This is a genomic window from Marivirga sp., assembly GCF_035704835.1.
Classification (GTDB): Bacteria; Bacteroidota; Bacteroidia; order Cytophagales; family Cyclobacteriaceae; genus Marivirga.
The window spans coordinates 1-57,671 of record NZ_DASSWQ010000053.1 but is presented as its reverse complement, the minus strand read 5'-3'; the positions used below and the strand labels follow the sequence as shown (position 1 = coordinate 57,671).

49 protein-coding genes (1 of these 49 running past the window's edge) are annotated in these 57,671 nt (G+C 35.2%); 25 read left to right on the top strand and 24 right to left on the bottom strand.

Translation table 11 applies throughout. The features are described 5' to 3' along the window. From VFM92_RS08645 to VFM92_RS08625, 5 genes are all read right to left on the bottom strand, one after another. A protein-coding gene (locus VFM92_RS08645) for an NYN domain-containing protein (RefSeq protein WP_325121812.1) crosses the window boundary here: on the bottom strand, window positions 1-633 show its 5' portion. 99 nt of this gene lie to the left of the window's left edge; only the first 633 of its 732 coding nucleotides appear in the window; its start codon is at window positions 631-633; its stop codon lies off the left edge, out of view. Between the two features lie 87 nt (window positions 634-720). Next, window positions 721-1,911, bottom strand: coding sequence for an MFS transporter (locus tag VFM92_RS08640; protein ID WP_325121811.1), 1,191 nt, complete (start codon window positions 1,909-1,911; stop codon window positions 721-723). 33 nt (window positions 1,912-1,944) lie between these two features. Further along, window positions 1,945-2,544, bottom strand: coding sequence for a hypothetical protein (locus tag VFM92_RS08635; protein WP_325121810.1), 600 nt, complete (start codon window positions 2,542-2,544; stop codon window positions 1,945-1,947). 83 nt (window positions 2,545-2,627) lie between these two features. After that, entirely contained in the window at window positions 2,628-3,446 is an 819-nt protein-coding gene (locus VFM92_RS08630) for an SDR family oxidoreductase (protein WP_325121809.1), read from the bottom strand. A 56-nt stretch (window positions 3,447-3,502) separates the two neighbouring features. Further along, the gene (locus tag VFM92_RS08625; RefSeq protein WP_325121808.1) at window positions 3,503-3,958 is read right to left on the bottom strand and encodes a hypothetical protein; all 456 of its coding nucleotides are present in this window, start codon (window positions 3,956-3,958) and stop codon (window positions 3,503-3,505) included. 170 nt (window positions 3,959-4,128) lie between these two features. On the opposite strand from VFM92_RS08625, the gene VFM92_RS08620 reads away from it, so the two are divergent. Next, window positions 4,129-5,196 (top strand): NAD(P)/FAD-dependent oxidoreductase, encoded by a 1,068-nt coding sequence (locus tag VFM92_RS08620; RefSeq protein WP_325121807.1) that lies wholly within the window; start codon window positions 4,129-4,131, stop codon window positions 5,194-5,196. A gap of 125 nt (window positions 5,197-5,321) precedes the next feature. Here the strand turns inward: VFM92_RS08620 and VFM92_RS08615 are convergent, their stop codons facing one another. Both VFM92_RS08615 and VFM92_RS08610 read right to left on the bottom strand, forming a co-directional pair. Beyond that, window positions 5,322-5,999: a LytTR family DNA-binding domain-containing protein gene (locus tag VFM92_RS08615; RefSeq protein WP_325121806.1), complete on the bottom strand. Its 678-nt coding sequence runs from the start codon at window positions 5,997-5,999 to the stop codon at window positions 5,322-5,324. Continuing rightward, window positions 5,996-7,003, bottom strand: coding sequence for a sensor histidine kinase (locus tag VFM92_RS08610; protein ID WP_325121805.1), 1,008 nt, complete (start codon window positions 7,001-7,003; stop codon window positions 5,996-5,998). Before VFM92_RS08610 ends, VFM92_RS08615 begins: the two co-directional genes overlap by 4 nt. Before the next feature lie 197 nt (window positions 7,004-7,200). Here VFM92_RS08610 and VFM92_RS08605 point away from each other — a divergent pair, with 197 nt between their 5' ends. Then, window positions 7,201-7,560 (top strand): MotA/TolQ/ExbB proton channel family protein, encoded by a 360-nt coding sequence (locus tag VFM92_RS08605; protein ID WP_325121804.1) that lies wholly within the window; start codon window positions 7,201-7,203, stop codon window positions 7,558-7,560. Between the two features lie 184 nt (window positions 7,561-7,744). Here the strand turns inward: VFM92_RS08605 and VFM92_RS08600 are convergent, their stop codons facing one another. Beyond that, a complete protein-coding gene (locus VFM92_RS08600; RefSeq protein ID WP_325121803.1) occupies window positions 7,745-7,948 on the bottom strand; it encodes a YwbE family protein in 204 nt (67 codons plus the stop codon). 270 nt (window positions 7,949-8,218) lie between these two features. Here VFM92_RS08600 and VFM92_RS08595 point away from each other — a divergent pair, with 270 nt between their 5' ends. The 3 genes from VFM92_RS08595 (at window position 8,219) to VFM92_RS08585 (ending at window position 11,148) form a co-directional block, all read left to right on the top strand. Continuing rightward, the gene (locus VFM92_RS08595) at window positions 8,219-8,425 is read left to right on the top strand and encodes a hypothetical protein (RefSeq protein ID WP_325121802.1); all 207 of its coding nucleotides are present in this window, start codon (window positions 8,219-8,221) and stop codon (window positions 8,423-8,425) included. Window positions 8,426-8,746: 321 nt separating this feature from the next. Continuing rightward, window positions 8,747-9,802 (top strand): chemotaxis protein CheB, encoded by a 1,056-nt coding sequence (locus VFM92_RS08590; protein WP_325121801.1) that lies wholly within the window; start codon window positions 8,747-8,749, stop codon window positions 9,800-9,802. 347 nt (window positions 9,803-10,149) lie between these two features. After that, the gene (locus VFM92_RS08585; protein ID WP_325121800.1) at window positions 10,150-11,148 is read left to right on the top strand and encodes a hypothetical protein; all 999 of its coding nucleotides are present in this window, start codon (window positions 10,150-10,152) and stop codon (window positions 11,146-11,148) included. A gap of 286 nt (window positions 11,149-11,434) precedes the next feature. Here VFM92_RS08585 and VFM92_RS08580 read toward each other — a convergent pair whose 3' ends face one another. Both VFM92_RS08580 and VFM92_RS08575 read right to left on the bottom strand, forming a co-directional pair. Continuing rightward, complete coding sequence (locus VFM92_RS08580) at window positions 11,435-15,925, bottom strand: ATP-binding cassette domain-containing protein (protein WP_325121799.1); 4,491 nt, start codon at window positions 15,923-15,925, stop codon at window positions 11,435-11,437. Window positions 15,926-16,309: 384 nt separating this feature from the next. Further along, window positions 16,310-17,497: a thiolase C-terminal domain-containing protein gene (locus VFM92_RS08575; RefSeq protein WP_325121798.1), complete on the bottom strand. Its 1,188-nt coding sequence runs from the start codon at window positions 17,495-17,497 to the stop codon at window positions 16,310-16,312. A gap of 301 nt (window positions 17,498-17,798) precedes the next feature. On the opposite strand from VFM92_RS08575, the gene VFM92_RS08570 reads away from it, so the two are divergent. From VFM92_RS08570 to VFM92_RS08540, 7 genes are all read left to right on the top strand, one after another. Beyond that, window positions 17,799-18,044: a DUF6364 family protein gene (locus VFM92_RS08570; RefSeq protein ID WP_325121797.1), complete on the top strand. Its 246-nt coding sequence runs from the start codon at window positions 17,799-17,801 to the stop codon at window positions 18,042-18,044. Further along, the gene (locus tag VFM92_RS08565) at window positions 18,041-18,460 is read left to right on the top strand and encodes a PIN domain-containing protein (protein WP_325121796.1); all 420 of its coding nucleotides are present in this window, start codon (window positions 18,041-18,043) and stop codon (window positions 18,458-18,460) included. The genes VFM92_RS08570 and VFM92_RS08565 overlap by 4 nt, the downstream gene beginning before the upstream one ends. A gap of 181 nt (window positions 18,461-18,641) precedes the next feature. Beyond that, window positions 18,642-23,591 (top strand): translocation/assembly module TamB domain-containing protein, encoded by a 4,950-nt coding sequence (locus VFM92_RS08560; protein ID WP_325121795.1) that lies wholly within the window; start codon window positions 18,642-18,644, stop codon window positions 23,589-23,591. Further along, entirely contained in the window at window positions 23,561-25,897 is a 2,337-nt protein-coding gene (locus tag VFM92_RS08555) for a BamA/TamA family outer membrane protein (RefSeq protein WP_325121794.1), read from the top strand. The genes VFM92_RS08560 and VFM92_RS08555 overlap by 31 nt, the downstream gene beginning before the upstream one ends. A gap of 222 nt (window positions 25,898-26,119) precedes the next feature. Beyond that, window positions 26,120-27,097, top strand: coding sequence for an NAD(P)H-quinone oxidoreductase (locus VFM92_RS08550; RefSeq protein ID WP_325121793.1), 978 nt, complete (start codon window positions 26,120-26,122; stop codon window positions 27,095-27,097). A gap of 101 nt (window positions 27,098-27,198) precedes the next feature. Then, window positions 27,199-28,107: a mechanosensitive ion channel family protein gene (locus tag VFM92_RS08545; RefSeq protein WP_325121792.1), complete on the top strand. Its 909-nt coding sequence runs from the start codon at window positions 27,199-27,201 to the stop codon at window positions 28,105-28,107. After that, window positions 28,104-29,435: a DUF2254 domain-containing protein gene (locus VFM92_RS08540; RefSeq protein ID WP_325121791.1), complete on the top strand. Its 1,332-nt coding sequence runs from the start codon at window positions 28,104-28,106 to the stop codon at window positions 29,433-29,435. Before VFM92_RS08545 ends, VFM92_RS08540 begins: the two co-directional genes overlap by 4 nt. A gap of 42 nt (window positions 29,436-29,477) precedes the next feature. Here the strand turns inward: VFM92_RS08540 and VFM92_RS08535 are convergent, their stop codons facing one another. Next, window positions 29,478-32,249 (bottom strand): alpha-amylase family glycosyl hydrolase, encoded by a 2,772-nt coding sequence (locus VFM92_RS08535; protein WP_325121790.1) that lies wholly within the window; start codon window positions 32,247-32,249, stop codon window positions 29,478-29,480. Between the two features lie 44 nt (window positions 32,250-32,293). Further along, the gene (locus VFM92_RS08530; RefSeq protein ID WP_325121789.1) at window positions 32,294-33,352 is read right to left on the bottom strand and encodes a PA0069 family radical SAM protein; all 1,059 of its coding nucleotides are present in this window, start codon (window positions 33,350-33,352) and stop codon (window positions 32,294-32,296) included. 245 nt (window positions 33,353-33,597) lie between these two features. Here VFM92_RS08530 and VFM92_RS08525 point away from each other — a divergent pair, with 245 nt between their 5' ends. Continuing rightward, window positions 33,598-34,365: a TPM domain-containing protein gene (locus VFM92_RS08525; protein WP_325121788.1), complete on the top strand. Its 768-nt coding sequence runs from the start codon at window positions 33,598-33,600 to the stop codon at window positions 34,363-34,365. Window positions 34,366-34,427: 62 nt separating this feature from the next. Then, the gene (locus VFM92_RS08520) at window positions 34,428-36,455 is read left to right on the top strand and encodes a TonB-dependent receptor (protein WP_325121787.1); all 2,028 of its coding nucleotides are present in this window, start codon (window positions 34,428-34,430) and stop codon (window positions 36,453-36,455) included. A 41-nt stretch (window positions 36,456-36,496) separates the two neighbouring features. Here VFM92_RS08520 and VFM92_RS08515 read toward each other — a convergent pair whose 3' ends face one another. Further along, window positions 36,497-37,036: a DUF1697 domain-containing protein gene (locus tag VFM92_RS08515; protein ID WP_325121786.1), complete on the bottom strand. Its 540-nt coding sequence runs from the start codon at window positions 37,034-37,036 to the stop codon at window positions 36,497-36,499. Between the two features lie 175 nt (window positions 37,037-37,211). Here VFM92_RS08515 and truA point away from each other — a divergent pair, with 175 nt between their 5' ends. Both truA and VFM92_RS08505 read left to right on the top strand, forming a co-directional pair. After that, window positions 37,212-37,955: a tRNA pseudouridine(38-40) synthase TruA gene (truA, locus tag VFM92_RS08510; RefSeq protein WP_325121785.1), complete on the top strand. Its 744-nt coding sequence runs from the start codon at window positions 37,212-37,214 to the stop codon at window positions 37,953-37,955. Between the two features lie 9 nt (window positions 37,956-37,964). Beyond that, complete coding sequence (locus tag VFM92_RS08505; protein ID WP_325121784.1) at window positions 37,965-39,740, top strand: ABC transporter ATP-binding protein; 1,776 nt, start codon at window positions 37,965-37,967, stop codon at window positions 39,738-39,740. Window position 39,741: 1 nt separating this feature from the next. Here VFM92_RS08505 and VFM92_RS08500 read toward each other — a convergent pair whose 3' ends face one another. Beyond that, the gene (locus tag VFM92_RS08500) at window positions 39,742-40,191 is read right to left on the bottom strand and encodes a hypothetical protein (protein WP_325121783.1); all 450 of its coding nucleotides are present in this window, start codon (window positions 40,189-40,191) and stop codon (window positions 39,742-39,744) included. A gap of 214 nt (window positions 40,192-40,405) precedes the next feature. Between VFM92_RS08500 and VFM92_RS08495 the strand changes: the two genes are divergently transcribed. Further along, entirely contained in the window at window positions 40,406-40,570 is a 165-nt protein-coding gene (locus tag VFM92_RS08495) for a hypothetical protein (RefSeq protein ID WP_325121782.1), read from the top strand. Window positions 40,571-40,654: 84 nt separating this feature from the next. Here VFM92_RS08495 and gldJ read toward each other — a convergent pair whose 3' ends face one another. Continuing rightward, a complete protein-coding gene (gene gldJ, locus VFM92_RS08490; protein ID WP_325121781.1) occupies window positions 40,655-41,860 on the bottom strand; it encodes a gliding motility lipoprotein GldJ in 1,206 nt (401 codons plus the stop codon). Window positions 41,861-42,065: 205 nt separating this feature from the next. Beyond that, window positions 42,066-43,088, bottom strand: coding sequence for an SPASM domain-containing protein (locus tag VFM92_RS08485; RefSeq protein WP_325121780.1), 1,023 nt, complete (start codon window positions 43,086-43,088; stop codon window positions 42,066-42,068). A gap of 46 nt (window positions 43,089-43,134) precedes the next feature. Here VFM92_RS08485 and VFM92_RS08480 point away from each other — a divergent pair, with 46 nt between their 5' ends. Beyond that, complete coding sequence (locus VFM92_RS08480) at window positions 43,135-43,782, top strand: DUF4230 domain-containing protein (protein ID WP_325121779.1); 648 nt, start codon at window positions 43,135-43,137, stop codon at window positions 43,780-43,782. Between the two features lie 37 nt (window positions 43,783-43,819). Here VFM92_RS08480 and VFM92_RS08475 read toward each other — a convergent pair whose 3' ends face one another. Continuing rightward, the gene (locus VFM92_RS08475; protein ID WP_325121778.1) at window positions 43,820-44,596 is read right to left on the bottom strand and encodes a TIGR00266 family protein; all 777 of its coding nucleotides are present in this window, start codon (window positions 44,594-44,596) and stop codon (window positions 43,820-43,822) included. A gap of 389 nt (window positions 44,597-44,985) precedes the next feature. On the opposite strand from VFM92_RS08475, the gene VFM92_RS08470 reads away from it, so the two are divergent. Both VFM92_RS08470 and VFM92_RS08465 read left to right on the top strand, forming a co-directional pair. Then, entirely contained in the window at window positions 44,986-45,546 is a 561-nt protein-coding gene (locus VFM92_RS08470; RefSeq protein WP_325121777.1) for a hypothetical protein, read from the top strand. A 94-nt stretch (window positions 45,547-45,640) separates the two neighbouring features. Continuing rightward, window positions 45,641-46,096: a hypothetical protein gene (locus VFM92_RS08465; protein WP_325121776.1), complete on the top strand. Its 456-nt coding sequence runs from the start codon at window positions 45,641-45,643 to the stop codon at window positions 46,094-46,096. 71 nt (window positions 46,097-46,167) lie between these two features. Here the strand turns inward: VFM92_RS08465 and VFM92_RS08460 are convergent, their stop codons facing one another. The 6 genes from VFM92_RS08460 to VFM92_RS08440 all read right to left on the bottom strand — a co-directional run bounded on the left by VFM92_RS08460 (window position 46,168) and on the right by VFM92_RS08440 (window position 50,139). Next, window positions 46,168-46,383: a hypothetical protein gene (locus VFM92_RS08460; RefSeq protein ID WP_325121775.1), complete on the bottom strand. Its 216-nt coding sequence runs from the start codon at window positions 46,381-46,383 to the stop codon at window positions 46,168-46,170. Continuing rightward, window positions 46,383-47,927, bottom strand: coding sequence for a glutamate--tRNA ligase (gene gltX / locus VFM92_RS08455; protein ID WP_325121774.1), 1,545 nt, complete (start codon window positions 47,925-47,927; stop codon window positions 46,383-46,385). The genes VFM92_RS08460 and gltX overlap by 1 nt, the downstream gene beginning before the upstream one ends. Before the next feature lie 325 nt (window positions 47,928-48,252). Continuing rightward, window positions 48,253-48,744 (bottom strand): DinB family protein, encoded by a 492-nt coding sequence (locus VFM92_RS08450; protein WP_325121773.1) that lies wholly within the window; start codon window positions 48,742-48,744, stop codon window positions 48,253-48,255. 8 nt (window positions 48,745-48,752) lie between these two features. Continuing rightward, entirely contained in the window at window positions 48,753-49,022 is a 270-nt protein-coding gene (locus VFM92_RS16920; RefSeq protein WP_414675569.1) for a DUF2490 domain-containing protein, read from the bottom strand. Beyond that, a complete protein-coding gene (locus tag VFM92_RS08445) occupies window positions 49,012-49,254 on the bottom strand; it encodes a hypothetical protein (protein WP_325121772.1) in 243 nt (80 codons plus the stop codon). Before VFM92_RS08445 ends, VFM92_RS16920 begins: the two co-directional genes overlap by 11 nt. A gap of 69 nt (window positions 49,255-49,323) precedes the next feature. Continuing rightward, complete coding sequence (locus VFM92_RS08440; RefSeq protein WP_325121771.1) at window positions 49,324-50,139, bottom strand: SMP-30/gluconolactonase/LRE family protein; 816 nt, start codon at window positions 50,137-50,139, stop codon at window positions 49,324-49,326. 143 nt (window positions 50,140-50,282) lie between these two features. Here VFM92_RS08440 and VFM92_RS08435 point away from each other — a divergent pair, with 143 nt between their 5' ends. The 5 genes from VFM92_RS08435 (at window position 50,283) to VFM92_RS08415 (ending at window position 56,939) form a co-directional block, all read left to right on the top strand. Further along, the gene (locus VFM92_RS08435) at window positions 50,283-50,966 is read left to right on the top strand and encodes an arylesterase (RefSeq protein WP_325121770.1); all 684 of its coding nucleotides are present in this window, start codon (window positions 50,283-50,285) and stop codon (window positions 50,964-50,966) included. Between the two features lie 414 nt (window positions 50,967-51,380). Next, window positions 51,381-54,335, top strand: a complete 2,955-nt coding sequence (locus VFM92_RS08430) for a DUF2723 domain-containing protein (protein ID WP_325121769.1) — start codon at window positions 51,381-51,383, stop codon at window positions 54,333-54,335. A 131-nt stretch (window positions 54,336-54,466) separates the two neighbouring features. Beyond that, window positions 54,467-55,231 carry a 23S rRNA (guanosine(2251)-2'-O)-methyltransferase RlmB gene (gene rlmB, locus VFM92_RS08425; protein WP_325121768.1) on the top strand — a complete coding sequence of 255 codons (765 nt, stop codon included), beginning with the start codon at window positions 54,467-54,469 and terminating at the stop codon, window positions 55,229-55,231. A 38-nt stretch (window positions 55,232-55,269) separates the two neighbouring features. After that, the gene (locus VFM92_RS08420; protein ID WP_325121767.1) at window positions 55,270-56,418 is read left to right on the top strand and encodes an aminotransferase class V-fold PLP-dependent enzyme; all 1,149 of its coding nucleotides are present in this window, start codon (window positions 55,270-55,272) and stop codon (window positions 56,416-56,418) included. 47 nt (window positions 56,419-56,465) lie between these two features. Further along, on the top strand, window positions 56,466-56,939 hold the full coding sequence (locus VFM92_RS08415; RefSeq protein WP_325121766.1) for a regulatory protein RecX: 474 nt from the start codon (window positions 56,466-56,468) through the stop codon (window positions 56,937-56,939). A 143-nt stretch (window positions 56,940-57,082) separates the two neighbouring features. Here VFM92_RS08415 and VFM92_RS08410 read toward each other — a convergent pair whose 3' ends face one another. After that, the gene (locus tag VFM92_RS08410; protein WP_325121765.1) at window positions 57,083-57,520 is read right to left on the bottom strand and encodes a hypothetical protein; all 438 of its coding nucleotides are present in this window, start codon (window positions 57,518-57,520) and stop codon (window positions 57,083-57,085) included. Between the last annotated feature and the right edge of the window lie 151 nt (window positions 57,521-57,671).

Here is a 57,671-nt window from a genome sequence, read left to right as displayed (position 1 = left end):
AGTTAGTTTTGCAAACCCATAATTTCTAGAATCAAAATTAGGTTGTTTCTTTTGGAGCAAGTTTCCGACATCTCCTAAAAATGCCCATCCATCATCATCCGCCAGATCAGAAATAGTGCTGGCAATTAATTTGATGTCTTTCGGAGTGACTTTATCGACTGCGGGTTTTGACTTTGATTTTGTGTCTTCTCTTTCCTCGGTTTGATTATTCAGAATTTCTATATAAATAAATTTATCACACGCCACTATAAAAGGATTGGGGGTTTTCTTTTCTCCTATTCCATATACTTTCATACCAGCTTCCCGAAGCCGGGTGGCTAAACGTGTAAAATCACTGTCGCTCGAAACCAGACAGAAACCGTGGACTTTCTCGGAGTATAAAATATCCATTGCATCAATAATCATGGCTGAATCAGTAGCATTTTTCCCAGTGGTATAGCCGTATTGTTGAATAGGAGTGATGGCATTTTCAAGCAATAGATTTTTCCATTTACTGAGATTGGGTTTAGTCCAATCTCCATAAATTCTTTTGATAGTGGGATTTCCATATTTGGCTATCTCTTCCATCATTTCCTTCACATTGGCAGAGGGAATATTATCGCCATCAATTAATACTGCTAAATTTATCTCCATTTTTAGTGTTGTTTTACTGATTGCTGCAATTTCGGGTTATTTTTGTGAAAAGCGATACTCTCTAGTTAAAGTTTTAATGCTTCACCCTCAATCCTTCCCCAAAGGAAAAGGTTGATTGTTTTTAAACAAGCCTAACAATCCCAAGAGGGGTCCAATTGCCAAAATGACATATAAAAAGACTGGATTAATTTCTAATCGGAGGATATTTAAAAGCTGAATACTGATAATGGTAACGGTAAAACCAATGGAATTGACAATCGTCAATGCGGTGCCTTTTGCTTCTGCAGGTGCATGAGTGGCAACTAAAGTTGAAAAAAGTGGAGAATCAGCTATTACTACTATTCCCCAAAAAATCAAGAATACAATAAATATTTCTACAGGAGCGTAAAAGAATATCAATGGAGATATTACACAGCATAAGCCTGAGAGGAAAAGGAAGGTGCCAGCGGTTTTTTTTGGTCCATATATTTCTGAAATATAACCACCGGCTATACAAGACAAGCTTCCAATTCCTATTATGATAAATGATAAAAGCGGAATATTAAATTCTGCAATAGAATGAAGTTCTTGATACGATATTAAAACTACAGGAGCAAATGCCCAAAAAGCGTATAATTCCCACATATGGCCAAAATAACCAAAAGCAGATGCCCTAAATTCCTTTTTCTTGAAAACTTGGAAGAAAGCTGAAAAATTAGGTTTTGAGCTTCTCTTCTGAAAAGGACCATCAGGGACCAAGACTAACAATAAGATTCCGCCTATACTTGCTAAAGCAGAAGTGATATAGATAACCAAGTGCCAATCTATATTTTGGGTTATTTGTTTCAGAAGATGTGGAAAGGCGGTTCCTAAAACCAAAGCGCCCACCAAAAACCCCAAAGATTTACCCAAGCCTTTTTCAAAATAATCAGATGCTATTTTCATGCCTACAGGATAAATACCAGCTAGGAAAAAACCAGTTGCAAAACGGAAACTGATCAAGCTCCATAACGTATTTCCTTCCCAAACTGCTCCTAGATTAAAAGCTGCTCCAATCATGGCACAAAAGAAAAAAACTTTGGAAGGAGAAAACCTATCTGCTATAGATAGAATGGCAAAAACCAAAGTTCCGATAATAAACCCAAACTGAACAGCGGAAGTCAAACTGCCTAAAGCAGTGGGTGCCAAACTAAAATCGAAAAGCAAATTAGGCATCACTGCATTTCCAGCGAACCAAAGTGAGGTACAGCAAAATTGAGAAAATACGATGATGGGAAGAATTCGGGAAGGTGGGTTCATGAAATTTCTAATACATTTTGAACCTTAAAGATATTATTTACTTTCGCTTAAATCTATTTGAACTGAATCTGTTACTAATTCAACATCAGATAATTCACCACCTGACAAATATAATTTTACCTGAAAGCTATATTTTCCAGATTTAATTGGTGGTTCAATTGGATGTAAAAGTAAGTAATCTGGGAATGGAGAATTAATCTCTAGATAATCATTTATAGTTCCCATGAAGTTATCAGTAATTATATTAAACTTATTTGTTATATCATCTTCTTCGGCATATCCTAATGCATATATCTCAATTGATTGTATAGAATCTGCTGCTTGAAATACAGGTGAACAAGCATAAGCTGCAGACAATCCAAAACTGGCATTCTTTTCATTTATTGCTTGTTTTGTAGAAACGGTAAAGAGTGTTATACCTAATTCATTGAAATCAATGGTAGAATTCACTGGTAATTCCATATAAGAATCAGGATCTTGATTGTTATCAATTTTTTGAACAAGAGACACATCTAAGTCTTCAATGAAAAATTTACCTCCTAAATCGCCACAATCATCCGTATCACAGGAGTTAAGTGAAAATAAAATTGGTGCAATTAGTAAAACAAGCAGGCTGAATGACTTTTTATGCATGAATACTTTTTAGTTTTATGAAGGTAATACTAAAGTTTAATTCCACCAAAGGTTCATCTATGACTTTAGATATGATAAAAATTTTAAAATCCTTCCACCATTTTCTCGCTTTCTTCCCAAAGTCTATTTCTTGCAGCTTTACTATTGGCTATGGGCGAGGCTTTCTTTATTTTCTTATCCTTAAAATATTCTCCATTTTTATCTGTTGCCAAATCATTAGTTGCCAAATATATGGAAGTGGAGGCACCTTCACGTGTGGTTTTCATAAAGGGTTTTCCCAATTTCCACATCAATTTGAAAAAGCCGGGCAATGAATCTCCGAAACCAGAATCAATTACTCCTGGGTGAAGTGCGTAAGAGGTTAGTCCTTTATCAGCTAATGATTTTGTGAAAAGGACATTGTATAATTTGGCATTTCCATAGCCTATAATTGTGGAATATTTTTTCTTTAAATTCAAATCAGACCAGTTAGGATTTCCTGCTCTGTGAGCTTCAGAGCTGACATTAATGACTTTAGTATCACTTTTCTCCAACAGAGGCATCAATATTTTGGTGAGTAAAAAATGACCTAAGTGGTTTACTGCAAAATGTAATTCAAAGCCATCTTTGCTTTCCAATCGCTCATTGAAAGTGCCCCCAGCATTATTGATGAGTACGTCCAATTGATTGGTTTTTTGCAATAATTCTTCTCCAGCTTTTCTAACAGATTTAAGGTCAGCCAAATCGCAATGGATAATAATAACATTTTCTCTTTTGTTCCAATTGGTGATAACCTCTTGAGCTTTTTCAGTGTTGCGGACCAAAAAGATCAAACGATGTCCTTTTTCTAACAATGCTTCCGATGTGGCCAATCCAATTCCTGAAGTGGCTCCTGTAATGGCGATGGTTTTTGATTTGCTCATATTAATACTCCAACTTATTTTTCGAGAAATGGTTGAAGAATTTTTAGGCTGTATTTTTATTTTACTTTCTGAAAGTAGTTATCGGGACCATCCAGAGGAGAACCATTAAAAAGCATAAAATCTTCGTAAAAATAGATGGTTCCGAACGTATTTGAAATCAATTCTTCTGTTTCCAGATGAAGGCTTTCCTCGTTTTGGTCGTTAAATTCCCAATACTGTGTTTGCTCAAGCGTACTATTTTTAAAAACCTTCACGCTATCCTGCTCAAATTGTAAAACAAAAAAGTCTTCTTCTACTGATTTCCAACCTCTGTTTTCTGACATCGGACAGCAATAGGTGTATATTAGCATCCATCTACCTTGTAAGTGTTCTTTTGCAGTTTCTTTCGTCCAGTTTGCAGCTTCATGGTTTTCGTAAAATTTTGAATTATCAAAAGGGAAGTCTACCTCTTCTTGTTTGTTGCATGCAGAAACAATCAGAGATAATAAAAAAAGGAGGATAAAGTTCTTCACAGTATTTAGCGGTTTGGTTCATTTGTAAACTATAGACACTTTAATATTAGAAAAGGTTGACTTGGGGAAGTTTATAAGTTTTTTATTGTTTTCTTAAGATAGTAAAGGAACATTTGAATGGACGTGGAGTTTGTTCTTTAAACATTTAGAAGATTTTAGTAATTTAAATAATGATTATAATTATCGGAGCAGGATTGTCAGGATTGGTGACAGCATATAGACTTAAGCAGGCAAAAATACCATTCTTAATACTAGAAGCTAAAGACAGGACTGGAGGCAGAATTTTTACGAAAACGACAGATAATCAAACTCCGATTGAAATGGGAGCAACTTGGTTCGGAAAACAACATCAAAATCTTATTGGGTTACTCAATGAACTCAAAGTAACTGCTTTTCCTCAGTATCAAGGTGACTATTATTATTACGATGATCCTGATTCCCCACATCATGGCAAATATAAGCTCCCACCTCAAGAAGTCAATTATCGTATTGAAGGTGGCAGCAAAAATTTGATAAATAAATTATTTGAAAAACTAGAGAAAGACGATATTCGCTTTAGTTCAAGAGTTGAAGAAATAAGAAAGGAAAAAAAAGAATTAATAATTAAAACAGAGAATAATAATGAATTTGTGTCAGAGCAAATAATACTGGCGGTACCACCCAAAATATGGGCTCATCAAATCACTTTCATTCCATCTCTTCCCCAGGATTTATTGCAAATTGCCAAAAATACGCAAACCTGGATGGAAGATTCCATAAAAGCAGCCGTAGAATTTGAAAAGCCTTTTTGGAGGGAAAACAGTCAACCAGCTACTATCATGAGTAATTCTGAACCTTTTACCGAATGCTATGATCATACTAATCAGAAAGAAGATAAGTTTGCATTATGTGGGTTTTTAAATCCAGGACTTAAAAATATAGAAGCGCCAAAAAGAAAAGATCTTGTACTTAAACAACTAGCAAATATACTAGGAGAGCAGGCACTTCATGGTACAAGCTATCATGAATATATTTGGTCAGAAGATGATTATGTCAAATGGCCAAAAGATAGTTTCATGCATCCACATCAAAACAATGGACATCCTATTTTCAGACAGTGCTTTTTAAATAATCAATTAATAATAGCCAGTTCAGAAAGTGCTGCTACTTTCCCTGGCTATATGGATGGAGCAGTTGAAGCAGGAGAAAGAGCTTTTGATGTAGTAAATCAAAATTTTGAAAGGCTTAAAGGTCATTAGTTAAAATTATACGATAAGCGTAACTTAGTTTGGTTATTACAAGTATGCGCTATAAATAAAACTTCGGGTTAAAAGAAGCTAGTAATTGTTAGGGTTGAATTCTGAATCAAAAGAAAAACCAATCGTTATGATCCAAAATCAACCTCATGCCTAAATGACCTGGAAATATTCAGCCATTCATCTCCAACTTTTACTTTGTCTTTTTGAAAAGCACGTATTTTATCTTGATTGACAATGAATGAGCGGTGGATTTGAGTAAAGTTTTCAGGTAATTGCTCCAAAATAGATTTTAAAGTCATTTTACTGAGTAGCGGTTTATCCTCTTCAATTAAGAATCTTAAATAATCCCCTCTAGATTCAATATAAAGGATGTTTTCTAAAAGCACCCTCTGTTGTTGGCGATCAATAGAAATAAATAAATGCTTTGCACTCTGAGCGGACTCAGTGGTTTTGGTATCCATTTCATTTACTGATTTCAAAAAACGTTCGAATGAAATCGGTTTGAGCAGATAATCCAGTGCTTTCACCTCAAAAGCTTCTACTGCGTATTTTCGATGTGCGGTAATAAAAATCACTTTTGGTTGAACATGGTAACTTTTTATAAAAGTTAATCCATCCAGGCCAGGCATTTCAATATCTATAAATAATAAATCGACCGAATTTTTTTGTAGGAAATCCCGTACTTCCCAGGCATTGGTAAAAACTCCTTTTAACTCCAAAAAAGGAACTTTAGCGACATAATCGCTTATTAATTCTCGAGCTAGTGGCTCATCATCCGCTATGATACATTTCCATATCTTCATCTTACTGGAATATAAATCTCGATTTTAAATATGCCGTTCTCGTGAGTTTTATGTAATTCATAATTTTCTTTATAAATATAAGACAATTGACTTTCAATGTTTTTTAGACCTATGGCTTTTGGGTTGTGCTCTGTATGGATAAAATTATTAGAAAATTGAATTTTTAATTTATCATCTTTTTCCTGAAGTGAATAGTTGATGAACAATTTTTCAGTATTATTTTTCCCGCCATGCTTAAAGCAATTTTCCATTAAAGTAATCAAAAGTAAAGGAGGGAGTTTAATGAATTGCGTGTTTTGAATTTGAATATCTTTCTCAATAACTAATCTATCGCCAAAGCGAAAACTTTCCACATAAATGTAATCTTCCAGTGTGCTGATTTCATCGGATAAATTGATGAGGTCTTTTTTGCTATTTTCTAGAATGTACTCTAATAAAGCGCTGAGTCTTAAAATCAATTCAGGTGCTTTATCGGATTTTTTTAAAGACAAAGCATATAAATTATTCATGGTATTAAATAAAAAATGCGGATTTAGCTGACTTTTTAGAAACCTAAGCTCTGCCTCTGCCATATTTTTAAGAGCCTCGTTTTTTTCATTTTCTGTAGTTCTCCATTTTTCAATACTGCTGATGGCCACAAAAAGAAAGACAATCAAAAATAAAACTGTATTTAAAATGGCAATATCCCGAGTAGCAGGAGGCATCATTTTAAATTGATAATCTGCAATCACTATTAAAACCACTGTATTGATAAGTAGCGTCAAAAAAATGGCAGCAATAATAAGATAAATGACATAAAGCACAAATTTTAGCTTTTTGCCTTTCAGTAAATATGTAGGAATGAGATAATCAGAAATGAGATAAGCCGAAGCAATGGTAATGGGTAAATAAGTAAGGGATAGAAGCAGTGCCTCTATCCAATTATTGTCATAGCTGAGCAGGAAAGAGCAAAGCACAAAGGACAGGAGCCAAAAAACAATATGATAGAAATATTTCTGCTGCATTAGGAGGTAAATTTAAGCAACTTCAGAGGAGAAGCATTTATTATCGACTAATTACTGCTTTAGGTAGGCAGAATGCAAAATATACCTTCTGATGCTGGTTTTATGTTCTCTATCTTTATAGGACAGTCAATCATCGATAATTAAAAATAAGTAGCAGAAAAGGTGATAGCATTGTACATCACCAAAAAACAAAAATTATGAACTTTATTGAAATACACGTTGAGGGAGGAATTTTATTCATGGGAATATTATTGCTTCTTTTGGTTGCTGTCATTACAACTTCCGCTTTTGTAATCAAGCATAAAGAAGATATTGCAAAAGCCAGTAAATGGTTAAAAATATCTCAAGAGCTTGCACTCTTTGCACTGGTTTTCGGTATACTAGGTCAGTTAATTGGACTTTTAGATGCGTTTAGTGCTATTGAAAAAATGGGGGAAGTTTCTCAGGAAATTTTAGCTGGTGGATTAAAGGTATCTTCCTACACAACGGTTTACGGATTCTTTATTTTTCTTCTGGCGAGGCTATTTAAAATCGGTTTCAAGTTGTGGAAAGGATAAATTTTAGTTTGTTTAATGTAGTTGAAGTTAAAAAGCACGTGTTTCATTATACGTGCTTTTTTAGGTTATGGGATATTTTATCGATTAAAGCGCAGTTATCTCCATTTCCAATCGGACGCTTGAGAAAGTGAGTACTGTAGTAAGTAGAATTGCTAAGGTGGAAGTATCAGATTGTTTTATATTGCTAATGCTCCTCCAAAACGTCTTTCACCCTCCCCACTTCACCGGTCTCCAACATCACTTTTATGCCATGTGGATGAAAGGAAGATTTAGTCAAAATCTTTTTAACAAATCCAGCAGTTAAATCTCCAGTTCTCTGGTCTTGTTTTTGAACAATCTCTACCTCTTGACCAATTTTGATGTCATTTCTGTTTCTTCCGTCAGCCATATTAATTTCTTTTAATTTCTAAATTCAATTTAAGATTTAATGCTTAAAACTACTTTCTATGTTTCGTATTTTTTGTCATAAAATTAATTTTTACTTATCAAGTGTAGAGCATATTTGCATGGTGAGCTTAAACATAAAACAGGTACATTTTTCAGTTACACTTATGCTAATATTTATGTAATATTTTAAAATAATTGTGTAACAGGCAGTTTGGTTAAAAATTACAAATTTACACCACAATAACTCATTTACACTTTAAATAAAAAAACTATGAAAACCGAAGAAAAAAAAGAAAGCCCGAAAAGAAAGGAAAACCAACCACTTGATAAATTAAATCAAGGTTCTGGTAAAAAGGATAATCCAAATAAATCTGATAAGGATGAAAAGCAGCGCGAGGCGATTAAAAAAGATAAGGATAAAAAGGATTTGACGGCAAAGAAGACTAGTGGCAAATCTGAAGAAAAGAAATCAAAGTAATAATTAAAGAAGTTCCTTTTGCTAGCCTGTTATTCACCCGATTGAACTAAAGGTGAATTGAGGTATTCTCGGCTGAATTTAATTTGGTTACTAGATTTTGTGGAGGCCAGAAAGCAAAAGGATCATTTTTTATCAAATAACTCGTGATTAAAAAAAGTAGCATTCCCAATATTGCAAAGATTCGGTTCTGTTGGTGATTATACCTATCTGCAATTAGTTCACTATTTAAAAAGCTAAACCTGCGCCAGCTACAATCGACAGCAAATACGTATTAAAAGGATTATAATATTTTAAATTTAACCTCTAATTTAATTCCGAAGTATGAAAAAAAGTAGCAAAACGGATAAGCCCCGAAAAGTTTCTCAGGTAGTGGTAATTGGAACTTCAGCAGGCGGATTGGAGGCACTTAAAAAGCTACTTAGTCAACTTCCCAAAGACTTCCCTTTATCGGTTTTGATTGTCAGCCATATTTCTCCTGATGCTACTGGAAATATATTTTTAGATCAATTGAATAAATTAGATACCTTAAAATTTGAGCATGCTAAAAGCGGAAACGACTTGAAGCCCGCAATTGGATATTTGGCCCCATCAGATCATCACCTCTTGATAAGTAAAAACTGTAAAATGCTGATTACCAAAGGAGCTCACGAAAACAGGTCGCGGCCTGCGATTGACCCTTTATTTCGTTCTGCTGCGGTAGCTTTTGGGGCTGGTGTCATCGGCATTTTGCTAACAGGCTATCTTGATGATGGAACATCAGGAATGAAAGCGATTAAAAAATGTGGAGGTATTTGTATTGTTCAAGATCCGGAAGAAGCAGAGTATCCGGATATGCCAAGAAACGCTTTGAATAACATAAAGGTAGATTATTGCCTGCCTATAGCTGAAATGGGTTCATTGCTCAGTAAAATAATTCCAAAAAGATTATCCCAAATAGATAAGAAGGGGAATAAAGGTAAAAAAGCTATTCCAGATGATGTTTTAACGGAGGCTAAAATTGCTGAACGTGTGCTAAGTGATTTGTCCTCAGCAAATAAATTAGGAGATCAGGTTCCTTTTAACTGTCCGGGCTGTGGTGGAGTTTTATGGAAAGTAGGAAAGGATGATGATTTACGTTTTCGTTGTCATACTGGCCACGCTTATACTTCCGCTTTTCTGTTAGCCGAGCAAACCAATAAAATTGAAGAAACGATGTGGACGGCTCTTCGAATGTTTGAAGAAAATAAAAACCTGCTAACTGAAATGGTTCGTGGAAAACAAGGAGTTGGCTCCAAAACCGCTAAAGAAAGAGTCAAAACGACTCAAGTCCATATTGATCGAATTAGAGCGATTTTGAAAACAGGCGAAAATGTTGGAGGAGATGATATGCCTACCTGATAAAATTATGTTAATTGAAATTGGTCCAACTCTAAAAGCTCTAATAGCGCAAGAGTCCATTTGTGCCTGTGGGCAAACCCCCGTTCCCGCCATGCTCTGCATGGTGGTCAATCCACCGTAGGCACGCCTCTCGCATGTGTCTAGTCCACTCAGTTAGCATTGCACTACAAAATTTTAATTAAGCAAGAATTCACTTGTGCCTTTTGTCATTCAAATTAAACCAATTAAGTTTTTAATTCGACTTTCCTTTATTAATTTCATTTTTCAATTAATGTGGCTTCTTAAGGCTTCAATCTGATGCTCTAACTGCAACAAATGCTTACTTCACATATCAAAGATAATTAAGTATGAGATTCGGTAATATTGTATTAATTTGTATTCTTCTATTCATTTTCTCTTGTTCCTCCAAGCAAGAAAAGACAGAGAGTAAATCACTAAAAAAAGAGAAAAAACAAACTGTTCAAAAAGTTGAATCCAGGAAACCCGATTCGTATCAAAAACAATCTGAATCAAAAGCAGAGACTGAAGAAGAACGCTCTCAAAACAACTGCGATGAGTATTTTAAAAAAAGGTTTCCGAAAGACTCTGTTAAAGCACTAATAATTGATCAAATAATCTCCCGTAATTCAGATAGCTTATCTCCAAGTAATTTGAAGTTTCTAAAGGCACTAAAAACTCAGGAAAAGGATTTAGCTTTTAAGCATGCCCTTAATCCTGTTTTTAGACTTAATGAAGACGAGCTTGGTATAGTTTTTTATCCACAGTACAAGCGCACTGAAACTTCTTTAATCTCATTATCCAAAGAACCAGAATTGATTGAAAAGCATGATACAATTGATAGTGAAACGCTCTTTTTTATGAATGAAATGCGATTTCACCCTCAAATTTTAGATTCAATATATGCTGATCAAGAAAAACCACAGATATACTATTATACTCCAAATAGAATGGACTCTGCTCGCATCAAGGATTTGGGTAAATTTTATGGTGAATGCCAATACTACTATGAATATTCAATACAAGATAGCCTACTTGATAGTCACGACTCTTTACTAATTGCTAGCTCTTTAAAACTTAAATTAGAATTTGAAGGAGACTCGAAAGTAGATTCCCTAATTGCGGAATCTTTTAATGAGTCTTGTCTCGACTGCCCTTCCAGCGAATATCTTTTAAAATCATTTGCGCGCCTTAAAGGTGTTGATAATCTTTATTTCAGTTATGCTGATACATTCCCAATCAATGATGAATTGGAAACCCCGGCAAGAGCTTTAATTTATGTTCAAGAAAATGAGTTTATTTATCTGTGGTATTCAGAAGTGGACTTATTTGGGTGCAGCTGTTTGTAATGAGTAAAAAGTCTAATTACTTACCCTGCTGGCACTTGTAATTTTGACCTAATTGTATTCTTTTAAGGCACAATGAAATTTACTCAACCCCACCACAAATCCTCACAAACTCCCTAAGTTTGCACCTCAATGTCAGCAAAAACAGTTTTAGCCATAGGGATTTTAGCACATATAGATACCGAAAAAACCTAATTGACGGATTATATGCCTCCTATGTGAAACTCGCCTTTCGCGTTCAACCATTCAATGCTACTGTTAAAAAAATAGTGCTGCTTTTAGCACCCAATTAAACTATCACAACCCCAACCCCAATCATCTCCAACAAATATGGGTTATGGTCAATGACCAAAATATCGTTGGATTCCCCCAATTCTTTTAAAATAACATAAAGCAAATCAATATCAGCGTAATGTAACCCAGTGCTGGGTTCATCTAAAATAAAGAGTGTATTTGTAGGTTGGTCTTGTAGCCAGCTTAATAACAGTAACCTTTGCTTTTCACCTGAGGAAAGGGATTGTACAGGCTGGTCTAAGCAAATATGCGCTAATCCAATTTCTTTTAGTTGATTTATCAAATGAAGACTTTTTGCTGATGGATTTTCCTCCTCCAACCAATCTTTTAACTTTATAATATTCAGAGCAAGGACCTCTCCAATAGTTACAGAATGAACTCTGTGTTCTAAAATATGCTTTTGATATCGTTGTCCTTTACAAACTTCGCATTTTTCAATGGCATTAGCAGCTACATCCAAGCTGGTTTCCAAAAAGCCTTTACCTTTGCAATTCGGGCACTGACTGCTTTTTGTTTTATAGGAAAAGTCCTGAGGTTTTAGGCCTGTTTCCGTTGCAAAAACCTTGGTGATTTCTTTCAGTAAATCTAAATAATCAACCAATAAAGTAGCGGAATAAGTTCTTAGCTTTTTAGACTCAAAATAGTGCAGTTCTTCATACTTTTTAGGAAACTTAATGCTTCTACAATTTACTGGCTTCCCATGCTGAATGCTTGGAATCAAGATGTCTTTTACCAAAGTGGTTTTCCCTATTCCTGATTTTCCTGAAATGGCCGTAATTCCACCAACCGGTACGGTCAATTCATCTTTCACAAGGGTATGTTTAGACAATTTACTGATAGCAACATGTTCTTTACCATCTGAAAGTTGAATGGCTTTTGATGGCTCTTTCAAAAAGGGATGACATTCTTGTTCTTTCAAGAAATCTTGCGGGCTTCCCTGATAGCTAATATATCCGCCCAACTTTCCGGCTTTAGGTCCGAGTTGCACCAACTGATCAGCCGCCAATATGATTTCTTTATTGTGCTCAATTACTATGACTGTATTGCCTTTTTCAATGAGGTGTTTTAGAATTTGAATCAAATCCGGGATATTATCATTGGACAGACCTGCGGAAGGTTCATCCAACAAATAGGTAATGCCTTTTAGCGGACTGTTCAATTGTTTAATAAGCGCTACCCGTTGATTTTCCCCACCGGAAAGCGTGGTAGATTTTCGGTTAAGTTGAAGATGGTCAATGTGTAATTGTTTGGCTCTTTTGATAGTATTGATTAAATGTGGCTCAATTTTTTCAATGAGTTTTTGGTCTACCTCCTCCTTAATATTATTTGTAGAAAACCATTTTTCCAAGCTTTTAAAATCCATTAATTTGATTTCGTGAATGGACTTTCCTGCAATTTTTAGATTTAATCTTTCTGGCTTCAATCCGCTGCCATCGCAATGGCTGCATTCCGCAGGAGCAAAAAGTGATGTGAGATGAGCTATGTTTTTATTTTTTCGGGTCTTATAATATTCCGCTTTTAAATAGTGGAATAACCCTTCCCATTTCATACTGATGGCTTGTGTTCCTTGATTTGTTTTGGTTTTATAAATCCAGTTAGTTTTCCAAATTTTTTCGCCTGCACCAAAGAAAACAAGATCCTTTTGTTGATTAGTCAACTTCTTAAAAGGCGTTTCCAGACTAAAACCATTTTCTTGACCTACTTCTTTTAGGATGGCCATATATTGACTGTTCGCCTGGCCATAATATTCAAGTGCTCTGTTGTGTTCAAATAATCCTGATGCAATGCTTTTCTCTTCATCTAAGACTATTTTTTTCAAATCAGGAAGTAATTCCTCTCCATACCCATCACAAACCGCACATTTTCCCAGTTCATGATTATTGGAAAAATGACTGGCCGATAATTCTTCTCCTTCATACTGTGCTTTTCTGGAAAAAGCAAAGCGCAAAATTTTATCAATACCGGTTTGTTTGGCGATATCGGAACGCTCAGAAAAACTTTTTTCCTTGCGAGTGATGCAAATCGTAGGAGTCAATCCTTCAATATGATCCACTTCAAACTGGAAATTTACCCCAACTCTAGATTGTTGGTAGCTAGAAAACTGTTTGGTCATTTCCTGCAATCCGTAACCATGAAGTGTATCAATTACCAAAGAAGATTTACCCGAACCCGAAATTCCTGTCACTACAGATAATTGATTTTTGGGCAGCTTGATATTCAAATCTTTGAGATGGTGCGTTTGGGTACCTTTAATAGAAATTTGATCCGTCTTCTGATCTGCTGATTCTTTTAAATCAATGGGTGTGGGTTTCAATGCATTATCTACCAATATATCGCATTCTGACTGAAAAAGCGGATGGTTTTCAAAGCAAATAATTCCCGCTGTTTGCTTTTTCAATACATGCAATGCTGCAAGTAGCTGCCTCACATTTTGTTGATGCAATCCAATACTTGGTTCTTCCAGCAATAAAGGTGTCTTTTTTGATTGCTTGGCGAAATGCTTGGACAATTTAATACGTTGCGCTTCACCACCAGATAAAGTATTGGAAGGTTGACCTAGTTTGATATAGCCAAGTCCCAATTGCAGCATTAAAGAGAGAATAGCGCTGAGTTGTTTTTCCTCAGAAAAGAACTCATAAGCCTCCTCTATGCTCAAGTTATAGATGTCCGCAATATTTTTATCGTTCCAATGCACTCGCAGTACCTCTGGCTTGAAACGCTTTCCATTACAGACCGGGCAAACCTGGTTAATCGAACCCATCACATTCATGGAAAGGGTGATGACACCCGCGCCCTCGCAGTTTCCACATCTCCCGCTTTTGTTATTGAAAGAAAAAGCTCCTTTTCCTAATTTAAAGGATTTTGCCTCTGGTGTTTTCGCAAGTAGATCACGTATTTTATCGGCCAAGCCTGTATAAGTGGAAGGATTGCTTCGAGGCGTTTTACCAATCGGTTGATCCGATACCTTGAGTAAGTTCAACTCTTCCTTTTCACAATAATTGCTGATATTTTCAACAAACTGAGGCGTCTTTCTACTCACCACAGTCAGCGCTTTTCGTTTTGGTTGAAAGGCAGCTGCCGATTCTTTTTTAGGCTGTTTAGTAGATGCTGTTTTGGCAGCTTTTAGTTCACTTAATGTTGGACTGGAAATATCTTCCGATTTTAAAAATTCTTGGATTGGTCCATTGAAAACTATTTCGCCTCCATGAATTCCAGCACCTGGCCCCAATTCAACTATCCAATCAGCAGACTGGATAAAATTGAGGTCGTGTTCCACTACCATCACCGTATTGCCTCGGCTAATCAATCTTTTCAGAATATGGCGCAAATAGATTTGATATTCTGGTGATAAACCTATGGAAGGTTCATCAAAAACATATAAAATACCTTGCAGGCTGCTGTTTACTTGCTTGATTAATTTAATGCGCTGTGCATCACCTGATGAGATATCAGTGCTGGCCGTGCTCAGCTTATATTCCCCCATTCCCAATCTAATCAGATCATACAATTGAATGCAAATCTTATCGGCCAATACTTTTTCACCTGTGGATAAGTGTTGATTTTTCAGTTTATCATATAGCTCTTTCAAGGGGATTTCCATCCACGCTTGAAAGTTCAGGCCTTTCCATTGATAATTGAGATGCTCTGACTTAATTCGTGCTCCCATACAATCGGGGCAAGTTTCAGAGCTGACAAATTTGAGAATGTTTTTGTTTCTATCCCGTTTTAGAATGTCGGTCATTATAGAAATTATGCCTTTATAATGCCATTCTTCACGAGGCTTTGCTTTGAAGCCTTCCCATCTGAGCCTTGATTCCAAATCATGTTTCCCATAAAAGACTTTGATGCGGTCGCTTCCATTTAAAATTACATCTTTTTGTTCATCTGTGAGGTCTTTCCATGGAATATCCACACTAAATCCGTGCGCATTGCAGACTTTGTTTAATTCCTCTACGGTAACTTGAGAATAGACAATGTATCCACTGGGTAAGGTAGTCGTGATGGCACCTTCTCTTAAGGTTTTGTTTTCATCTCCAATAAGTTTATTAATGTCAATATATTCTGCCTGACCGATTCCATGGCAGCGTTCGCAAGCTCCTTTTGGATGGTTGAAAGAAAAGAGCGACTTGCTCATAGTTTCATCAGCCGAATAGCGGGCAAATATAATTCTGAAGATAGCTGTTAACTCTGAGAGCGTACCAAAAGTAGCATTGATAGATTGAAAGCGTTTCGATTGTTCCACCTTAATCACAGGAGGCAAATCCTGAATGTCATCTACTTCCGCTGTGGGTATTAATTGCCCATTCTGTTGTCCGTAGGCAGGCAGACTCTCCAGGAAATAACGGTATCCTTCATTGGCAATCACGCCCATCGCCAAAGATGATTTTCCAGAGCCCGATAAACCTGTCACCACAATTAATTGGTTTTCAGGTATTGTTAAAGAAATGTTTTTGAGGTTATTTTGGTGGGCGTTTGTTATGCGCATTTGATTTAATTTGGTGATGATCATGTGGCAGAGACGCAATACATTGCGTCTTTACATTCATTGTGTCTCCACAAATTTTTTACGAAATTACAATTTAAAATTTTGGTAACACAAACGATTCAACCATCCCTGACAAATTCAAAAACAAATACCGAATAGAATCTGCGAGATTAAAAAATTGGGATTACGGCAGCAATCCAAAAATTTGGGGTCGATTATTCGGGGTTTTAAATCGGTCGTGACCGTTGGTGCACGATTAATTAATCCTGATTTCGGATGGCAGGGGCGTTTTCATGACCATATTATTCGCGATAAAAAATCATTTCATCGTATTTCAGAATAGATTAAAAATAACCCACGGAATTGGCAGGATGATACATTTCATTAATTGCATGCCATAACCGAAACCGCATTGCTCGTACCTGAACCTCCAATATTAACCACTAATCCAGTTTGGGCATCCTTTACCTGATGTCCCCAGGCTTGTTGCATCAATTGTTTGTAAATATAGGCATGCATTCCAACTCCTGTTGCGCCAATAGGGTGGCCTTTTGCCTTTAATCCTCCTGATAAATTTACTGGTAATTCGCCATCAGGAAATACTTTTCCGCTTTCTAAGGCTTCAAACTCCCGACCTGCAGGTGCAATTCCCATGGCACTGTACAGTAAAAGTTCAGTTATAGTAAAGCAATCATGCACTTCTGCCAGATTGATATCTTCAATTGAAATTCCTGCACCTTTTAGAGCTTTATCAACAGCAAAGGCAGCTCCTTCCAGAAAGTAGTCTGATTTATGCTTACCAAAACTATCCAAATAATCAGCTGCACTATAAAAGCTTTTGATGGCTACAGCATTTCTATTACTTAAACTGGCATCTTCCAAAACTAAAGAGGCAGCACCATCCGAAACCAATGAGCAATCATGCAATCGAAGTGGCTTATAAATGATAGGATTCTTTTCATCAGACAAAGACAATATATCTTCTGCTGATTTAGCTTTTTGCAACTGAGCGAGCGGATTTTCCGCAGCATTGGAATACGCTTTTGCAGAAATTTTTGCCAACCAGGGACGGAGCTGTTCTTCAGAATAATTGTATTTTCTCATCCATCCTTTAGCCAAATCAGCAAACATGCAAGGAGCTGTTACTGATTTGCTTCCTTCTTCAGGCCAGTAAGTGGCTAGAGCTAAAGCTTCCGTGACTCCAGCAATATCCAAATCCGTCATTTTTTCTAATCCGACCACTAAAACGCGCTTCATCATGCCTGATTTTATCGCCATAATAGCCATATGAATAGCTGAAGAACCGGAAGAACAAGCTGTTTCGGTTCTATACATCGGCTTATGACGCAATTCAGGAATAGCGTTGACACCATAAGAAGCGATATTTTCTTGGCGGTTGAATGCTCCTCCACTATAATTCCCCACAAATACCCCATCAATAGCAGTCGCTTCGATTTCTGCATCATGCAAAGCACCTTTAGCTGCTTTTTCATAAAGCGTATATAAAGTCTCGCCTTCCAATTTACCAAATGAAGAATGATAAGCTCCGATTATATTTACACCTAAATCCATTTTATTCTTTTATCTCAAGTTAATAAAAGTGTGGAAGAAATATTGACTTCTGATGTCAATATTCAGTGAATTAATTTTTACAGGCTTTGTTTGCTAGTCCTCGTTTTTAACGATGATTCTATAGTAGTCGAGTTTAAAACTCAAATAGCCAGATGCTGATTAAAGAAAATAATATCATTTCGCATTACAAATGCGGAAATTTAGTCATCCTCGCTATAAACGAGGACGAGAAGAGATACAAAAAAACCAATTTATTTAATTTCACGTAAAAAATTAGTATACTTGTACGTAAATCTTTTTTATGGATAAAAAGCTCACCTTAAGTTTGAATGATAAAATTATTGAGACCGCAAAAATTTATGCGAAGTCAAATAATACAAGTTTATCCAAATTAATAGAATCCTATTTGAGTACCTTGACAAAAACCACAACAAAAGAAAAGGAGATTACTCCTTTGGTAAAAAGCTTAAGTGGTATTATTTCTTTAGAAGATGATTTTGATGTTAAAGATTCTTATGCACAGTATTTAATCGAGAAGTACAAATGACAAGCTTACTAATCGACACCAACATAGTGATAGATTTATTGGCTAAAAGAAAGGAGTTTTATGCTGATTCAGCAGCATTATTTTCATTATCAGATAAAAAAGAATTGAAACTGGCAATTTCATCCTTAACATTTGCCAATACTAATTACATACTCCGTAAATTAAAATCAGCACATGAAGCCAGAGTGATTCTAAGAAAATTTAAGGTTTTGGTAGAAGTTCTAAGTTTGGATGATAAAATTACGGAACTCGCTTTAAGTGACGAAAGCTTTCCGGATTTTGAAGATGGATTGCAATATTACTCCGCAATTGAAAATCACGTGGATATCATCATCAGCAGGAATAAGAAAGACTTTAAAAATTCGAAGTTACCAGTTTTAACGGCAAAGGAATTTTTAGCAAGTGCTGATTTTTAATGCTTAAAAAAATCGATTAGCTATTCCTCGTTTGTCCCTTAGGGAAAACGAGAATTTATTCCATTTCTATCAACCTCTTCTCTAAAAATCTATAATTATATTCCGCAGTAAAATCCAATCCTTCACTCTTCCGTTAGGATAAAACTAAAGATGTCCTTAAAATTGTGCATTAGAAATAAATTTGAAGAAAACAGGCAAAATCATATTAATCATTTTGGGGAGCATTATATTGCTCTTAGTTGTAGCTATACTTTCTCTCCGATTGCCTGTAGTTCAGCAGAAAATTACCAATTACGCCACCAACTTTGTAAGTGACAAAACGCAGACCAAATTTGAAATCGAGCGTCTTTACATCACTTTCCTAGGGGAAGCCCAAATCGAAGGAGTCTATGCTGAAGACACAAATGAAGACACTTTATTATATGCATCTTCTATTTTAGCAGATGTGGCTTGGAAACCACTTTTGGATGGGAATGTGGATGTAAAAAACCTGGAGCTAAAAGGTATCACAGGAAAAGTTCATAATAATTCCGCAGACAGCAGTTTTAACTATCAGTTTTTAATCGATGCTTTTGCAAATGCAGACTCAACTAGCACCCAAGAAGAACCAGAAAAAGCAGATACCACTTCCTCTACTACCATTAATGTTCGTCATATTCTTTTAGAAGATATTGATTTGAGTTTTCGAGATATTGGTGTGGAAATGAATACCAATTTGAAGCTGCAAGAACTTGATCTTTCTTTTGATACCTTCGATTTGGATAGTATGCATTTTAATATTGAAGAATTTATCCTTCAAAATGTGAAAGCAAACTATTCTCAAGGATTAGCTTTTCCACCTTCAGAAGAAGACTCCACTGAAAGCACTTTGCCAAAAATTCAGATTCAAAAGCTGAGCTTGAATGCCATTGATTTAAAATATGAAACGCTTTTTGACAGTCTGCAATTATCAACCCTCATTGATTTATTAAATATCCGAAATGCGAATGTTGATTTAGCTAAAAATGACATAGTACTGGATAATTTTGAAAATAAAATAAGTCATTTTAGAATGACGCTACCAGTTGCTTCCGATTCTGCTCAACAGGAAAGTGAAAGTAAACCAAGTCCATTTGAGTTTCCAGATTATAGCATAAAACTAAACACAGTTAATTTTGAGTTGGCCAATTTGGATATAAAATCCGCAGGAAAAATTAAGCAAACAGCAGGATTCAATCCTGACAATATGCAGTTTCAGGATATCAAACTCAATTTAGAAAATGCCCAATATCTTGCAGAAGATTTAACTATTAAAAACTTATATTTCACAGCTCAAGACAGCAAAAATTTCCAATTGCAGGAACTAAGTGGGGGGATAAACTTCAAAGCTAATTCAGCTTCTTTAGAAAATTTAAAAGTAGAAACCGCTAACTCCATCTTGAATTCTAATGCGAGTATTAAATTTGCCTCTATCGATTCCCTAATGGCTGGAAGCTTCTACCAAACGCAATTCAATCTGGTATTGAAATTGCCTACTACTTTAAATATAAAAGATGCTTTCTACTTTTCTCCTGAATTAAAAGAAGATACGATCATAGTGGCACTATCAAAATACCCTGCCAAGTTTTACGGTAAAATTAATGGAAATGAAAGGGATATTAATTTTCAACAATTCCGTCTTTTGTATGGAAAGAAAACTTCCTTAGCGCTAAAAGCGAAACTCAAAAACTGGCAGGATTTTGAAAATTTAACCGCTTCAATAGAAGCCTTGGAATTGAAAAGCAATGTGTCTGATTTCCAATATTTCATGCCAAATGGTTATCCTGAATATTACCCTCAAAAAATTAATTTAAGCGGAACTGGAAGCTATAATAAAGGAAAGATTAAAGCAGACTTGTCAGCCGTTCTTGATGATATTAGCCAAATCAAAATCGATGGAAACTTTAATTCTAATGAACCCGAAAGCTATCAGGCAGATATCAAATTGTCAGATTTACAAATAGCAAAATGGCTACAAGACAGCTTAAGTTTCAATACTGCAGACGTTGACATCGCCATCAATGGAAAAGGATTACAGCCCGAAGAAATGAACACGCAAGCTGAAATCAGTTTAAGGAATTTCAGTTATATGGCGAATCCATTAGATACTATTAACATGTATGCCTCTTTGGTGAAAAGTCAGTTGGACTTTAGCAGTAATTATTCGGATTCCATAGCCGAGTTTAATTTGTCAGCCACAGGAACTATTGATTCCATTCAGCAAAACATGGATCTTAATGCTGATATCAATAAACTTGATTTATTGGCACTCAATATTTCAGACAGCGCAGTTTGGGCATCTACAAAAGCTAAGATAAATGTTGAATTAGATAGTTTAAATCAATATTTTAAGGTCTACCTATCAGAAACTAATCTGACCAGTCCTGTAGAAAGTATTTCATTTAGTCCATTAGCCTTAGAAGCTTACAATTCCGAAGATAGTGCGAATGTCCAATTGGATTGGGAAAATATTATCTTCAAACTAAATATGAATCATGGGTTTGATAAACTCGCTTTGGCAGATTTGGAGGCTTCAAAGCTTCAAAAGGCTAAAATTTTTGAAGTAGATACTACCGAAAGACCAATGCAGCTTTCCTTTTCATTATCGGCAAAAGAAAGCCAAAACTTAATGGATTTTCTTCCTCTGGATATCAGTTTTAAACCTATTAGTGCTGAAGGAAAATACAATAGCGCAGAGGAAATAGTTGATTTTCAACTTAAAATTCCAGAATTTCATTATCAAGACATCAACTTAGACAGCTTAAATCTGAATATTAATAATTCAGAGGAAGAATTCCATGTCAACACTAATTTTCAGCGGATTACCTCTGGAGATGTCAGCATTTATCCAACCATATTGAGAGCTGATATTACCCCTAAAAGATCGCTCTTTAATTTCTTCGTAGAAGATGCGGATGCAGACAGTCTTTTCCATGTAGATGCCATTGCGGAACGGAAACAGGACTCACTATTTTGGTCTTTGGAACCTAAAAACCTAATCCTTAATGGAAAATCGTGGAATATGCATCCTGAAAACAGGATTTATTTTGATACGGCTACTCTACAAGTTCAAAACATGATTTTTGAGCGAAACAAGCAGTTATTTGAAGTGAAAACCGCAATGCAAGATAATATCAATTCCCTTCAATTAAATTTCGAAAATTTTAGACTTGAAAACTTTTTTGCCATCATCAATGCAGAGGAAAGTCCTGCAGAAGGAATTATAAAAGGTGGAATTAAATTGGAAAATCTAGAAAACCTAATGGCTTTTTCAGCTTCGCTAAAAATTGACAGCTTAAATGTCTTTAATGAAGATGTGGGTAATTTAAGCCTAAATGCAGAGCAGGAATCTGAAAACCGCTATGCATTTAATATTTCTTCAAAAGGTGAGGTAAGTATAAGAAGTAAAGGATGGTTTGATAATAATCCTGAAATCCCCGAATTTGATTTTGAATTAGATATGGACAGTGTTTCACTTTCGTTTTTAACAAGCTTTTCAGATGGTTTAATTAAAGAAGCAAGCGGTAATTTGGCCGGTCACTTTGATTTCAGTGGAAATACGGAGGATTTTATTTACGAGGGTAGACTTAATTTTCAAGATGCTTCACTCTTTTTTCCATATCTTAACATGACTTATAAACTGCCAGACGAAGTAATTAATTTAAAGAGTGAGGAAATAAAGCTTAATAATTTCACTCTTTTAGATGAGCAAAAAAACAAAATGCAGCTCAATGGAAAAATCACTACCCAAGATTTACTCAATCCAAGATTCGATTTAAGTCTGACAGCGAATAATTTTCAATTGTTAAATACAACTAAAGACGACAGTGATTTATTTTTTGGTAAAGCCTTCTTCAATGCCAATATCCAGTGGAAAGGAAGCCTTGATCAGCCTAAAGTGCAAGCTAGAGTTGGTTTAAATGAAAAAACTGATTTGACTTATGTGATTCCTGAAACACAAGTAGATGTAGTGGAACAAGAAGGAATCGTAAGATTCAAACAGCCCTATGAAGCTTCTGATACTATTCCTTCATCCGAGTCGGAGTTATCGAGGACTGCAGATATTGATGGAATTGATTTAAATGCAATTATCAACACCGATAAAAACGCAAAATTTAAAGTGATAGTAGATGAGAAAAGAGGTGATTATTTAACTGTGTCAGGTGATACGGATTTGAATTTTACGATGAGAAAAAACGGAGCCATCAGCCTTACTGGAAACGTAGAAGTAAATAATGGATATTATCAATTAAGTTTATATGATTTGGTAAAAAGGAGATTTGAAATCGAATCAGGTAGTAGAATTAGTTGGTCAGGAGATCCTTATGAGGCCGCGTTGGATATTACTGCTTTCTATCGAACGGAAACCCCGGTTAATACTTTAATGGAGGACCAAATTTCATCTGCTTCCTCACAAGTTCAAACTCAATATCGTCAGAAATTGCCGTTTTTAGTCCAGCTTTTTGTAGATGGTAATTTGAGTCAACCTGAGATTTCCTTTGGTTTGGAAATGCCTGAAAATAGCCGAGGTGCCCTAGGAGGCAATATCTATCAGCAAATACAATCAATCAATTCAGATGAGAGCCGGCTTAACAAACAAGTGTTTTCTCTTTTGGTTTTAAATCAATTTTTTCCAAGCGGTAATAGCAGTGGAGGACCAACCTCAGAGGCTATTGCTAGAAATAGTGCAAGTCAGATTTTAAGCAATCAACTTAATAAATTGAGTAATCAATATGTGAAGGGTGTTAATTTAAATCTAGACTTAAATTCTTATGAAGATTACCAAAGTGGCACAGCCCAAGATCGAACTCAATTAGATGTGAGCTTAAGCAAAAATCTATTTAATGATCGTTTTAGAGTAGAGGTAGGTAGTCAAGTTGACTTGGAAGGTCAGCAGAGCCAACAACAACAAGCAACCGATATTATTGGAAATATTATGGTTGAATATTTATTAACGGAAGATGGTCGCTTTAAACTGAGAGCCTATCGAAAGAATGAATATGAAGGCTTAATTGATGGACAGGTAGTCGTTACAGGAATTTCAATTCAGTTCAGCAAAGAATTTGAAAAATTCAATGAGCTGTGGCAAAACACAGAGGAGGACAAAGAGTGAAAAAGATTTTACTACATATCATTTTGATTAGCATTTTGGGTGGAGCTTTTTCTTCCTGCAAAACCACAAAATACTTGCCGGAAGGCGAAAGATTGTATCTGGGAGGAAAGCTCGAAATTAAGGATGCAGAAAAAATTAAGTACAAAAATGAATTAATTCGTGATTTGGAAGAGGTAAATAAACCCAAGCCAAATGAAAAATTAGCCGGGATGCGTATAGGTCTGTGGGCGTATCAAAAGGTGGAAAGTGGCGAGGCAGGTTTTTATGCAAAATGGGTAAATAAAAAAATTGGAGAGCCACCTGTTTTACTAGGAAAAGTAAATACGAATAATGTTAAAAAATTGATGAAAAACCGAATGGAAAATTTAGGTTATTTCAATAGTTATATAAAGCATGAAGTGGTAGAAAATAAGAATACGGGATTTATTAAATTTGAAATTGATCCAGGTAATCGCCTACACATAGATTCTACTCATTACGAAAAAGTAGGTGAATTTAAAGTTGATAGCCTAATTCTGGATTATTTGGATACTGAAAACCCGATAAAAAAAGGAGAACCATTTTCCCTTGAAAAATTAACTTCAACAAGAACAAAAATAGCTGAATACTTAAAAAAACAAGGATATTATTATTTCACTTCCAATAACCTGATTTTTATAGCAGACACCCTAAGCACTGAAGAGGATAATCAGGCCATATTGCAGATTTCAATAAAAGATAATGCCTCTGAACTTGCTTTGGTACCTTTTGTAATCAAAGAAATTCATGTGTTTCCAAAATATTCGCTGGGTACTTCTGAGGGAGGTGAAGCTTTGGATACCACTGTTTTAAATGAAGTGGAATTTATTCAATCCGAAAAATTTTTCCGTCCCGACCGACTTTATCCTTATTTATTTATGCAGGAAGGTGAATTCTTCAATCCTGAAAATGAAAGCTACACCAACAAAAGGCTAAATTCGCTGAAAACATATCGCTTTGTGAACATTCGATATGTTGAGGATAGTACGCTTGAAAATGGTAGGGGGCAATTAACAGCTAATATTTATTTATCTCCTTTAAGCAAACGCTCCTTTCGATCTGAACTGCAAATGGTCAGTAAATCTAATAATTTTGTTGGGCCTGCCTTAAGTTTTGAATATTTAAATAGAAACTTATTTAAAGGGGGAGAGGCTTTAAGTATATCAACTAAAATTGGCTATGAAGCCCAACTCAATAGCGGTAATATTTCTACTGGTTTAAACAGTATTGAGACTGGAGTAGCGGCAGAGCTGATTGTTCCTAGAATGGTTACGCCATTTTCTATAGAAGAGAAATTCCGTTATTCCATTCCTAAGACAAAATTCAAATTATCTTATGATTTGCTAAGCCGATCTCAGTGGTTTAACCTTAACTCCTTTTTGGCGGTTTATGGTTTCGAATGGAATCCCAATATTTTTGTATCTCACAACTTAAATCCTATATCCATCAACTATATCAATATCAGAAATAAAAGTGAAGCATTCGAAATTCTGTTGGCAGGAAATCCTTTTCTAGCCCGAAGTTTTGAGCAGCAATTTATTCCTGGCTTGTCTTATAGTTTTCAATGGAGTCAACTAGTGAGAAATATAAAAAGAAATCGTTTTTTCTTTTCTTTTAATGCTGATTTTGCAGGAAATGCTTTGGCTTTGGCTCAAAATATAGGAGGGGTGACAGGCGAAAACAAGAAATTCTGGGGACAAAGTTATGCCCAATTTTCACGATTTGATTTTGACCTTCGGAATTATCAAGATATTGGAAAAGAAAGCCGATTGGTCAGTCGTATTTTTATGGGAATTGGTTTGCCTTATGGCAATTCTGTAAGTCTTCCATATTCCAAGCAATATTTTTCTGGTGGCCCCAACTCAGTTAGAGCTTTCCGTATTAGGAGCTTAGGGCCTGGTAGTTATCAACCGGAAGGGCAACCTGATGGGACAAGCTTTTTTGATCAAGCAGGCGATATAAAATTAGAAGCCAACTTAGAATATCGTTTTCCTCTAATTTCCTTTTTGAAAGGGGCTGTTTTCACGGATGCAGGAAATGTATGGCTTAGAAATTCTGATAGTAGAAACGGTAAATTCACTTCTAATTGGATTAATGAAATGGCAATTGGAACAGGTGTTGGTTTAAGAGTCGATATTGATTTTTTTGTAGTCCGTTTGGATGTAGCAGCAAAAGTACGCAAGCCCGGTGAAGACGGTTTCGAATGGCAAGACAGTTTCGAATTAGGGAGCAAAAACTGGAGACAAGAAAACATCAACTGGAATTTCGGGATAGGGTATCCTTTTTAGGTGGACAAGTTTGCAGGTTTTTGAGTCGAGAGGTTAAAGTCGGTATTTTAGACCAGACTAGAAGCTGTTCGAAATAAGCTTAATATATCTTTAAATATAAGCGGATATTTTCCTAGTAATTTGTACTTCTTATCTTATACTTTAGCTTAATACCTAAAACTTATAGCTTAATACTCGTTAATAAAATCTTACTATTCCATACTAACCACACACTATTCAGCTATGAAAGCAATAATCATCAAAAATCCAGGAGGGCCAGAAGTGCTTGAATTAGAAGAAAGGGAAAGTCCTAAGCCAAATGCAAATGAAGTTTTAATAGAAGTGAAAGCGGCAGGTGTTAATAGGCCTGATGTGTTCCAAAGAATGGGCGGCTATCCTGCTCCAGAAGGAGCACCTGATGATATTCCAGGATTGGAAGTGGCAGGTATTATAAAAGAGATTGGAACAAATGTAAAGCAATGGAAAATTGGAGATAGGGTTTGTGCCCTGGTGGCAGGAGGAGGTTATGCTTCTGAAGCAGTTGCCCCTGCAACACAATGTTTGCCAATTCCCCAAGGATTGAGTTTTGTAGAAGGAGCCTCTCTTCCTGAAACATTTTTTACTGTTTGGTCTAATGTATTTGACCGAGGACAATTTCGAAAAGGAGAAAATTTTTTGGTGCATGGAGGATCTTCAGGGATTGGCGTAACAGCAATTCAAATGGTGAAAAGCATGGGGGGGAAAGTTTTTATAACGGCAGGAACACAGGAAAAATGCGATTTTACTAAAAAGTTAGGCGCTGATTTGGCAATCAATTATAAAACTCAGGATTTTGAAGAATATCTGAAAGAAAGGAATGAAGGAGTAGATGTCATTTTGGATATGGTTGGAGGAGATTACACCGCCAAAAACATCAACATATTGAATCCTGATGGCAGATTGGTAATCATAAATGCTATGAAGGATCCAGAATCTACCATCAATATGAAAAGAGTGATGGTGAAAAGACTGACCATTACAGGGTCTACTTTGAGAGCCCGCTCTCCTGAATTTAAAGGAGCTATCGCTGAAAACCTCAAAAGGCACATCTGGCCAAAAATTGAAACAGGAGAGATTAAGCCTATTATTTATAAAACCTTTCCATTGGTAGAAGCTTCCAAAGCTCATATGCTAATGGAAAGCAGCGAGCATATAGGGAAAATTATTTTAACCATTGAATAAATATCTTTTAAGGAATTAACATTCTAAGCTTAGATGGTTTGGATTTACATTTTTTAAAGCTTTATGTAGGTTTTAACTTTAACCCTCGTTACTTCTAATATATGAAAGAAAGATTCATCTCCACTTTTCAGTCTTATTGGGAAAACATCCTTGAGAGGACCCCTGAAATCACTTTAGGCTTTGTCTTATTGTTGTTCTTCATCTTTATTGGGGTTTTTATAAGGAAGTTAATTGAAAATCGGCTTAAGAAAAAAGTGCAGGACAGAATACTTCTGGTGTTTATAGGCAGGGCTGTATTACTCATATTTTCTATTATAGGAATAGTAGTTTTCCTAAAACAAGTGGGCTTGGGAAGTGCTGCCGGCGGCCTACTTGCTGGTGCAGGGGTTTCTGCCTTAATCTTAGGATTTGCTTTTAAAGATCTGGGTGAAAATTTTCTTGCCGGTTTCTTTTTGGCATTTAGCAGGCCTTTTAGCAGTGGTGATATTATCGAAATAAACACTTTAGTTGGCAGAGTGAAGGAAATGACGCTACGGAATACGCATATTCGCACTTTTGATGGCCGCGATATTTACGTACCTAATGCTTTATTAATCAAAAATCCATTGACTAATTATACTAAAGATGGATTGATGCGCCACGAATTTGTAATTGGTATGGATTATAATATAAATATTAATGAGGCAACTAAACTAATACTTACTACCCTAAATGCACAAGAAAATATCACTTCAGGAGAAAGTTTAAATCCTTTCGTAACCATTGAAAAGTTTGCTTCCAGTACCATCAATCTCAAAATATTTTTTTGGATTAATACCCATGATTTTCTTGGATCAATATATGAACTGAAAAGTAAGGTGATGCAAGCAGTTGTGGAAGCTCTTATAGCTAAAGGATTCGGTATGCCTGCAGATATATTCGAACTTAAAATTTACCAAGAAAACAATCCGATTCCGATTAGTATCAAAAACTTTGATTCAATGATGGATTTTAATAATAGAAAGTTATGAAAGAGTGGATAGCAGATTTTCAAAAGCTATATCTAAGAATAATTAATAGCATAGCATTTTACCCAACGCTCCTATCCATTTTATTTCTGATTATATCCTTGATTATCATCCAAGTCGAATATTCCGAATATCTTATTGGCTTAAAAGAGAAACTATCAATCTATTTAGTAAACAACTCAGAAAATGCCAGGCTAATTCTTGGGACCATTGTCGGTAGTATAATCTCATTAATGGTATTTAGCTTTTCCATGGTGATGGTAGTGCTCAATAGAGCAACGGCTACATTATCTCCAAGAGTGCTGCCTGGCTTGATTTCCAATCGCTTCCATCAAATAGTTTTAGGGGTCTACTTAGGTACTATTATCTTTAGCTTACTACTGATTGTTAATATTGATGCACCTGATAGAGAATTTCAAGTTCCTTCCTTAGGGATTTTAATCAGCATGATATTGTCAATTAGTTGCTTAGGTCTTTTCGTCTATTTTATACACTCTATCTCTGAAAAAATTCAGGTGGATAATATATTGAATGAGCTTAAAAAAAGTACTTATAACACGATTAAAGAATTTGACATAAAAGATGATAAAAAGAGAAAATCGCAATTTGATCCAAAGCCTAATTTTGAAGGTTGGTTTAAACAAAAAGCAAACAAATCAGGCTTTCTTAAAAGAATCTCATATAAAAGTTTAGCAGCTTTTTGTCAAAAAAATGAAGTAAGAGTGAAGATGCAAATTAAAACAGGAACCTATTTAGTGGAACATTATCCTTATGCCCTTACAGACAAAGAATTAGATAAGAAACAAAATAAAGAACTGCTGGCTTGTTTTACGCTCTACACGGAAGAGCATATTAGCGATCATTTTTCTTTTGGCTTTGGTCAAATATCTGAAATAGCCGTGAAAGCATTAAGCACAGGTATAAATGATCCAGGTATAGCCATTAGAGCTATTGATTTATTATCTGAATTATTTATTCAACTTATACTCATAGAGCAACAAGTTTACATAAAAGATAAGGATGATAATATTTCTGTTTACTTAAAGCCTATAACTTTTGAAGATATACTTTTTCAAAATTTTACTCCAATAAGAAATTATGGAAAAGGAGATGTTCTAGTAATGTTACAAATATTAGCAAGCTTGGAGAAAATGCTAGAAGTTGATTATGAAAAGAAATTATATTTTAAAGAAATCTACAATTTTTTAAGGAGTAGCATAAAGTGTTGTGAAGAACAATTTGATGATAATTTGGATCGAGAGCAACTCAACAAAATCATTAATCGGATCAATTTAAAACTTACAAATAACCAAGAATTTCAGTTGCTATAACAGCATAAATTTAATTTGGCCTAATATTAATTATAATAAAAATTATTTTTTTATTATAAATCGTTCAGTTGTAATCTCATTGCCCGAAGTAAATTGAATAAAGTATAGTCCAGAAGCTAAGTCACTAATGAGAATTTGATTGGAGTCAGAATCAAGTTTTCCACTTGATTTAACTAAGCCTTTTAAATCAATAATTTTATAGAGTGCTCCTGAGAAGTCAGAATTATCCATCCCTATATTAATGTAATTCTGTGCAGGATTCGGATATACTTTTATTGAAGATTTATGGTCGAACTTTTCATCTAGAGCCGTGACTTTTGAAGCTAATTGATTATAATTATTCAAAACTTGATTCTCGCCTTCTTTAACTCGGTAAGTACGAATTTTATCACTGTTTGGAAATTCTTCTCTTCCATTTTCCACATCATTAATTCCAAATTTGAATTCAATGGCTAAACCAATAGTGATATCTGCTAAAGCAAGCGTGTATATTCCATCACCATCTTCATCATTTAATGTTTGTTCTTCCGTACCCATCGCATTTTCGCTTGAAATTAAGATAACGGATTCTGAATCTGTATTGAAGCCTTCTTGCTCGATTAATTCATTCATATCCACCATTAATTCAACCGATGTGGTGGTTTGTTCAGCTGTCATCAGCTTATAAATATGGGTTGCATGAGTTTCCATTTCTGGAATTTCCAAATTAAAGCCTCCAGCAGAACGGATAGTCAAACTCACTTGATTTCCGCTGAGTAAATCTACCAATTGATAATTTCCGGGAATTAAATTAGAGCTTGATAAATTTAATGAGACGTTGTTTTTTACAGCATTTGTTAAATTGGCAGCTACAATAATTTGCGCTTCATTTTCTTGTCTGATAAAGCTAAATATTGAATTATCAGAGGAAGGAATAGTGCGGTAATTCCCTGTTCTTAATGCTTTTTGTGTATTTCTCGTTGAAATTACTTCTTGATAGGCTGTCCAAAGAGATTGAGGTTCTGTTTGTTGGTCAGCTATATTCTTTTCTTGATAATCTGGTTTTGGTGCACGCCAAGGACTACCAGTGGTGAATCCGGCATTTGAAGCATCGCTCCATTGCATCGGTAATCTTATATCTTCATCAGGCTTTTGACCTAACATCCCGATTTCTTCTCCATAATAGAGATAAGGAATTCCTGGTAAAGTCAAGAGCAATTCTGCCGCTTGCTTGGCTTTGGCTTGGTCACTGTTCAGAACATTCATCACTCTATCCATATCATGATTGGTCAAGAAGGTGCCAAACTGCAAATATGGATAGCTACCCATCACTTCCTGTGATTTTGCAACTAAGCCGTCAGCATTTCCATTATTGACGGCTGCAATAATATTTCCCGCAAGGTCAAATTCAAAAACATAATCCAAGCCATCATTTCCCACATATTCTCTTGCTTTATCGGTGGAAGACCATGCTTCCCCAACGGAAAACGAATTGGGATTTATGGATTTATAGTGAGCGCGGAAATCTTTCCAAAACTGGAAAGTTTCAGGAACATCTTCTAAGCCTTCTTCCGTTTCATAAATATATTTTACCGCATCCAATCTGAACCCATCAACATTCATTTCCTCTAACCAGAAAGTAGAAATATCGAACATCTCCTCTTTCACGCCTGGAGTTTCATAATTTATATCTGGCATTCCGCCCCAAAAGAGTCCGTAATAATAATCACCATTGCTTTGGTGCCAAACATTTTGACCCCAAGGACCACTTCCACCTGGATTATTATCTGACCAAAGGTACCAATCTCTTTTTTCATGAGTTGGGTTTTTAGAATCTCGAAACCATTGGTGTTCGCTGGAACTATGATTCATTACATAATCGATAATTACTTTTATGCCGCGCTCATGAGCTGCAGCTATGAATTCCTTAAAATCTTCATTGGTGCCATAATCGCTTTCGATTTCTCTGTAATCCGTCACATCATAACCATGATAACTGGGCGATTGATGGATAGGCATTAACCAAATACCATTTACGCCCAAATCATGATGCGTTGCGGGATTTCCATCATTTAGGTAATCCAGTTTTTCAATTAATCCTTGGAAATCACCAATTCCATCTCCATCAGAATCATAAAAACTACGGACAAATATTTCATAGAATACTGCCTCATTCCACCAATAAGTATCGGTATTTCCTATGGTAATAAAATTTTCAAAAATCTTAGTTTCGATTTCCCCATCGGCATTTTGAATACTCAGGCTAACATCAAAACTCCCCTCATTGGCATAGCTGATTACGGGATTCTGTTCTGTGCTAGAAGCGGGTGTCCCGCCAATAAAACTCCATTCCCATGAAGTAGGGTTGCCGTTGGATAAATCGGTGAATTGAATAGCTTCTCCTTGAATTGCAAAATTTGAAGAAGTGCTTATGTTTACTTGAAGAACATCATTAGGAACTTCGTCATTATACCAAAATTCTATGACATCATTTTCAGCAATGGTGAAAGAACGGTTTGAACCACCATTTGGAAATTCCTCGGTTCCATCCCAGCTTCCATTAATCCTGGCTTTCAATTCAATTTGCTGACCAACAGTAAAAGTTTCTGTTGCAATATAAATTCCATCACTATCATCATCACTTAAGACTAATGCGGAGGCTCCCCAATCATTAAATGAGCCTGCGATATCAACAAAATCAGAATTAGGGTCAAAAATTCCCTGCGTGATTTGCTCATTCATGTTTACTTGAAACTCAACATTAGTAGTTTGAGATAATACAAGCGAGGGTAGTATGATTAAAAAGAATAAAAAAGTAGATTTCAATAATGTCATAATTCAAATTTACTAAAATCTGATTCAATAGAAGATGCATAGGCCTAAAATAATGGATAGGCGCCACCCCTTCTGAAAGCGGAAGTATTCAAATGAATTTTTTCACCACCCTTCATATATTTTTTCTTGGCCATATGAAATAGCTGGTTAATCATGTTTGCTTCAGCTCCTTGCCCTTTCATTCTGTGTCCCCAATTGGAATCATTTACCTTCCCTTCATGGAGATTTTGAATTTGATGCCAAACTTTTTCACATCTGTCAGGAAAATAATTCTCCAGCCATTTTTTGAAAATTTCCGCTATCCTGCCATTCAATCGAACAACGGTATAGCCAGCATCCGTAGCTCCATTTTCAGCTGCTCGTTTTATGATTTCAGGAATCTCACTATGGTTTAATCCTGGAATAATAGGCGCATTCATTATGGAAACTGGAATTCCTTTTTCACTTAAAATCTTTATGGCTTCTAGTTTTTTAATAGAGGAAGCTGTTCTTGGCTCCAAAACGGACCTTAGCTTTTCATCTAAACTGGTGATTGATAAAATGACCCGAACTAAATTGTCCTTTGCCAAATCTTCCAGAACATCCAAATCCTCTAAAAAGCCAGTGTTTTTGGTAATGATTCCTACAGGATGGCGATATTTTGCCATTACTTTCAGTAAACTTCTGGTAATTCTTAGCTTTCTTTCCAGAGGTTGGTAGCAATCCGTATTGCCAGAAAGCACAATGGGTTTTACCTTCCATTTAGGATTCAGAAGTTCTTTTTCGAGTAATTCAGCAGCATTCTTTTTGACAATGATTTTTGATTCGAAATCCAAACCTGCATCCCAACCCCAATATTCGTGTGAGTTTCGGGCATAACAATACACACAACCGTGCTCACATCCCTGATAAGGATTTATGGAATATTCCATTCCCACATCTGGACTGCTGACTTTATTAATGATTTTTTTCGGATGTTCGTAAAATATTTGAGTAGTAGGTTTATCCAAATGAGTATATTCATCCACCCCTTCATCCCATTCCGTTGTGTATTCTTGTTTGGAAAATGAATTGGAAAGATGTTGTTGGGCTCCCCTGCCTTTGATATTTTGATTAGAATTCACAAAGACAAAAATACTAATAAATTTAGGATTGTACTAAAAATACAATCTTTAAATTTCAGTAAAATATTCTCTAAAACGATGATTGAATCGTAACTTAGAGCTTTGAAATACAGTAAATATATACCATGAAATGAGCATAAATTTTAGAATCCTCAATATGTTTTACCGAGGATGAATAAAATTTATTGAATTCCATCCCGATGAATACGGGACAAGTTGTGACCATTGAAAAAAAACTAATACACATGAAAACTATATACTTATCCATCATAGCATTGTTTTTAGCTACGAGTCTTTTTGCACAGGATGAAATCCCTTCTAGACCTAATCCTCCTAAGCTTGTAAATGATTTAACACAGACCTTAACAGCAAGCGAGCAACAGCAATTAGAACAAAAGCTAGTAGCTTATAATGACAGTACCTCAACTCAAGTTGTGATTTTAATCGTGCCCACTTACGGTCAATATGAACCAAATCAGTTTGGTGTGGAAGTTTTTGATAAATGGAAAATCGGTCAGGCCGATAAGGACAACGGATTATTGATAACCGTTGCCATGCAAGACAAAGAAATGTTTATTAATACGGGCTATGGTCTGGAAAGTGTAGTTCCTGATGGAGCAGCCAGCACCATCATCAATGAATATATGAAACCTGCTTTCAGAAACGGCAATTATTACAAAGGTTTGGATGAGGCCACTACTATAATTTTTGATTTGGCCGCTGGGAAATATACAGCAGATAAAATAGCAAGTAATGATGCAGGTAAAGGAATTGGATTAGGCGCATTTCTATTTTTCTTTTTTATCATCATAACCATTATATCCCGAATTAGAAGAGTGAGAAATCACCACATGGGTGGTGGAGGCATGGGAATGCTCACCATGATGATGCTAATGGGCGGTGGTGGAAGAAGCCATGGTGGTTCTTTTGGTGACTTCAACTCAGGCGGAGGTGGTTTTGGAGGCTTCGGTGGCGGTATGACCGGTGGTGGTGGTGCTGGAGGAAGTTGGTAAATTAGAGCAACTCTCCTTAATTTTTATAGTTACAAATCTAAGAGTCACAACTTATAGAATTTATGCGCTTATTTTTACCTCTCACTATAATTTTCTTTATTTTTTCAAATCCTCTCTGGTCTCAAGAAATTGAAAATGACTCCATACTTGATGTGGTGACCGTTACCGGTTTCAATAAAGGAGAACAAATCAATAAACAATCTGCACCAATTGCCTATTTAAGTTCTAAGGAATTAGATAGATTCTCTCCTCTTAATCCTGTCATGGCATGGAACACATTGCCTGGAGTTAATCTAGAACAAAGGGCCATTGCCAGTTATAGAGTAAGCATTAGAGGAAGTTCGATTCGCTCGCCTTTCGGAGTGCGAGATGTGAAAGTGTATTGGAATGGCTTGCCTTTTACGGAAGCGAATGGCTCAACAGCCTTAAATTTATTGAGCAATACGCAAATGCAAGAGTTGGAAGTGGTTAAAGGTCCTGCAGGAAGTTTGTTTGGCGCAGGATTGGGTGGCGTAATGCAAATCAGCAATTTTCCTTCCCAACAGGAAAGCCCATTACAAATTCAACTATCAGGCGGAAGCTTCAATCAATTGAATGCTGGAATTAAAGGCCAAGTTGAATCAGGAAAATGGACAACTTTTTATGCGGTGGATCATCAGCAAAACGATGGATACAGAAATCATAATGAGTTGGACAGACAGAATTACCAGCTTTCTTCTCGTTATCAAATTAATGAAAATCATCAATTGGATTTCCATGTTTTATATAATGATTTGTTTTATGAAATCCCTGGGGGATTAAATGCAGAGCAATTTGCGGAAGATCCAACACAAGCCCGTGCTGGAAGTGCACCCCAAAATTCATCAATTGATCAAAGAACTCTTTTTTATGGAGTGGGCTATACTAGTTTTTTTGGAGAAAACTTAAGCCAAAGCACACATATCGCAGGAACTTATACCGAGTTTGAAAACCCTTTTATTTTGGATTATAAAGAAGACCAAAACAGAGAAATTGCCTTGCGCCATCAATGGACTTATGACATGAATTTGCAAAATGTAGACTGGCAGTGGGATGCTGGTTTGGAATGGCAATACGCCAATAACTCCGCTAATAATTATGGGAATGTTGACGGACAAAAAGACACGATTCGCTTTGCTGATATCTTGAAAATTGACAGAAAACTATTCTTCCTGCAAACTCAAGTCGGTTTTCAAAAATGGCAATTGACTCTAGGTCTAAGCAGTAATTTATTGGAATATGATGTGAACAGAAGAGTAAATGCTTTTGCAGAACCTTTTGAGTTCAATAGAGATTTTGATAATGAATTGATTCCCAGGGTTGCCTTAAAATATCAATGGTCGGAAAGCAATATGACATTCGCTTCCTTAAGCGAAGGTTTTTCCAGCCCAACCTTAGATGAAATCAGAACTAATGAAGGCAGTATCAATAGAAATCTGCAAGCCGAAAAAGGTAGGACTTATGAAATGGGTCATAAATATTATGGAAAAAGAGTGCAGTTGGATGCTACCTTTTTTTATTCCGCCTTAAGGGAAACCATCACAACTTATACCAATGAAGATGGGGTAGTGCTTTTTCAAAATGCGGGTGCCACCAATCAAATAGGGACCGAATGGGGATTGAATGCGAACTGGTATAATAATCAGCAGGGATTTGTCAATCAAATTAACAGCCGAACAAGCTATAATTTCTACCAATTTATTTTTGATGATTATCAAAAAGAAGGGGAGGATTATTCTGGAAACCTGATAACCGGGGTTCCGCAGCATACGTTTAACCAGACATTAAACTTAGCAATGACTAAAAGACTGAATTTAAATCTTCACTATCGATTTGTAAGTGAAACTCCCTTGACTGATGACAATGAAATATTTGCTGACCCATATCATTTATTAAATGCTAATATTGATTTTGAAGTACCAGGCTCCTTAAAAATTAATTTCTTTGGCGGAATGGAGAATATTTTCAATACTACCTACAGTTTGGGTAATGATCTAAATGCCTTCGGGGGAAGATTTTATCAGCCAGCACCAGGTAGAAACTTCTATTTGGGCGCGAAGTGGAGATTATAAATTAATTGATATTTGAATTAAAGCGATTCTTAATAATTATCTTATTTACTTAATTCGCAAAGCTTCAAAACTGTTTTCCAATTTCTTGTTGTAGCTTTTACTTTCAGTTTCTTTTCAAAGAAATCATTGGTCAATTTAGATTTATGGTAACTATCTTCGCAATAAATAAAAGCATTTTGACCTATGATTTTAAATTGATCAGGTGCATAATCCAAAGATTCAATATGCACTCGTTTATCTTGATCAGGCACTTCGTTTAAAAAGGTAAGATGTAATTTGTTTATATCAGCATCAGCTTTATAAAAGGGGTTTTTTGCAATAGCATTTTTTATTTCTTCTAATGACATTACTATTACAGGAACTTCCAAATCGAATTGTTTCAAAATAGCTTTCTCAATGTTCTCACCTATTTCTTTATTAGGAAGTTTTTCCACCGTATTGAAGATAACATTCCCACTTTGAATATAAGTTTGAATATTGTGGTAATCCAAGTTTCCCATTAGCTCTTTTAAATCAGCCATGAGAATTTTCCTTTTACCCCCAACATTTATCCCTCTCAAAATGGCAATTTTAGTGTTCATGGACTTAAAAATTTAATTTCAAGATAAATAGAAATGCTTTTTCTCAGTTCTTTTACTTTGAATGTGTATTCTCAAAAGTGAATAGTAATCAATTAAATTTTAGCACTTGTACATATAGAATTCTAAAAAGCTATTTCTCTCCTATAAATTCCCTTAAATTTGCTTTCCAATTTACATGAGATATTTTTTCACCATAGCATATAAAGGAACTAACTATCATGGGTGGCAAAAACAGCCCAATGCCATGGGAGTTCAGCAGAAAGTAGAAGAGGTATTCTCTACCATCTTAAATCATACTGTGGAAATTGTTGGAAGTGGCAGAACGGATAGTGGAGTTCATGCGACTGCGCAGGTTTTTCATGTTGATTTTTCGAATCTGGTGGAAGCTGAACAATTAATATATAAAGCCAATAAAATGTTGCCTCATGACATAGCATTAAAGCAAGTCAGAAAAGTACAAAGCGAAGCACATTCTCGATTTGATGCCTTTAGTAGAGCTTATCAATATCATATTACCATCGAGAAAAATCCTTTTGCAATAGACCAGGCATATTTTTTCACGCAGGAATTATCATTAGTGAAAATGAATGAAGCAGCAGAAAAACTCTTGAATTATAAAGACTTTGAATGTTTTAGTAAAGTGAAAACTGATGTTTATACATTCAATTGTGATATATTTGAAGCCTATTGGAAACAAGAGGATGTTTCTATGGTTTTCCACATTAAAGCCAACCGATTTTTACGTGGTATGGTAAGAGCCATTGTGGGAACATTGCTGGATGTTGGGCAAAACAAAATTAGTATAGAGGATTTTGAAAATATCATAAAATCAAAGGATAGAAATGCGGCTGGCAGATCTGTTCCGGCTCAAGGATTATTTTTAACCGAAGTACGTTATCCAGATAATATTTATTTATAAAAGCAGGAAGTGAAGAAAGAGGATATTAAAAGCGGAAATATAATTGATACCAGCGTGCTAAAACGCTTGTACAAATTTGTAAAGCCCTATCAAGGTCGTTTCTATTTCTTAGTTTTTCTAACAGTTACATTAGCGGTTTTAGCTCCTGCAAGACCTTTTGTTATTCAAAAAGCAATAGATAATCAAATTGCGGAAGGCGACTTTCAAGGGTTGATAAATATGACCATCATTTTAGTGGGTCTATTAGTTCTTCAAGCAATAGTGCAATACGGTCATACGTATCTTTCAGGTTGGCTAGGGCAATATATCATTCGTGATATCCGGATAAAATTGTATCGACATTTATTAAACTTAAGGCTGAAGTTTTTTGATAAAACGCCTATCGGAAGATTAGTAACTAGAAATGTCTCTGATGTGGAATCCCTTTCCGATGTTTTTAGTCAGGGACTAGCTGCCATGATTGGAGATATTCTACAAATTTTATTTATACTGGGGATGATGTTTGCCATGAGTTGGAAACTTACTTTGGTTTCTTTAGCAACGCTTCCATTGCTTTTTATAAGCACTTATGTTTTTAAGGAGAAGGTAAAAGTAGCCTTTAATGAAGTAAGAAATGCAGTTTCTAATCTAAACTCATTTGTGCAAGAGCATGTGACAGGAATGTCTATCGTTCAAATTTTTACAGCTGAGAAAAGAGAATATGAGGCATTCAAAAACATTAATAACGAACATAGAAGATCCAACATTCGGTCGGTTTTATATTATTCAATTTACTTTCCAGTTGCGGAAGTAATTCAGGCGACTGGAATAGGTTTATTGGTTTGGTATGGTGCAAAGGGTGTTGTAAATGAGGCGGAATCAGGTATAACCTTAGGAATGTTAATTGCATTCATCCTTTATATCCAAATGTTTTTTAGGCCAATTAGATTGATTGCCGATCGCTTTAATACTTTGCAAATGGGTATTGTAAGTTCTTCCCGAATCCTAAATTTATTGGATAATAAAGAAAATATACCCAATAATGGAGATTATAAACCTGAACAGATTAAAGGAAATATTTCGTTTCAGAATATAGAATTCGCTTATAACGAAGGAGATGTTGTATTGAAAGATATTTCTTTTTCTGTAGAAGAAGGACAGTCTGTAGCTTTGGTAGGAGCTACTGGCGCAGGAAAATCATCAGTAATTAATCTTTTAAGTCGGTTTTACGATATTCAAAAAGGAGAAATAACACTTGATGGGCGAGATATAAAAGAATATGATCTGTATGCTTTACGGCAAAATATAGGTGTGGTTCTGCAAGATGTTTTTCTATTTTCAGATACAATTTTTTATAATATCACGCTGGGTAATCCAAATATAAGTTTGCAGCAAGTAAAGGATGCAGCAGATCTAGTAGGAGCAAGAAAATTTATAGAGCGTTTACCTGGTGGATATGATTATAATGTGATGGAAAGAGGAGCAACGCTTTCAGTAGGTCAGCGACAATTAATCTCTTTCGTTAGAGCAGTGGTTTATAATCCAAAGATTATTGTTTTAGATGAAGCTACTTCCTCAGTAGATACAGAAACGGAACAGCTAATTCAAAATGCAATTGAAAAAATGATGAAAGGTCGTACAAGTATTGTGATAGCACATAGGCTTTCCACTATTCAAGAAGCGGATAAAATTATTGTTCTTGATAAAGGAGAAATAATGGAAACAGGAACGCATCAGGAACTTTTAGATCAAGAAGGGTTTTATCATCAGCTCCATAATATGCAATATAAAGAAATGACCAACTAAATTATTTTTTCTTATCTAAATCTTCAAAATAATCTCGTTCTCTATAGGGGTGTTCAATTCCAAATGAAGTGATCAAAAATGTTTCTAGCGCAGGTCCTAGCCAAATTAATATAACACCAGTAATTCCTAGTATAATAGATTCAAGATAAAGAGCATCCATATTCTGAATCCAGAATAAAGCATGCAAAATGCTTGTTATAACCCTCAGTCCAAGCGTCCATTTTTTTCTCCAAGTAATAATTATTAGTGTATTTTGTAATATGATGAGCAATGCAAATACTAAGACATAGTCATTGAAAAACCAATTTAAAAATAGGTTTTCAAATACAGTACGTTTCGTGGCTTCGTTGAAAAAGGGCTCAAACAAAAAAAGTAATTGATAAACTCCATAAAACAATAAAACTTGCAATAGACTAATGGAGAGACCTACAAAAATTCTTTTCTTGAGCATTTTAATCCAGTATTAATAATAGTTGTAAAAGCACCCATGATTACTTACTATCTAAAATTAGTGATTTATAGATAAAACTTAAGTGCTTTTATTATATCCAGTGTTCTATAAAAATCAAAAGATACGAAAAGGTAGGAAAAGGACAAAAAAATGATTTTTGTACATGGTTAATCTCCCACTTAAACTTATCCATTTTAGAAATCGTTAATGTAATATGGCAAAAAAAGAACAAAGTAAAGATCTCGTTAAGGAAAAATTTAAACCATTAAAAGAAAATAAAAAATTCTCAAAAAAAGATGATAGCCAAGAGGAGGAGGAAAGAAATGGCATTATTCCAGAAGATACGGACCTCAAAAAATTTTTAGGCTGTGGGGGTTAGTTGTTTTGGCCAAAAGACAATAAAAAAGGCTATCTAATTTGAATTTTAGATAGCCCTTTTGTTATTTAAACGAATATAATATTTCTATTTATTTCCACCTGCTCTAATCATCGCACAACGGAAACCAATAGTTGATGTGGATGAATCTTGCTCAATAAATCTTCTAGTTCCTGGGGATAACCAATAAGCAACGTCTGCCCAAGATCCACCTTTATAAACTCTAATATTGTCATTGATTAAAGAATTAATAATATTAGGATCGTTTGCTCCATTTACATATTTATCTTGAGGATCCAATGTTCCATCTCTTCGAACAGGATTTAGATCTTCAAAATCTTGGAATGAGAGAGGACGATATAAATCCCAAACCCATTCGTTTACATTTCCAGCCATATTGTAAAGACCATAATCGTTAGGAGGGAAGTTGTAAATGTAATCGGTTACAAATGCACCATCATTTAATTTACCAGCAATACCACCGTAATCACCACGACCCCTCTTAAAGTTTGCTAGGAAATAACCCATTTCTTTTCCATAAGGATTTCTCAAAGAATGTCCATCCCAGGGATAAATTCTTTTGTAAAGTTGAACCTCATCAACCCATTGAGTACCAATCATTGCAGTTGCTGCATATTCCCATTCTGCTTCAGTAGGTAATCTATATTCTGGTAATACTACACCAGTTTCTAATGGAATACGGCCACCTGATTCTGCTGGAACTTCAATTCCTGCCTCTTCAGCTAGTTTGTAGTTAACCATTATTGAACGCCATTTAGCATATTCATTAGCCTGTTCCCAGCTAACTCCCACCACAGGATAGTATCGGAAACCTGGATATCTTAAATAATGTTCTCGATACGGATCGTTGTAAGCTAAGTCTTTAGACCATACTGTAGTGTCTGGCAATACAGACTCATAGTAATCTCTTGTAGAATCTAATTTTACATAATGTAAAAATTCTAGCCAGTGAATGTTAGCAACTTCAGTTTCATCCATGTAGAATGAAGAGACGGTAACTGTTCTTTCGATATTGTCTCTTGTATGAAGGATGTCTTCTTCAAACGAACCCAAAACGGTTCTTCCACCCTCTATGTAAACTAAATTTGGACCATCAGGCTGACCGCGAAATTCAGCCACCTGAAAGCCTTCTTCGCTATTATATTCTAAACCTGTAGTGGTACTTAATACACCCGGACCTTTGGCTGTCGGATTGCTGCTTCCGCACGCGAACAGTAAAGATACTGCTACAGCAAGCATGGCATGTTGGACTCTAAACACAAACTTTTTCATAACCTGTTATTGTATTCGTTTAATAAACACTGTTTAATCACTTATATATCAATGCAATATATAAATAATTGGTAAATATAACTTTACCAAACACTAAATTCAACTATTAAAATGAAATTTTAAAGTATTTTAATACAAATTCGACCAATATGTAATAATTTTAAATCAGTTACAGTAAAACGTCTATGGGATTTGCTTTATTGTTTCACTCTTCTGTCCAAACTTTAGTGCCTTCAGTACAATTCGTGCAAATATCGATTTCGCTTCTTGATTTTAAAAGTTTATTTCTAAAATCTTCGTATATTTTTCCATTCCAGATATTCTTAAAAGATTCTTGATTTAGATTTCCTAACTGATGAGAAGCGTCCTTATCAAAACAACACGGCACCACTCTGCCATCCCAAGTTATTACACAACTATGCCACATTTTCCAACATTGGTTCAGCAACTTATTTTTAATGGCGTAAATGCCATTAGTCAATATTTTGTATCGACTATATTTTGGATTATCGGGGATTAAAGGGGAACCCTTTTCATAATTATAAATTTGTGCAGTTTTTAATTTTACTTCATCAACACCAAGTTCATGGGCTAATTCATAGATTTGAGGTATATCTTGTTCATTTGGTTTTACCACTAGAAATTGAAAAATAATATGCGGAGTATTTGATTTCAACTCTTTTTTCCATTTCACTACGTTTCGTGTTCCTTCCAAAACCTTTTCCAACTTGCCGCCAATTCTGTACGATTCATAAGTTTCCTGACTTGCACCATCAATAGATATAATTAATCTATCTAATCCGCTCTCCACTGTTTTTCTGGCAACTTGATTATCTAAAAAGTGAGCATTTGTTGATGTTGCAGTGTAGATTTTATGTTTAGAAGCTATTTTTACCAAATCGAGGAAATTTTTATTTATGTAGGGTTCTCCTTGAAAATAAAATAACATATAAATTAAATGCTCTTTTAGTTGTAAAAGCATATTTTCAAATGTTTCAGCTTTTAGCATCCCGACTGGTCGGGAAAAAGAGCGTAGGCCGCTAGGGCATTCAGGACACCTTAAATTGCAAGAAGTGGTGGGTTCAATTGCGATTGAAATAGGCATACCCTTTATTTTCGAAACCCCAACATTTTTAGACTGATGATAGCTCCGCCAAAGTGAAAATGCGTTCAATGCTTTTTTAAATGTTATCTTTTTAAGTAGATTAAGGCTATCTTTAAGATGCATATATTGGTTAAGGCGCTTGATGCGAAAACGAACTTACTAAATCCTCATGAACTTTAAAGCAATCATTCGATTAATTCCTTGGATAATTTTAAGTATTGTCTTGGTGTTTCTGTGGTTTAAAAGATTAGCAAATTTTACTACTCCTGAGCGCACTCAAATTGAAAACACATTGGTGTTGCAGGAAATAGAAAAACTCGGAAAATTGGAGCTGGTAAAATACAATTACAAAGAAGTGGTTGAAATGGAAAACATAGCCAAACGCTACTTGGATTTAGGTTATTTTTATATTCCGGGAGGTCAGGATCAAAAAGCTGTTTTAATAGCCCAAGGAGAAGCGGTTGCCTGCATTGATTTACAAAAAATAAAAAAAGAAGATATAGAAGTCAAACAAGACACCATTATTATAAATTTACCACAACCCGAAATTTGCTATTATAAAGTGAATTTGGAGAATAGTAAATTTTATGATTTAAAGACCAGTTCAGATAATAAAAAGGCATCAAAGTTTGTGGATGAGGTATATGCCACAGCCGAAGCAAAAATTAAAGAAGCAGCTTTACAGTCAGGAATTTTAGAAGACGCAAAAAGGATGAGTGGAACCGTTTTAAAACCTTTTTTAGAAAACATTACTGGGGTAACAGTAGTTCTTAAATTCTCTGAAAAGCCCGAACTTATCCAGTTTGAGTTGGATTAGCTTGTTATTGGACCCAATCTTTCTTCTTTCTAGTTGATTATTTCTCTAAAAACTCACCCAACAAAGAACCCCCTTCTTTTCTCGAGTTTTTGCTGTAAGGTGCTATGGCTTGTATCAATTTCCTGATAGGCATCGATTGCAACCAAACTTTTCCAGTACCTCTTAATGTTGCTAAGAATATTCCTTCACCACCAAAAAGCATGGATTTTATGCCACCACTAGATTGAATGTCGAAGTCTAATGACGATTCGTATGCCACTACACAGCCAGTGTCTACTTTTAATGTTTGATTATTTAATTGCTTTTCAATAACAGTTCCTCCCGCATGAACAAAAGCTTTTCCGCTTCCCTGTAATTTCTGTAAAATAAAACCTTCACCACCTAACAAACCAGAACCGATTTTTCTATTCAATGTAATGGAAACTTTAGTTCCCTTAGCGGCACATAAAAAGCCATCTTTTTGTACAATGACTTCATTATTGTAATGATTTTTTAAATCAAGGGCAATGACTGTTCCAGGATAAGGTCCAGCAAAGGCTACATGGGCTTTTCCATGACCACGATGCGTGAAATGAGTCATAAAAAGAGATTCCCCTGTAAAAATCCGACTACCAGCAGACATTAATTTACCTAAAAAGCCTTCATTAGGATCTGAACCATCGCCCATCTTAGTTTCAAATAAAATGGAATCATCCATATAGACCATTGCTCCTGCTTCAGCAATCACAGTTTCTTGTGGGTCTAGTTCGATTTCTACTAATTGAACGCCATCACCTATAATTCTATAATCTACTTCATGTGACTGTGGATGCATTATCTTTCTTTTTTATTTGAAGAGGAAATATACTAAAAATCTTGCTTTTAGCATATAATTCTTAATGGACTTTTAGACATGTTTTAAAAGTAAACTGATTTGTCAATTTAGCTTAAGCGCAAATGAGTTTACAGAGGGAATCTAATTTGATATCGGTTAATTGAAAAACATAAATAATATATGAAAGATGCAATTGAGGCTACTTTATGGTGATTAAACATGCCTGAATTAGGCTTTTAACCTTATTTTAGCTAAATTAATGATTTATTAGACAGAGTGCATTTTATTTTTCCTATACTCAATGCAATTTTTCAGCATGCTATTTTATTGAAATAGTTATAAGAATGTCCTCATTATTCTTAATTATTTATCATCATAAATTAACAAACATGTCAAACATTATTTCAAAAGTAGCAAAAGGAGTAAAAGGTGGATTAAAAGGAGCAATCGATGGATCTGCTGATTTAGGAAGCTCTGTAGTGGGTTCTGTTAAGAATCTGGTAGTTAATACAGCAAAAGGAGCAGGTGAATTAGTTGTAAAGGGCATACAAGTTCCAGCATCAATCGTTCAAGGTGCTTTTGAAAGCCTTGGAGAAATTGGAAGTAGTAGTATAAAATTAGTGAAAGGAATTATTGATGGTGCTGTTCAGGGCGCTATGGAAACTGGCGTAAGTCAGGAAGATGCTGTAAAAGGCACAGTTTCTCAGGCAGTCCACAGTGCAAAAGAAATGGGAGGCGATATTGCAGCCATAGCTGTAGAAGCAGTAAAAGGATCAATCAGTGCAGTAAAACAAGTAGGTGGCGATACTGTTGATGCTACGAAAATATCCGTTATTGCAGCTCTTGAGGCAGCCGAAAGTATAGGAGGAGAAACAGCTGATACTGTAAAAAAAGCAGTAAGCCAAGGAGTAGAAGGCGCAAAAGGTGTCTTAGATGAAATAAAAAAATAAACAATCTAGAAACAGAGACCACGAGTTTTTGTTAGTATTCTAATTGCCTAGTTGCAAAAAAGCTGGGCATTTTTTTAACTCTTAAATTCAGCTTATGTTAAATTTTACAAAACACATTATTACAATTCTATTATTATCAATATTCATTTCTTGTGGTCCTAATGAAGAATCACAAGAAGTTACAAATGAAATTCAATACGATACCATTCAAGTGACTGCAACAGCTTACAATTCCGTTGAGGCACAAACTAAAAAAGGAAATCCAGCATTGGCGGCTTGGGGAGACACCTTAGAGCCGGGAATGAAAGCAATTGCTATTTCTAGGGACTTTCTGAAAGAAGACATTTTAGAGCACAATTCAGAAGTTAAAATTGAAGGCTTAGAAGGTACCTTTAAAGTATTGGATAAAATGAACAAAAGATGGGAACGGAAAATTGATATTTATATGGGACTTGACGAGCAAGCCGCCAGAGAATGGGGTAAACAGCAAGTTGAGATTTACATTCCTATTGAGCCAGAGTCTGAAATGGAATCAGATATGGTAAAATAAGATAATAAAAAAACAGGTGCTTACATTATTAATGCGGCACCTGTTTTTTTCTATTTAATTTATATAAAGATTTATTCCTCTTCGTCTTTATTTTTTATACCCTTTATGTCTTTCCTATCTTTTAGCTTTTTATCCTCAACTTCTTTGTTGAGAAATTGGTTGATTCTGTCTATATCAAAGCTTGTTTGAATTTCACCAAAGGAATCAATTTTTACATCAAATCCTTCCAATTTAGGATTAACACTGGGTTTCTTTTCTTTTTTATTATCGTCTTTATTTTTAGGCATTATTCAGAAATTTGATCCTTTAGTTTATCTAACGCTAAACGAATCCTTTCTGTTATTTCTTCCTTGCCTAATATTTCAATAATGTCCATTAAATCTGGTCCGCCTGCCTCTCCAGTGATACTGACTCTTAGTGATTGCATCACTTTTCCCATTCCAATTCCTTCTTGCTCTAAAACAGCAGCAAAAGTTGCCTTAGCATTTCCTGCATCTAAATGATCTACTTTGTCCAATGCATCAGCATATAAACTTAAAGCTTTATCAACTTCAGCATTCCATTTCTTTTTCACCACTTTTTCATCGTAGCTGTCAGGCTTGCTGAAAAAATAGTGACCTTGCGTCCAAAATTCAGTTGGGAAAGTCACTCTTTCTTTCAAGGCATGGACTATTCGCTCCAATTTTTCCTGAGAAACTTCTAATCCATTCGCTTCAACATCTTTTTTAAGATATTCTGCTAATTCTGAATTTGATTTGTTTTTTAGGTATTGCTCATTGAACCATTTGGCTTTTTGTATATCAAACTTGGCTCCTGCTTTTCCAATTCTTTCCAGGGAGAAAGCCTTGATAAGCTCGTCATCGCTAAAGATTTCCTTTTCATCACCTGGGTTCCAGCCCAAAAATGCCAAGAAATTCAATAGAGCATCCGGAAGATAGCCCTCTTCTTTAAAACCAGCTAGTAATTCACCTGAAGCAGGGTCTTTCCATTCCATAGGGAAAATTGGGAAACCGTGCTTCTCTGCATCACGCTTACTTAATTTTCCATTGCCATCTGGCTTTAATAATAAAGGCAAATGCGCAAATTCTGGCATAGTGTCTTCCCAACCAAAGAACTGATAAAGCAACACATGCAGAGGTGCTGATGGCAACCATTCTTCTCCACGGATTACATGGGTGATTCCCATCAAATGGTCATCTACCACATTCGCCAAATGGTAAGTTGGCATTCCATCCGACTTCATTAAAATTTTATCATCTATCTGGGTTGAGTGTACCATTACCCAGCCTCTTACTTTATCATTTAAGCGAACCTCTTCTTTTCTAGGTACTTTCAAACGAATTACATAAGGTTCGCCAGCATCCAGTTTTGCTTTGACTTCTTCCTGGGATAAAGTCAAAGAGTTTTTCATTTGTAACCGTGTAATGGCATTGTACTGTGGCGTGTCTACTCTTGCTGCTTTCAGTCGTTCACGCATTTCGTCCAATTCCTCAGAAGTATCAAAAGCATAATAGGCCTTATCATCATCTAATAATTGCTGTGCGTATTTGCCATAAACTTCTTTACGCTCGCTTTGTCTGTATGGACCAAATTCACCAGCATCATTCCATGGGCTTTCATCAGGGGAAATACCTAACCACTCTAAAGTTCTTTTGATGTAATCCTCGGCTCCATCTACATAGCGGTTTTGGTCGGTATCTTCAATTCTTAAGATAAATTGACCACCTTCTTTTTTGGCAAATAGGTAATTATATAAAGCCGTTCTGACTCCTCCAATGTGGAGTGGACCCGTAGGACTTGGGGCAAAACGTACACGTACAGCTTGACTCATGAGATTATTTTTTTATTGCAATTTGGGCTGCAAAATTAATCAATTAAGTTTAAAATTTGCACAATATGCAAGTTATTCAATGATAGGAAAATTATGTGTTCTAAAAGTTAGACTAATATCTGTAATTCATTAAATATCTTTTATACTGAAAAATAACCTGGTTATTTTTCTTTTGTGTTCTCTTGTGGTCGGAATTCACTACCGATAGTACAGATTAACAATCTTTACTTTTAAACTACAATAGATACAATAGAAAACAAAAGGATTTTCCTTAAAGCGAAAAACTTTTCAATGAAAAATTTCTAAACTTATTGACATAGGAAAATCATTGATTTTCTTTTTGCCGAACCCATTCAATATAATCCGTTTTAGGAATATCTGCAATTCCGAGTTGACGCATCATCATAATTATTTGTCCTCGGTGGTAGCTGCCGTGATTGAAAACTGTTTGAGCGATTTCTCGGAAAGGAATGGAATAACTTTCTTCTTTATGTTCAAAATGAAGTTTTTCTTCCAAATCTGCACTTTCTACAAAGCTTTTAAAAGCATTGGAGGTTTTTTGCCATGATTTGAATAGCTCATGAGCAGTGCCTGAAAAATTGGTAATTTCTGATACTTTCCATCCTTTACCTTCGAGCCGAGAAAGCCAACCCAATTCAGCCATCCAAAGGTGGGAAACCGTTTTTATTATGCTTGGAAAACTAGCCTCAATTTTTTGGTTGAGCAATTCTTCATCTACATTGGACAGCGCATCTATAATTAGATTGTTAGCCCAAATATTATAGTCTCCATAATCGATATATCTTTGATTTTCCATTTGGGTTTCTATTGTTTCACTTGAAAATTATAATGCAATGAAAACGGTAATTGTATTTTGCAATAATTGCTGTTAATCGTCTGTTCCATTATGCAAACTTGCACTCGAAGATTTTCTTTCCAAACATAACCCAGCCCTCCATAAAGACGATTTTTGTCAAAGTATTCTATGTTTCCCATTTTTTCTCCATTGATCAAAATTTCATTGTAAATGGGAATGTAAAAATGTCCCTCGGCTAATTTTTTTGTCTGATATCGGGATGCTGATTTATAGTTCATATGGCAAACGGGTTCGGAAATCTTGATTATCCACGAAACGCTTTTCATATTTGAGGCGATGATTTAATGAAGCGATTGAACCATCTTGATTCAATAAATCTTCTTGATAAATCCTGTTTTCAAATTCAAAGCCTCCCAAGTACATGTGCCAAGCCTCTAAATCAGGTTCATCTTGAGCAAAGGAGCATGCAAAAGAAAAAAAAATTAAAATTGCTGCAATTCTAAAAATCATGATGGCTTATTTGAGAAGTTAAAAAATCAATTCACAATTAAGGACCTGATTTCATTCTTCAAAATGTTTTCAACGAACTGCTTTCACATTAGTTTTAACGCGGTATAATGAGTGTGATGCCGTTACAAATAGTTGGTCAAAGTTTTCGCCTCCAAAACAAATATTGGCAGTCCAATCTTCAGGAATTTCTAGTTGTTGGATAAATTCTCCTTCTTTATCATAAATATCTGCTCCGTTTCCAGTTAAATACAAATTGCTTTCTGAATCTACGGTCATGCCATCAGAGCCTTGCTCAACAAAAAGCCGTTTATTTTCCAGCTCACCTTTTGTATTAATTCTGTAGCGATAAGTTTTACCAGCACCAATATCTGTAACAAACAATAAATTCTCTTTTGAAATACCAACGACTCCATTGGCTTGAACTAAGGTAGAGTCTAATAAAATAGCTTCTCCATTTTTCAATAAATAGATGGATTGGTACCCAACTGTATCATGTTCATTATCCCAATAAGGTCTTTGGTAAATAGGGTCTGTAAAATACACATTTCCATTTTTATGAACCCAGACATCATTAGGGCCATTGAAAGCCACATCTCCTGATGGATTTAAAATGATTTCTTTACTCCCATCCAAAGAAAATTTCCACAATTGATTTTTAGCATCAGCGCAAGCCCAAAGATTCTGATTATGGTCAATATACAATCCATTAGACCTTCCGGAGCTATCTGTGAAAACACTTAACTCATCATCTACGTCATACTTATAAATGCGATTATTAGGTTGGTCCGTGAAATAAATATTTCCTATGCTATCGGCTGTTGGTCCTTCAGTAAAATCAAAACCATCAGCTATTTTTATGATTTCAGCATTTTCTGAAATAGGCAATTGAGGCTGCTAATTACATGCGAAAAATAAAAAAGTACTTAGAATTAGCAGTTGAATAGTTCTATTTTCAATCATTTTATAACATTTTGCTTAATTTAAGCTTTTTAACATAAAGCATTGACTGCTTAAAAAAAAACAAGGCTATGAAATTCTCTTTAAAATATCTTTCTGCAATACTTTTTATTTTTGTAGCGGCTTGCAATTCAACTCCTAAAAAGGAAGAAAAAACAGCTGAAAAGGAAGTTAAAGAAAAAACTACTGAAAAAGAGGAGCAAAAAAATAATATCATTTTTTTTGGTAACAGTCTTACAGCGGGCTATGGAGTAGAAGCCGAAGAAGCTTTTCCTGGCTTAATTCAAAAAAGATTAGATTCTTTGGGCTATGACTATAATGTAATCAATGCCGGAGTAAGTGGTGAAACCACTGCCAGCGGCTTATCCCGTGTAGAATGGGTAGTAAAACGCCAACCAGTAGAAATATTTATCTTAGAATTGGGAGGAAATGATGGCTTAAGAGGAATTAAGCCAGAAGAAACCAACAAAAATTTAACAGCAATTATTGATAAAGTAAGGGAGATTCATCCTAAAGTTAAAATTCTACTTGCGGGTATGTTGGTTCCACCGAATATGGGGCAAGCCTATGCTTCTGAATTTCAAAAATTGTTTCCCAAAATAGCAGAGGAAAAAAATGTTAATCTTATTCCATTTTTATTGAAAGATGTTGGTGGGGAAGCAAATTTAAACCAACCCGATGGAATTCATCCAACTCCGGAAGGCCATAAAATTGTAGCGGAAACCGTTTGGGAATATTTGAAACCGATGCTTTAATTTGCTATTTATCCTGAGTTGATAAGCAATAAAATTATAGTTAGTGAGGTTAAAATAAAAATTGATAGAACAAATCGCCTTCTTGCTTTTACCTTCCTTTTTGCCGAGTAAGGATTATCCTTCATGGGTTTCTTTTTGCTTCCTAGCGCACGGTTTCGCTTCCACGAATCGCTCCTATGTCTACTAAATCCAATACCTCCTTTCATAATAACTAATTATTAATAGGTTCACTTTTGGCATAAACATAATTGAAATTATAAAATTTTTATAAGAAAAATTACAAAAGAAAATTAATTGATCGAACTTGTTTGAAAAACAATCCAAAGATACAATGCTGAATTAATCGCTTCGTTTTGATGACCGAAAGGATGAAATTTCTTATTTTCGCCTCTATTATTAAAAATACAACTTTCTATGACATCTTACTCAAAGATTAATAACATTAGTGGCTGGATTATTTTTCTAATTGCTTCTGCCGTTTATATCTTCACTTTAGAACCGGTTGCCAGTTTTTGGGATTGCGCAGAGTTTATAGCCAGTGCTTATAAGTTGCAAGTTCCTCACCCTGCAGGGGCACCATTCTTTCTGCTGATTGGCAGGATGTTCTCTATGTTTGCCAGCAGCGATGTAGAATCAGTAGGTTTCGCAGTGAATTTAGTTTCTGCTCTAAGTAGTGGATTTACCATTCTATTTATGTTTTGGTCTATCAACTTGCTTTCTCACAAAATCTTAAAAATTAAAGTTGGGGAAGCTAATAAAGCTCAAACTATTAAAATAATTGCTGCTGGAGCCATTGGTAGTTTGGCTTTTACTTTTTCAGATTCTTTTTGGTGGTCAGCTGTTGAAGCGGAAGTTTATGCGATGTCATCATTTCTAATTGCCCTTGTATTTTGGGCTATGTTGAAATGGGATGTAATAGAAGATGAGTCTACTGAAAACCGATGGTTAATTTTGATAGCTTATATCATTGGGATTTCAATAGGAGTTCACTTATTAAATATAGTAGCGCTACCAGCTTTAGGCTTGATTTATTATTTCAAGAAATATAAAAACGTCACTTTTAAAGGAATTTTCTTTGCACTTTTAATCAGTAGTGCGATTCTTATATTTATTTGGCAGTTTATCATTTTAGGAGTTCCAAATTTGATTGGTAAATTTGAAATTTTCTTTATTAACTCCATAAACCTACCGTTTGGTTCAGGAGCCTTAATTTTTGGGTTGTTACTAATTGGCGGTCTTGTTTACGGCATTAATTATGCAATCAAAAAGGATAAAGTTACCCTACATACCTGTTTATTAGCATTCTCTTTTATTCTGATCGGATATTCATCGTATTTTATTGTTTTAATCAGATCAAATTATAACCCACCAATTGATCAAAATAATCCTGAAAACGTGATGAACTTGATTTCATATTTAAATAGAGATCAATATGGTTCTAGACCACTTTTACATGGACAGTATTTTGATGCAGAAATAGTGTCTCAGGATAAGGGAGATGCTGTTTACAGTAAAGGGGAAGAGGAATATGTAATTACGGATTATAAAATTACCACTCAATATGATCCAAGTAAGACTACTATCTTTCCCAGAATGTATAGTAATGCACCAGGTCACGCAGAAGAATATAGAAGATGGACAGGCCTGCGTCCTAATGAACAACCAAATTTCGTAGACAATATTAAGTTTTTGTTCCGCTACCAATTAGGGCATATGTATTTCCGTTATTTGATGTGGAATTTTGCTGGAAGAGAAGGTGATGTGGAAGGAGCAGGTTGGAAAACCATGTTTCAAGACGAAAGCGAATTGCCAGAATTAATGAGAGAGAACGAAGCAAGAAATAATTTCTATATGCTTCCTTTTATACTCGGTTTGATTGGAATATTTTTTCAATACAAAAAGGATCATAAAGGGTTTAGCGTAGTGGGAATGTTATTTTTCCTTACAGGGATAGCTTTAATTCTATACTTAAACTCCCCAGCAACAGAGCCGCGAGAAAGAGATTATATTTATGCAGGTTCTTATTATGCATTTGCTTTTTGGATTGGATTTGGAGTGTTAGGAATAGCTTCTCTTTTAGAAAGAGCAGTGAAAAAACCAAAAGTGGCAGGAGTCTTAGCGGGTGTTATTTGCTTAATTGTTCCAGGAATTATGGCTTCAGAAGGTTGGGATGATCACGATCGTTCTGACCGATATTTCTCAGTAGATGCTGCGCGAAATTATTTGGCTTCCTGTGAACCTAATGCAATCTTATTTACAGGTGGAGATAACGATACCTTCCCTCTATGGTTTGTGCAGGAGGTAGAAGGCTTTAGAACTGATGTTAGAGTAATAGTTTTAAGTTACTTCAATACAGATTGGTATATAAATCAGATGCGACAAAACGCTTATGATTCTGAACCATTGCCATTCAGTTTAAGTGAAAGTCAAGTAGCGCAAGGCGGAAAAAATGATTATTTACCATATATGGCAAGTGCGGGTATTTCAGGACCAATTTCCGTTGAACAATATCTAAATTTAATAAGAAGCGACAATAAAGGACTTGAAGTTCCAACCTCTATAGGGAGTTATAATATGTTGCCGTCTAAAACATTAAGTTTAAATGTTGATACTTCACATGTAAAAAGCCTTAATATTATTCCAGAAGGTAAGCAAAACATGTTGGTGGATGAGATGGTGTGGACTGTGAAAGGAAATGGCTTGGAGAAGAAAGATTTAATGATTTTAGACATTATGAATGAAAATAATTGGAAGCGTCCAATTTATTTCAACACTACTTCATTAAGTGGGGTAAAGATGGATTTAAGAAAATATGTAATTCAGGAAGGCTTAACCTACAGATTGTTGCCATTAGAAAGAAAAGATTTGCAGTCTGAATTTGTGAATATAGAAGTGATGTATGATAACTTAATGAATGAGTTTCATTTCACAAATACAATAGATCCAAATGTTTACTATAATGAAAACTATAGAAACTTTTTCTTGAATCATCGCTCGGTTTATACGGCTCTATCAAAAGCATTATTAAATGATGGTGATGAGAAAAGGGCAATAGAAGTACTAGAATTTATTCTTGAGAAAATACCAAACGAAGTAGTTCCTTTTGACATGACTGCTTTGGATTATATTCAAATCTATTTGGCAACGGGTAATGAGGAAAAAGCTAATGATATCATTAGCACATTATGGAACCAAAATTTTGAGCTGTTCAGTTATTTGGTAGACCATGAGATGATTTATATGGGTAGAGAAAGACAAATTAGTATTGCTATACTAAGTCAAATTATCCAAATTATGAGACAATATGGCTTGAACGAAAAGGCGTTGGAGTATCAAGAACAGCTTAGGGTAGTTTACGAAAAAATGTAAAATACTATAGTTCTTAAAAGAATAGCTCACATGAAATTGTGGGCTATTTTTTTGCGTGCTTTTTTTAAAAAAACTAGAAAATTAGCTTTTCCGATATAAGATTTAGAATTTTGCGCATTAATTTAAAAAATATGGCAGGATTTCAGAATAAACCTAAACTTAACGATAAAGACTATATTTTCGGTACACGTGCCGTGATTGAAGCAATTCACTCCGGAAAGGAAATGGATAATATTTATATCGAAAAGGATGTTCGCAATGAACTAGTTTCGGAATTAATGCAATTATGCAAAGACCAGAAAATACCATTCACAAAAGTGCCGATTGAAAAGCTGAATCGCATTACAATGAAAAACCATCAGGGAGTTATTGCGATGGTTTCAGCGGTCAGTTATGCTTCTTTGGATAATGTGATAAATGAAGCTTTTGGAAAAGGGAAAGATCCATTAATTCTGATTTTAGATAGAATCACAGATGTTCGAAATTTCGGAGCTATTGCCCGTTCAGCCGAATGTGCTGGAGTAGACGCTATTGTGATTCCATTTAAAGGAAGTGCGCAAATCAATTCTGATGCGGTAAAAACTTCTGCTGGAGCTTTGCATTATATTCCTGTTTGTAGGGAAAATAGTTTGAAGAATACAGTTGAATATTTGCAAAAAAGCGGGATTCAAGCCGTAGCTTGTACTGAAAAAGGGACTGATTTAATTTATGATGTTCCGATGACCCAGCCTTTAGCAATCATCCTAGGTTCTGAGGAAGATGGAATAAGCAATGATCTGATAAGAATAGCAGATTATTTAGCTAAAATCCCGATGACAGGAAAAATCTCCTCATTGAATGTATCTGTTTCTGGAGCAATAGCAATTTTTGAAGCGGTAAGACAAAGAAGCTTATAATTATTCGAATTTGTATGTGAATTTCCTATATTTCCCATATGGAAAACCAGAAACATTTTTTTAATCTTCCCGAGAATATTCATTATTTGAATGGAGCCTATATGTCTCCTAATCTGCTTACTGTGGAGCAGGCAGGTATTCAGGGTGTCAAGAGAAAAACCAATCCCACATCCATTAAAGAGCAAGATTTTTTTCAACCAGCCGAAGAGGTGAAATCACTATTTGGGAAGTTGATTAATGCTTCTTCTAAACAAATAGCACTTATTCCGTCAGCTTCTTACGGACTGATGAATGCCATCCGAAATGTACCAGTAAATAAAGGTCAGCATGCCATCACAGTCAATGAAGAATTTCCGAGCGACCATTTAACGTTAAGAAAATTTTGTGAAGAGCATGAAGCAGAATTAAGAGTGATTAAGCCGCCTAGATTAATTTTAGGCAGAACACAAGCATGGTCGGAAAAGATAATTGAGAGCATCAATGCTGATACAGCAGTGGTGGTGATGTCCTCTATTCATTGGATGGAAGGATTGAAATTTGACCTGAAAGCCATAGGCGAGAAATGCAGAGCTACTAACACCTATTTTATAGTAGACGGCACGCAATCTGTTGGCGCATTGCCGATGGATGTGGAGGCTTTCAAAATAGATGCTTTGATATGCGCTTCTTATAAATGGTTGCTGGGTCCTTATTCTTCTGGTTTAGCTTATTACAGTGAGAAATTTAATAATGGTGAACCAATAGAATTTTCCTGGATGACTCGAAAGGACAGCCATGATTTCAGTAAGTTAACTACTTATCCTGAAAAATTTGCTTCAGATGAAATGCGATTCAACGTAGGGGAGTTTAGCAATTTTATTGCTTTACCTATGCTGAAAGCAGCCTTAGAACAGATCATAAGCTGGAAACCAGAAAATATTCAAACTTATTGCTTTGAATTACTAAAACCGCTCAGAGATTTTCTGCAAGAAAAAGAGATTGAAAAGGATGATGATAAACTGGTTAGTGCGCATTTATACGGCTTATTTGTTCCTGCATCTGTTGATTTAAACAAACTTAAAGAGGATTTTCATGCTCAAAATATTCACCTTTCGATACGGAAAAACTCATTAAGAATTTCTCCTCATGTTTATAATGATACTAAGGATGTTGCTGCATTGATTGAGGTTTTAGACAAACATCTTTAAATTCTTCTTTGGAATATTAAACTCGTAATCAATTTCTATCAAAATAAATGGCTAAACAATTAATCTACACCGTTAAAGAAGGAAAAGCCAGGGGAGCCAAATATTGCGCTATGCAAGATAGAACTCAACAACAAGTAAGAGATAAGCTTTATGATTGGGGTCTTTATGGCGATGAAGTGGAGGAAGTAATAGCCTGGCTGATATCGGAAGATTTTGTAAACGAAGAGCGTTTTGCACAAAGCTATGTGAGGGGTCATTTTAATCTGAAAAAATGGGGGCGTATTAAAATTAAGCAAGGCTTAGAGCAGAAAAAGATTTCCGAATACTGCATCAAAAAAGGAATGAAGGAAATTGATGATGAAGAGTATCAAAATACTATCAATTCCTTAGTAGAGAAAAAATGGAAAACACTTAAGGAGGCGAATATTTATATTAAAAAGCAAAAGGCAGTTCGATATTTATTGCAAAAAGGCTATGAAGGTGATTTGGTATGGAATTCAGTAAATAAGTTAGCTGATTGAGTTTCTCTTGGGTTTCAAATAAAGGGAGGAATTAGAAACATATCGAAGTCACATTAATTTATTAGCACCAGAGAGCTGCTGATTAGGAATAGGAAATTAAGCCTTTTCCAAAATCGCAAAACTTTAGAAAAGGCTTAATTTATTTAATTTAAGGTGATTGAAACATTATTTGAATAATACCAAGTTGCATCATTACTGTTATAGGTTTCCCAATAATTAAAGTAAAAAGTAATGCTTCCATTATTATTCAATTCGTAATAATCTTCATTGAAATAAAAACTATAATTATCTGAGTCTAAATTATACCAATCAAATCCTCCACTATTATTTAAATAATAATAAGCATCATCTGTTTCTCCATTTCGATAGGTTAATTCCATACTTTCATTTTGCCCAAAAGAAATTGTGCTTATAGGCATTATATTGTCTACATTTGAATCGGCAGTAAAATCAGAAACAACCCATGTTGATTTGCTCAGTAAGAGCAAAGTGATTGGATTCACATTAAAGTTAACATAGTCCTTGTCATAAGGATCAACATAGGAGTAGTTACTATATAATATGTGATCTTCATTATACATCACTACTAAATAGTCGACCCTTAAAAACTAATTAATACATTGATTATCAATTATTTAATTAATAAAAAGCTTTGATTTTTTTGCAAGTTTTCGTATTTTCCTGACAGAAACCTTGCAAATATTGATGCATGAAACCCATTAAAAAAGCTCA

Bases quoted from the DNA above. Each gene is read 5' to 3' on its own strand.
- VFM92_RS08640 (WP_325121811.1), bottom strand. From the start codon at position 1,911: ATGAACCCACCTTCCCGAATTCTTCCCATCATCGTATTTTCTCAATTT.
- VFM92_RS08635 (WP_325121810.1), bottom strand. From the start codon at position 2,544: ATGCATAAAAAGTCATTCAGCCTGCTTGTTTTACTAATTGCACCAATT.
- VFM92_RS08630 (WP_325121809.1), bottom strand. From the start codon at position 3,446: ATGAGCAAATCAAAAACCATCGCCATTACAGGAGCCACTTCAGGAATT.
- VFM92_RS08620 (WP_325121807.1), top strand. From the start codon at position 4,129: ATGATTATAATTATCGGAGCAGGATTGTCAGGATTGGTGACAGCATAT.
- VFM92_RS08615 (WP_325121806.1), bottom strand. From the start codon at position 5,999: ATGAAGATATGGAAATGTATCATAGCGGATGATGAGCCACTAGCTCGA.
- VFM92_RS08610 (WP_325121805.1), bottom strand. From the start codon at position 7,003: ATGCAGCAGAAATATTTCTATCATATTGTTTTTTGGCTCCTGTCCTTT.
- VFM92_RS08605 (WP_325121804.1), top strand. From the start codon at position 7,201: ATGAACTTTATTGAAATACACGTTGAGGGAGGAATTTTATTCATGGGA.
- VFM92_RS08600 (WP_325121803.1), bottom strand. From the start codon at position 7,948: ATGGCTGACGGAAGAAACAGAAATGACATCAAAATTGGTCAAGAGGTA.
- VFM92_RS08595 (WP_325121802.1), top strand. From the start codon at position 8,219: ATGAAAACCGAAGAAAAAAAAGAAAGCCCGAAAAGAAAGGAAAACCAA.
- VFM92_RS08590 (WP_325121801.1), top strand. From the start codon at position 8,747: ATGAAAAAAAGTAGCAAAACGGATAAGCCCCGAAAAGTTTCTCAGGTA.
- VFM92_RS08585 (WP_325121800.1), top strand. From the start codon at position 10,150: ATGAGATTCGGTAATATTGTATTAATTTGTATTCTTCTATTCATTTTC.
- VFM92_RS08580 (WP_325121799.1), bottom strand. From the start codon at position 15,925: ATGCGCATAACAAACGCCCACCAAAATAACCTCAAAAACATTTCTTTA.
- VFM92_RS08575 (WP_325121798.1), bottom strand. From the start codon at position 17,497: ATGGATTTAGGTGTAAATATAATCGGAGCTTATCATTCTTCATTTGGT.
- VFM92_RS08570 (WP_325121797.1), top strand. From the start codon at position 17,799: ATGGATAAAAAGCTCACCTTAAGTTTGAATGATAAAATTATTGAGACC.
- VFM92_RS08565 (WP_325121796.1), top strand. From the start codon at position 18,041: ATGACAAGCTTACTAATCGACACCAACATAGTGATAGATTTATTGGCT.
- VFM92_RS08550 (WP_325121793.1), top strand. From the start codon at position 26,120: ATGAAAGCAATAATCATCAAAAATCCAGGAGGGCCAGAAGTGCTTGAA.
- VFM92_RS08545 (WP_325121792.1), top strand. From the start codon at position 27,199: ATGAAAGAAAGATTCATCTCCACTTTTCAGTCTTATTGGGAAAACATC.
- VFM92_RS08540 (WP_325121791.1), top strand. From the start codon at position 28,104: ATGAAAGAGTGGATAGCAGATTTTCAAAAGCTATATCTAAGAATAATT.
- VFM92_RS08535 (WP_325121790.1), bottom strand. From the start codon at position 32,249: ATGACATTATTGAAATCTACTTTTTTATTCTTTTTAATCATACTACCC.
- VFM92_RS08525 (WP_325121788.1), top strand. From the start codon at position 33,598: ATGAAAACTATATACTTATCCATCATAGCATTGTTTTTAGCTACGAGT.
- VFM92_RS08520 (WP_325121787.1), top strand. From the start codon at position 34,428: ATGCGCTTATTTTTACCTCTCACTATAATTTTCTTTATTTTTTCAAAT.
- VFM92_RS08515 (WP_325121786.1), bottom strand. From the start codon at position 37,036: ATGAACACTAAAATTGCCATTTTGAGAGGGATAAATGTTGGGGGTAAA.
- truA (WP_325121785.1), top strand. From the start codon at position 37,212: ATGAGATATTTTTTCACCATAGCATATAAAGGAACTAACTATCATGGG.
- VFM92_RS08500 (WP_325121783.1), bottom strand. From the start codon at position 40,191: ATGCTCAAGAAAAGAATTTTTGTAGGTCTCTCCATTAGTCTATTGCAA.
- VFM92_RS08495 (WP_325121782.1), top strand. From the start codon at position 40,406: ATGGCAAAAAAAGAACAAAGTAAAGATCTCGTTAAGGAAAAATTTAAA.
- gldJ (WP_325121781.1), bottom strand. From the start codon at position 41,860: ATGAAAAAGTTTGTGTTTAGAGTCCAACATGCCATGCTTGCTGTAGCA.
- VFM92_RS08485 (WP_325121780.1), bottom strand. From the start codon at position 43,088: ATGCATCTTAAAGATAGCCTTAATCTACTTAAAAAGATAACATTTAAA.
- VFM92_RS08480 (WP_325121779.1), top strand. From the start codon at position 43,135: ATGAACTTTAAAGCAATCATTCGATTAATTCCTTGGATAATTTTAAGT.
- VFM92_RS08475 (WP_325121778.1), bottom strand. From the start codon at position 44,596: ATGCATCCACAGTCACATGAAGTAGATTATAGAATTATAGGTGATGGC.
- VFM92_RS08470 (WP_325121777.1), top strand. From the start codon at position 44,986: ATGTCAAACATTATTTCAAAAGTAGCAAAAGGAGTAAAAGGTGGATTA.
- VFM92_RS08465 (WP_325121776.1), top strand. From the start codon at position 45,641: ATGTTAAATTTTACAAAACACATTATTACAATTCTATTATTATCAATA.
- VFM92_RS08460 (WP_325121775.1), bottom strand. From the start codon at position 46,383: ATGCCTAAAAATAAAGACGATAATAAAAAAGAAAAGAAACCCAGTGTT.
- gltX (WP_325121774.1), bottom strand. From the start codon at position 47,927: ATGAGTCAAGCTGTACGTGTACGTTTTGCCCCAAGTCCTACGGGTCCA.
- VFM92_RS08450 (WP_325121773.1), bottom strand. From the start codon at position 48,744: ATGGAAAATCAAAGATATATCGATTATGGAGACTATAATATTTGGGCT.
- VFM92_RS16920 (WP_414675569.1), bottom strand. From the start codon at position 49,022: ATGAACTATAAATCAGCATCCCGATATCAGACAAAAAAATTAGCCGAG.
- VFM92_RS08445 (WP_325121772.1), bottom strand. From the start codon at position 49,254: ATGATTTTTAGAATTGCAGCAATTTTAATTTTTTTTTCTTTTGCATGC.
- VFM92_RS08435 (WP_325121770.1), top strand. From the start codon at position 50,283: ATGAAATTCTCTTTAAAATATCTTTCTGCAATACTTTTTATTTTTGTA.
- VFM92_RS08430 (WP_325121769.1), top strand. From the start codon at position 51,381: ATGACATCTTACTCAAAGATTAATAACATTAGTGGCTGGATTATTTTT.
- rlmB (WP_325121768.1), top strand. From the start codon at position 54,467: ATGGCAGGATTTCAGAATAAACCTAAACTTAACGATAAAGACTATATT.
- VFM92_RS08420 (WP_325121767.1), top strand. From the start codon at position 55,270: ATGGAAAACCAGAAACATTTTTTTAATCTTCCCGAGAATATTCATTAT.
- VFM92_RS08415 (WP_325121766.1), top strand. From the start codon at position 56,466: ATGGCTAAACAATTAATCTACACCGTTAAAGAAGGAAAAGCCAGGGGA.
- VFM92_RS08410 (WP_325121765.1), bottom strand. From the start codon at position 57,520: ATGTATAATGAAGATCACATATTATATAGTAACTACTCCTATGTTGAT.